The 57,372-nt window shown below is 74.1% G+C and carries 45 protein-coding genes and 1 riboswitch (1 of these 46 only partly in view); of the genes, 11 read left to right on the plus strand and 34 right to left on the minus strand.

Annotated elements, in window-relative coordinates:
* Positions 1-729 precede the first annotated feature (729 nt).
* Together ABT092_RS20145 and ABT092_RS20150 are read left to right on the plus strand one after the other, a co-directional pair.
* Positions 730-1,674 carry a polyphosphate kinase 2 family protein gene (locus ABT092_RS20145; RefSeq protein ID WP_351245684.1) on the plus strand — a complete coding sequence of 315 codons (945 nt, stop codon included), beginning with the start codon at positions 730-732 and terminating at the stop codon, positions 1,672-1,674.
* Positions 1,675-1,678: 4 nt separating this feature from the next.
* Complete coding sequence (locus ABT092_RS20150) at positions 1,679-4,438, plus strand: cation-translocating P-type ATPase (protein ID WP_351245686.1); 2,760 nt, start codon at positions 1,679-1,681, stop codon at positions 4,436-4,438.
* Here ABT092_RS20150 and ABT092_RS20155 read toward each other — a convergent pair.
* The 18 genes from ABT092_RS20155 to ABT092_RS20240 all read right to left on the minus strand — a co-directional run bounded on the left by ABT092_RS20155 (position 4,411) and on the right by ABT092_RS20240 (position 27,530).
* Positions 4,411-5,325, minus strand: a complete 915-nt coding sequence (locus ABT092_RS20155; protein WP_351245688.1) for an NAD-dependent epimerase/dehydratase family protein — start codon at positions 5,323-5,325, stop codon at positions 4,411-4,413. The genes ABT092_RS20150 and ABT092_RS20155 overlap by 28 nt on opposite strands.
* Positions 5,322-6,458: a cytochrome P450 gene (locus ABT092_RS20160; RefSeq protein ID WP_351245690.1), complete on the minus strand. Its 1,137-nt coding sequence runs from the start codon at positions 6,456-6,458 to the stop codon at positions 5,322-5,324. The genes ABT092_RS20155 and ABT092_RS20160 overlap by 4 nt, the downstream gene beginning before the upstream one ends.
* A 56-nt stretch (positions 6,459-6,514) precedes the next feature.
* A complete protein-coding gene (locus tag ABT092_RS20165; protein ID WP_351245692.1) occupies positions 6,515-7,984 on the minus strand; it encodes a class I adenylate-forming enzyme family protein in 1,470 nt (489 codons plus the stop codon).
* Entirely contained in the window at positions 7,984-8,724 is a 741-nt protein-coding gene (locus ABT092_RS20170) for a glycosyltransferase family 2 protein (RefSeq protein WP_351245694.1), read from the minus strand. Before ABT092_RS20170 ends, ABT092_RS20165 begins: the two co-directional genes overlap by 1 nt.
* The gene (locus ABT092_RS20175; protein ID WP_351245696.1) at positions 8,721-9,749 is read right to left on the minus strand and encodes a 3-oxoacyl-ACP synthase III family protein; all 1,029 of its coding nucleotides are present in this window, start codon (positions 9,747-9,749) and stop codon (positions 8,721-8,723) included. Before ABT092_RS20175 ends, ABT092_RS20170 begins: the two co-directional genes overlap by 4 nt.
* A 142-nt stretch (positions 9,750-9,891) precedes the next feature.
* Positions 9,892-11,163: a right-handed parallel beta-helix repeat-containing protein gene (locus tag ABT092_RS20180; protein WP_351245698.1), complete on the minus strand. Its 1,272-nt coding sequence runs from the start codon at positions 11,161-11,163 to the stop codon at positions 9,892-9,894.
* A gap of 338 nt (positions 11,164-11,501) precedes the next feature.
* Positions 11,502-12,899 (minus strand): aldehyde dehydrogenase family protein, encoded by a 1,398-nt coding sequence (locus tag ABT092_RS20185; RefSeq protein ID WP_351245700.1) that lies wholly within the window; start codon positions 12,897-12,899, stop codon positions 11,502-11,504.
* On the minus strand, positions 12,899-13,975 hold the full coding sequence (locus ABT092_RS20190) for an AMP-binding protein (protein ID WP_351245702.1): 1,077 nt from the start codon (positions 13,973-13,975) through the stop codon (positions 12,899-12,901). Before ABT092_RS20190 ends, ABT092_RS20185 begins: the two co-directional genes overlap by 1 nt.
* A 29-nt stretch (positions 13,976-14,004) precedes the next feature.
* Complete coding sequence (locus ABT092_RS20195) at positions 14,005-15,183, minus strand: 3-deoxy-7-phosphoheptulonate synthase (protein WP_351245704.1); 1,179 nt, start codon at positions 15,181-15,183, stop codon at positions 14,005-14,007.
* Between the two features lie 5 nt (positions 15,184-15,188).
* Positions 15,189-15,896 carry a hypothetical protein gene (locus ABT092_RS20200; RefSeq protein ID WP_351245706.1) on the minus strand — a complete coding sequence of 236 codons (708 nt, stop codon included), beginning with the start codon at positions 15,894-15,896 and terminating at the stop codon, positions 15,189-15,191.
* A 111-nt stretch (positions 15,897-16,007) separates the two neighbouring features.
* On the minus strand, positions 16,008-17,375 hold the full coding sequence (locus ABT092_RS20205; protein ID WP_351245708.1) for an LLM class flavin-dependent oxidoreductase: 1,368 nt from the start codon (positions 17,373-17,375) through the stop codon (positions 16,008-16,010).
* Between the two features lie 80 nt (positions 17,376-17,455).
* The gene (locus ABT092_RS20210) at positions 17,456-19,063 is read right to left on the minus strand and encodes an ABC transporter substrate-binding protein (protein WP_351245710.1); all 1,608 of its coding nucleotides are present in this window, start codon (positions 19,061-19,063) and stop codon (positions 17,456-17,458) included.
* Positions 19,060-20,784: a dipeptide ABC transporter ATP-binding protein gene (locus ABT092_RS20215; protein ID WP_351245712.1), complete on the minus strand. Its 1,725-nt coding sequence runs from the start codon at positions 20,782-20,784 to the stop codon at positions 19,060-19,062. The genes ABT092_RS20210 and ABT092_RS20215 overlap by 4 nt, the downstream gene beginning before the upstream one ends.
* Positions 20,781-21,617, minus strand: a complete 837-nt coding sequence (locus tag ABT092_RS20220) for an ABC transporter permease (protein ID WP_351245714.1) — start codon at positions 21,615-21,617, stop codon at positions 20,781-20,783. Before ABT092_RS20220 ends, ABT092_RS20215 begins: the two co-directional genes overlap by 4 nt.
* The gene (locus ABT092_RS20225) at positions 21,614-22,594 is read right to left on the minus strand and encodes an ABC transporter permease (RefSeq protein WP_351245716.1); all 981 of its coding nucleotides are present in this window, start codon (positions 22,592-22,594) and stop codon (positions 21,614-21,616) included. Before ABT092_RS20225 ends, ABT092_RS20220 begins: the two co-directional genes overlap by 4 nt.
* Before the next feature lie 3 nt (positions 22,595-22,597).
* Positions 22,598-23,968 carry an aspartate aminotransferase family protein gene (locus ABT092_RS20230; protein ID WP_351245718.1) on the minus strand — a complete coding sequence of 457 codons (1,371 nt, stop codon included), beginning with the start codon at positions 23,966-23,968 and terminating at the stop codon, positions 22,598-22,600.
* A gap of 68 nt (positions 23,969-24,036) precedes the next feature.
* Complete coding sequence (gene asnB, locus ABT092_RS20235; RefSeq protein ID WP_351245720.1) at positions 24,037-25,893, minus strand: asparagine synthase (glutamine-hydrolyzing); 1,857 nt, start codon at positions 25,891-25,893, stop codon at positions 24,037-24,039.
* 713 nt (positions 25,894-26,606) lie between these two features.
* A complete protein-coding gene (locus ABT092_RS20240; RefSeq protein ID WP_351245722.1) occupies positions 26,607-27,530 on the minus strand; it encodes a LysR family transcriptional regulator in 924 nt (307 codons plus the stop codon).
* A 97-nt stretch (positions 27,531-27,627) separates the two neighbouring features.
* On the opposite strand from ABT092_RS20240, the gene ABT092_RS20245 reads away from it, so the two are divergent.
* A complete protein-coding gene (locus ABT092_RS20245) occupies positions 27,628-28,878 on the plus strand; it encodes an MFS transporter (RefSeq protein ID WP_351245724.1) in 1,251 nt (416 codons plus the stop codon).
* Positions 28,879-28,990: 112 nt separating this feature from the next.
* On the opposite strand, the gene ABT092_RS20250 is transcribed toward ABT092_RS20245, so the two are convergent.
* On the minus strand, positions 28,991-29,596 hold the full coding sequence (locus ABT092_RS20250) for a GNAT family N-acetyltransferase (protein ID WP_351245726.1): 606 nt from the start codon (positions 29,594-29,596) through the stop codon (positions 28,991-28,993).
* Between the two features lie 420 nt (positions 29,597-30,016).
* Here ABT092_RS20250 and ABT092_RS20255 point away from each other — a divergent pair, with 420 nt between their 5' ends.
* Positions 30,017-30,949, plus strand: a complete 933-nt coding sequence (locus tag ABT092_RS20255) for a hypothetical protein (protein ID WP_351245728.1) — start codon at positions 30,017-30,019, stop codon at positions 30,947-30,949.
* Between the two features lie 140 nt (positions 30,950-31,089).
* On the opposite strand, the gene ABT092_RS20260 is transcribed toward ABT092_RS20255, so the two are convergent.
* On the minus strand, positions 31,090-32,109 hold the full coding sequence (locus ABT092_RS20260) for a Gfo/Idh/MocA family protein (protein WP_351245730.1): 1,020 nt from the start codon (positions 32,107-32,109) through the stop codon (positions 31,090-31,092).
* 153 nt (positions 32,110-32,262) lie between these two features.
* Between ABT092_RS20260 and ABT092_RS20265 the strand changes: the two genes are divergently transcribed.
* Positions 32,263-34,167: an ABC transporter ATP-binding protein gene (locus tag ABT092_RS20265; protein ID WP_351245810.1), complete on the plus strand. Its 1,905-nt coding sequence runs from the start codon at positions 32,263-32,265 to the stop codon at positions 34,165-34,167.
* A gap of 49 nt (positions 34,168-34,216) precedes the next feature.
* On the opposite strand, the gene ABT092_RS20270 is transcribed toward ABT092_RS20265, so the two are convergent.
* Complete coding sequence (locus ABT092_RS20270; protein ID WP_351245732.1) at positions 34,217-35,050, minus strand: class I SAM-dependent methyltransferase; 834 nt, start codon at positions 35,048-35,050, stop codon at positions 34,217-34,219.
* The gene (locus ABT092_RS20275; RefSeq protein ID WP_351245734.1) at positions 35,047-36,078 is read right to left on the minus strand and encodes a saccharopine dehydrogenase family protein; all 1,032 of its coding nucleotides are present in this window, start codon (positions 36,076-36,078) and stop codon (positions 35,047-35,049) included. The genes ABT092_RS20270 and ABT092_RS20275 overlap by 4 nt, the downstream gene beginning before the upstream one ends.
* Positions 36,079-36,183: 105 nt before the next feature.
* Here ABT092_RS20275 and ABT092_RS20280 point away from each other — a divergent pair, with 105 nt between their 5' ends.
* The gene (locus ABT092_RS20280) at positions 36,184-36,810 is read left to right on the plus strand and encodes a TetR/AcrR family transcriptional regulator (RefSeq protein ID WP_351245736.1); all 627 of its coding nucleotides are present in this window, start codon (positions 36,184-36,186) and stop codon (positions 36,808-36,810) included.
* A gap of 120 nt (positions 36,811-36,930) precedes the next feature.
* The gene (locus ABT092_RS20285) at positions 36,931-38,136 is read left to right on the plus strand and encodes a S8 family peptidase (protein ID WP_351245738.1); all 1,206 of its coding nucleotides are present in this window, start codon (positions 36,931-36,933) and stop codon (positions 38,134-38,136) included.
* A gap of 84 nt (positions 38,137-38,220) precedes the next feature.
* Here the strand turns inward: ABT092_RS20285 and ABT092_RS20290 are convergent, their stop codons facing one another.
* The 8 genes from ABT092_RS20290 to ABT092_RS20325 all read right to left on the minus strand — a co-directional run bounded on the left by ABT092_RS20290 (position 38,221) and on the right by ABT092_RS20325 (position 47,136).
* A complete protein-coding gene (locus tag ABT092_RS20290; RefSeq protein WP_351245740.1) occupies positions 38,221-39,438 on the minus strand; it encodes a glycosyltransferase in 1,218 nt (405 codons plus the stop codon).
* A gap of 507 nt (positions 39,439-39,945) precedes the next feature.
* Positions 39,946-40,716, minus strand: coding sequence for a thioesterase II family protein (locus ABT092_RS20295; protein WP_351245742.1), 771 nt, complete (start codon positions 40,714-40,716; stop codon positions 39,946-39,948).
* A 301-nt stretch (positions 40,717-41,017) separates the two neighbouring features.
* Positions 41,018-42,016, minus strand: a complete 999-nt coding sequence (locus ABT092_RS20300) for an ABC transporter substrate-binding protein (RefSeq protein ID WP_351245744.1) — start codon at positions 42,014-42,016, stop codon at positions 41,018-41,020.
* Complete coding sequence (locus tag ABT092_RS20305; protein ID WP_351245746.1) at positions 42,013-42,762, minus strand: class I SAM-dependent methyltransferase; 750 nt, start codon at positions 42,760-42,762, stop codon at positions 42,013-42,015. Before ABT092_RS20305 ends, ABT092_RS20300 begins: the two co-directional genes overlap by 4 nt.
* Complete coding sequence (locus ABT092_RS20310; protein ID WP_351245748.1) at positions 42,731-44,002, minus strand: MFS transporter; 1,272 nt, start codon at positions 44,000-44,002, stop codon at positions 42,731-42,733. Before ABT092_RS20310 ends, ABT092_RS20305 begins: the two co-directional genes overlap by 32 nt.
* The gene (locus ABT092_RS20315) at positions 43,995-45,239 is read right to left on the minus strand and encodes an ATP-grasp domain-containing protein (RefSeq protein ID WP_351245750.1); all 1,245 of its coding nucleotides are present in this window, start codon (positions 45,237-45,239) and stop codon (positions 43,995-43,997) included. The genes ABT092_RS20310 and ABT092_RS20315 overlap by 8 nt, the downstream gene beginning before the upstream one ends.
* Positions 45,236-46,258, minus strand: a complete 1,023-nt coding sequence (locus tag ABT092_RS20320) for a cysteine synthase family protein (protein ID WP_351245752.1) — start codon at positions 46,256-46,258, stop codon at positions 45,236-45,238. The genes ABT092_RS20315 and ABT092_RS20320 overlap by 4 nt, the downstream gene beginning before the upstream one ends.
* Complete coding sequence (locus ABT092_RS20325) at positions 46,255-47,136, minus strand: GHMP family kinase ATP-binding protein (RefSeq protein WP_351245754.1); 882 nt, start codon at positions 47,134-47,136, stop codon at positions 46,255-46,257. The genes ABT092_RS20320 and ABT092_RS20325 overlap by 4 nt, the downstream gene beginning before the upstream one ends.
* A gap of 218 nt (positions 47,137-47,354) precedes the next feature.
* Positions 47,355-47,564: riboswitch (cobalamin riboswitch) on the minus strand.
* Positions 47,565-47,935: 371 nt separating this feature from the next.
* Between ABT092_RS20325 and ABT092_RS20330 the strand changes: the two genes are divergently transcribed.
* Entirely contained in the window at positions 47,936-48,562 is a 627-nt protein-coding gene (locus ABT092_RS20330) for a TetR/AcrR family transcriptional regulator (RefSeq protein ID WP_351245756.1), read from the plus strand.
* A gap of 49 nt (positions 48,563-48,611) precedes the next feature.
* Here ABT092_RS20330 and ABT092_RS20335 read toward each other — a convergent pair whose 3' ends face one another.
* Together ABT092_RS20335 and ABT092_RS20340 are read right to left on the minus strand one after the other, a co-directional pair.
* Complete coding sequence (locus ABT092_RS20335; protein WP_351245758.1) at positions 48,612-50,354, minus strand: ABC transporter ATP-binding protein; 1,743 nt, start codon at positions 50,352-50,354, stop codon at positions 48,612-48,614.
* Positions 50,351-52,060, minus strand: coding sequence for an ABC transporter ATP-binding protein (locus ABT092_RS20340; RefSeq protein WP_351245760.1), 1,710 nt, complete (start codon positions 52,058-52,060; stop codon positions 50,351-50,353). Before ABT092_RS20340 ends, ABT092_RS20335 begins: the two co-directional genes overlap by 4 nt.
* A 153-nt stretch (positions 52,061-52,213) precedes the next feature.
* Between ABT092_RS20340 and ABT092_RS20345 the strand changes: the two genes are divergently transcribed.
* Genes ABT092_RS20345 through ABT092_RS20355 form a run of 3 tightly spaced genes read left to right on the plus strand, consistent with a single transcriptional unit; the run spans position 52,214 to position 55,172 of the window.
* Entirely contained in the window at positions 52,214-53,263 is a 1,050-nt protein-coding gene (locus ABT092_RS20345) for an ABC transporter substrate-binding protein (protein WP_351245762.1), read from the plus strand.
* Positions 53,264-53,271: 8 nt separating this feature from the next.
* Positions 53,272-54,375: a FecCD family ABC transporter permease gene (locus tag ABT092_RS20350; RefSeq protein ID WP_351245764.1), complete on the plus strand. Its 1,104-nt coding sequence runs from the start codon at positions 53,272-53,274 to the stop codon at positions 54,373-54,375.
* Complete coding sequence (locus ABT092_RS20355) at positions 54,372-55,172, plus strand: ABC transporter ATP-binding protein (protein ID WP_351245766.1); 801 nt, start codon at positions 54,372-54,374, stop codon at positions 55,170-55,172. Before ABT092_RS20350 ends, ABT092_RS20355 begins: the two co-directional genes overlap by 4 nt.
* A 47-nt stretch (positions 55,173-55,219) precedes the next feature.
* Here the strand turns inward: ABT092_RS20355 and ABT092_RS20360 are convergent, their stop codons facing one another.
* Complete coding sequence (locus ABT092_RS20360) at positions 55,220-56,776, minus strand: hypothetical protein (RefSeq protein WP_351245768.1); 1,557 nt, start codon at positions 56,774-56,776, stop codon at positions 55,220-55,222.
* A protein-coding gene (locus ABT092_RS20365; protein WP_351245770.1) for an ABC transporter ATP-binding protein crosses the window boundary here: on the minus strand, positions 56,773-57,372 show its 3' portion. 33 nt of this gene lie beyond the right edge of the window; 600 of the gene's 633 nt are visible here — the last part of the coding sequence; its start codon lies beyond the right edge, outside the window; its stop codon occupies positions 56,773-56,775. Before ABT092_RS20365 ends, ABT092_RS20360 begins: the two co-directional genes overlap by 4 nt.

Below are 57,372 nucleotides of genomic sequence, written 5' to 3' on the forward strand. Positions count from 1 at the left end.
GGGCCAGCGTCCTGTGGGCTCTCCTGCGCGACAACCGTGTCTTCACCCCCGAGCTGCCGGTCGCGCAAGCGGCTTGACTTCATCATTGAGACTCCTTCGGTTCCGGTCCGTGGTGGGTGATTTCGTGCGTGTCCGTAGCGGATGAATGGGTGGGCGGCGAATTCGGTGAGCGGTGCGTACGCGAATCAGTGGAATGCTCGACCGTGCGGCCGTCGAGGCGCCGGTGGTCGGCGGGAAAAGGGAAGGGCGCGGGCGGGAATTCCCGCCGGAGCGTGCGAACGGGTAGGCCCGACGGGTGGCGGGGAAAGGGTTCGAGTCGCCGTTCTTTCGGCAGGGAAAGGGGTGGCCTCCTGGGTGGTTCCCGGGGTGTGCGCAGGTGAATTCCCCTGGCGTGCATGACGGTGGAGAGTGCCGCGGAAGGGAAAGTACTTGTTTTCAGCGTAAAACGAAAGCCTGCCTGGACAGGGCCCCATCGGCATTGGGTGAAAATTGAATTAATCGCGTCCGGGAGCGCTCGGTGAATTCGTGGGCGGAGATGCGAAAACCGGTCGGATCGCATTCCGGCCCACGACGCGCCCGGGACCGCGACGGGCGCTGCGGGGCCGGCCCCGGGGCGGCCCCCGCAGCCCGCCCGGACGCTCACCCGAACGGCTCGCCGCCGTTGACTGCTCCTCCGCCCGCAAGGATCGTGACCAGTGCCCCCTGCACGGGCGGAAGGGCTGGTCGGCCATGGCGGACAAGCGTGCCGAGCGCATCGCGGAACTCATCGCACCCCTGCGCGTACCACCGGGCACCCGGGTGGACCTGGCCCGGGACTTCGACCCCCGCTACAAGGCGCACCTCAAGAAGCGGCAGGGCAGGGAACTGCTGCGCACCGGGGTGGAGCTCCTCGCCGAGTACCAGGCGCGACTGGCCGCCCAGAACACCTACGGCGTGCTGTTCTGCCTCCAGGCGCTCGACGCCGGTGGCAAGGACGGCACCATCCGGCACGTGATGAGCGGGATGAACCCGCAGGGCGTGCAGGTCAGCAGCTTCAAGGTGCCCTCCGTCGAGGAACTCGACCACGACTACCTGTGGCGGTACACGCACCACCTGCCGGCCCGGGGCGACATCGCGGTGTTCAACCGCTCGCACTACGAGGAGGTGCTGGTCGTCCGGGTGCACCCCGACGTCCTGGACCGCCAACGGCTGCCCCCCGAAACCCGGGGCAAGAAGCTCTGGAAGCGACGCTTCCGACAGATCAACGACTGGGAGCGCTACCTCACCGAGAACGGCATCACGGTGGTGAAACTCTTCCTCAACCTGTCCAAGGACGAGCAGCGCACCCGCTTCCTCCAACGCATCGACCGCCCGGAGAAGAACTGGAAGTTCTCCGCCGCCGACGTCCGCGAACGCCGCTTCTGGGACGACTACCAGCGGGCCTTCTCCCGGATGCTGTCGGAGACCAGCACCCCGTGGGCGCCCTGGTACGTCATCCCGGCCGACCGCAAGTGGTTCGCGCGGATCTGCGCCTCCGCGGTGCTGGTGCACACCCTGAGGGAACTGGACCCCCAGTACCCCACCATCGGCGAGCGCGCCCGCGAGGACCTCCTCACCGCCCGCCGCGAACTGGAGGAACAGACCCCCGAAGGGACCCCGGACGACCCGGCACCGCGTTCCCGGACGGAGGGGTGACCCGATGGCCGTCGATCCCGAACCCGGCCCGGCGCACTGGTACGCACGCACCCCCGAGGACGTCGCCGCCGCCTTCGCGGTCGACCCGGCGAGCGGACTGACCGCGGCGCGGGCGGCCGAACTGCTGGCGGCGAACGGCCCCAACGCCCTGCCCGAGGAGCAACCGCCCCCGGCCTGGCGGCGGTTCCTGGCCCAGTACCGCAGCTACATGCAGATCATCCTGGTGGTGGCCGCCGCCGTGTCCTTCGCGATCGCCCAGTGGAGCACCGCCGTCCTGCTGGTCCTGCTCACCCTGCTCAACGCGGTCGTGGGCCTGCGGCAGGAGGGCAAGGCCGAGAGCGCCATGAACGCCCTCAAGTCGATGATGAAGACGACGGCACGCGTCCGGCGCGAGGGCACCGAGTCGGAGGTCCCGGCCGAACGGCTCGTCGTCGGTGACGTCGTGCTGGTCTCCGCCGGGGACCAGGTGCCGGCGGACGGCCGGATCATCACCGCGAACGCCCTCCAGATCGACGAGTCCGCACTCACCGGCGAGAGCGTGCCGGTCGCCAAGGACTCCGCGCCCCTCCCGGACGGGGCCCCGGGGCCCGGGGAACAGACCAACATGGCGTTCATGAACACCCCGGTCACCCACGGCAGCGGGGTGCTCCTCGTCACCGGCACCGGCACGGACACCGAACTCGGCAGGATCTCCGGGATGCTGTCCTCGACCCGGGTCGAACAGTCCCCCCTCACCCGACAACTCGACAACCTGACCCTGTGGATCGCCGGCGCCGCCGGACTCACCATGGTGGTGATGTTCGCCCTCGGCCGCACCCGCGGCCAGGCGTGGGACACCCTGTTCGTCAGCGCCGTGTCGCTCGCCATCGCCGCCATCCCCGAGGCCCTGCCCACCGTCACCCAGGTGATCCTCTCCGTCGGCAGCCTCAACCTGGCCAAGCACCACGCCATCGTCAAGGAACTGCCGTCCGTGCAGACACTGGGGTTCACCTCGGCGATCAACTCGGACAAGACCGGCACCCTCACCATGAACCAGATGACCGCCGTCGAGGTGATCACCCCCACCGACGGCTACACGGTCTCGGGCACCGGGTACGGGCTCACCGGCGCGGTCCACCACGCCGTGGGCTCCGCCGCGCGCATCGACGAGGCGATCCTGCCCTTCCTGGTCGCCAGCGACGCCCGGCTCGTCGACGGCACCGTGGTCGGCGACCCCACCGAAGGCGCCCTGCTCGTCCTCGGACACAAGGCGGGGCTCGCCGTCGACGCCACCCGGGAACGGTACCCCCGGCTGGCCACCCTGCCGTTCGACCCCGACTACAAGCTGATGGCCACCTTCCACCGCGTCACCGACGACACCGGCCGCACGGTGGTGCGCTGCTTCGTCAAGGGGGCCGCCCCCGCGGTCACCTCCCGGACCGGCACCGTGCTCGTGGACGGACGCACCGCCGCCTGGGACGGCGAGCAGCGCGAGCGGGCGGACCGGGAGATCCGTCGGATGGGCGCCGAGGGCCACCGGGTGATGGCCGCCGCCACCCGGGACCTCGACCCCGCGGACTTCGACCCGGAGGGCGACCTCCTCGCCCAGGTGACCGCACTGACCCTCACCGCCCTGGTCGGCATGGTCGACCCGCCGCGGGCCGAGTCCCGGGCCGCCGTCGCCAGCGCCCAGGACGCCCACATCCGGGTCCGCATGGTGACCGGCGACGACGTCACCACGGGCGCCGCCATCGCCCGCCAACTCGGCATCCCCGGCGAGGCCGTGCTCGGCGCCGACTTCGCCGCCCTCACCGAGGCCGAACAACTCTCCCGGATCGACACCATCGGGGTGGTGGGACGGGTCGCCCCCGAACACAAGGTGCTGCTCGCCGAGACCCTCAAGAAGAAGGGCGAGGTCGTGGCCATGACCGGCGACGGCGTCAACGACGCACCCGCGATCAAGGCCGCGGACATCGGGGTCGCCATGGGCAGCGGCACCGACGTGGCGAAGAACGCCGGCCGCATGATCCTCTCCGACGACAACTTCGCCACCATCGTCTTCGCCGTGGAGGAGGGCCGCAAGCTCTACGACAACCTCACCAAGTACATCCGCTTCGTCCTGCTGCTCCTCGTCGCGTTCGTGCTCACCTTCCTCGGGGCGACCGTCCTCAACATCGCCGCCGGCCAACCCTTCACCCCCGCCCAGGTGCTGTGGATCCACTTCGTCGTCAACGCCCCCTTCGGCTTCGCGCTCGGCTTCGACCGCGAGAGCCCCGGACTGATGCGCCGGCTGCCCCGCCCCCGCGGCGAGTCGGTGCTCACCGGCCGGCTGCTGGTGACCGTCGGCCTCACCGGACTCGCGATCACCGCCCTGCTGCTGGCCCTGATCATCCTGGGTGAACACCGCTTCGACAGCGTGGAGATCGGCAGCTCGATGGCGTTCACGGCCTTCGCCCTCTGCCTGATCGTGGCCGCGTTCGAATGCCGCAGCGAAACGGAGTCGGTGCTGCGCACCACCACCTTCGACAGCAAGCAGATGAACCGGGCGGCCCTGGCCGAGTTGGTCCTCGCCGTGCTGGTCACCCAGGTGGACGGGTTCCGCCGGGTCCTCGGCACCACCCAGCTCGACCTGCGCCAGTTCGGCTGGGCGCTGCTGGCCCCCCTCGCCCTGCTGGTGGTCTGGGAGGCGGGCAAGTTCCTGGCCCGCGGCCGGCACACCGGCGAGGACACCGCCGACGGGCTCCGCCCGTCCTCCGCTCAACCGGCAGCCGCCACCGGACCGTAGAGGTCGGCGAACGTGCGCCGGGCGCACCACCCCTGCCGTTGCGCCCGGGTGACGTCCAGCACCACCGGGCGACCGAGTTGGGCGACGGCGTACCGGGTCAACGGGGGCGTCGACCGCGGGCGCAGCCGGGCCAGCGCCTCGGCGGCCCCCGCCGCCGCCTCCGCCACCGGCAACGGCACGTGGTGGATGCGGGCCCGGACCCCGTGGGCCCGCAGCACCGCGGCGACCACGTCATCGCGCCGGTAGGGCAGGGGATCGGCGATGTTGTAGGGACCCGGCGGCCACTCGGCGGCCAGCAGGCAGGCCCCGGCGAGGTTCTCCACCGCGGTCAGGCTCAGCAGCGCGTCGGGGCCGGGGAGCAGCAGCAGACCGCGCCGGACCCGGGCCAGCAAGCGGGGCACCAGGTGCGGGTCGCCCGCCCCGTACACGGCACGCGGGCGCAGGACCACCGCTCCGGCGGCCAGGGCCAGGGCCTCGCCCGCCGCCTTGGTCCGGCCGTAGGCGTTGAGCTGGTGGCGCACCGGGTGCTCCTCGGCGAGCGGACGCCGGTCGGTCGACGGGGCGTAGACGCTGGCGCTGCTCACCCAGACCACCCTCCGCCCCGCCGCCGCCTCCAGCAGCCGCGCGGTGCCGTCGACGTTCACCGCCCGCATCGTCCGCTCCGCGGCGGACCCCGGCACCGGGTCGCCGACCGCCGCCGCGCAGTGCACCACGACGTCGACGCCGTCCAGGTCGGGGGGTCCGACCGTGGCGTCCCAGGGCACATGACGCCCCACCGGCCCCGGGCGCCGCCCCAGGCACCGCACCTCCAGACCCCGTGCCGCCGCGGCCCGGGCCACCCGGGAGCCGCAGAAGCCGCTGGCACCGGTCACCGCGATCACGGTCATGCCGCCTCCGTCGCGGTCGGTCGGACCCCGGCGCGCACGGTCAGCGTCCGCCAACTCGGCAGCGCGGCCCGCCGGTCCACCCGGGCGGCGACCACCCGGGGCCGGTGTGCGGCCAGCAGCCGCAGCACGTCGTCGAGTTGGGCCCGGGCCAGCCCGGCGCCCGGACAGGCGTGCGGGCCGGCGCCGAACACCAACCGGGACCGGACGGGCGGGGCCGGGTGCAGGGCGTCGGGCGGGTCGCTGTGGGCCCGCGCAGCGTGCCGCGCCACCAGCACCAGCCGGTCACCGGCGCGCAGGGCGTGACCGGCCAGCACCGCGTCCGCGGCGACGGCGCGCGGCAGCAGCGGGGAGGCGGCGGTCACCCGGAGGAGTTCGGTGACCAGAGCGGGGCGCAGCCGGTCGTCGGCGGCCTGCTCCCAGAGCCCGGCGTCCGCACACCAGGCCGCGGCCCGGGGCAGTGCGGCGACCGTGGTGTTGACGGCTGCCACGGCGAGCATCGCCCGCAGTGCGGTGTCCGGTCCGCTCCGGTCCGGATCCAGCAGGCCCTCCAGCCGGGCGGCGGCAGCGGCGGCCCGGCGCCCGGTGTGCGGCAGCCGCGGTCCCGGCAGGTGCTCCCGCACCGCCGCGGCCGCCGCGCGGGCCGCGGCCTCCGCCACGGCCCGGGGGTCGGCCGGACTGTCCAGCAGGGCGCACACGGTGACCCCGGAGAGCAGCCGGGCCAGGTCCACGAGGTCCACGGTCCCGTGGGCCTCCAGCGGGGCCAGCGCCTCGGTGAGCGTCCGCCGCCACACCGGCCGCACCCGTTCCACCCCGGCGGTGCCCAGGAGCGGGGCGACGGCCCTGCGGGCCGCCCGGTGCTCGCCGTCCGTCTGGTCGAACAGCGAGCCCCCGTCGGTGAGCCGTCGGACGGCGCCACCGGTGGTGCCGGGAGCGGTCCGGTCCAGCGGGACGTGCAGGAGCGCCTCCCGGTAGGCGCTCTCGTCCTGCACCAGCACCGAGCGACCGCAGCGCAGGACCGGACGGGTCCGGGTGAGTGCGAGCAGGGCGAACAGCAGGGGGCGGGCGCGGGTGTAGACGCGCCGGTCACGACGGCGGGCGGTGCGGACGGGGGGAGGCGGCGGGAGCGGGGTCACGGGGAGGTCCGTCTCGGGTGTGCGGGCGGGCGGGCGTACGGCACGGGCGCGGCGGTTCACCGGGCGGGCCGTGGCCGGTGGGCGGCGGCGAGTTCGGCGGTGGCCGCCCGGTCGGGCTTGCGGGAGCGGCCGGAGAGCGGGATGTCGCCGAGGAGCACCGCGTCCGGACGGGCGGACCCCATCCGGTCCAGCACCCCGCCGAGCGCGGCGCGCACCGCGGCGGGGCTGGCGCCCCGGGCCGGCTGGACGACGGCCACCAGGCGTTCGTCGCCGTCCGCGGCCGGAACGCCCACCAGCAGGGCGAGTTCGACACCGGGTACGTGCAGGGCGGGTTCGTACAGTCCCGGGTAGATGTTCTCGGCCCGTCGCAGCACCATGTCCTTCAGGCGCCCGGCCAGCACGATGCGGCCCCGGTCGAGTGCGGCACGGTCCCCGGTGGCCACCCGGGGGTCGGGCGCCGCGCCCAGGTAGCGGTGGCGGGCGGCGGGCCCCGACAGCACGAGTTCCCCCTCGGCGGAGACGGTCGCCGAGACGCCCGGCAGCGGATGGCCGACCAGATCGCCGGTGCCCCCGAAGGCCGCTTTGTCGGCCTGTTCGACGGCGGCTGCGGGGAACAGTTCGGTGAGCGCGTACACCCCCCACGCCTCGACGGCTCCGGCCGCGCGGACCCGGGTCAGCAACTCCGCGCTGGCGGGCGCCGATCCGGTCCACACCCGCCCGGTGAAGCGGGCGCCCCGGTCCAGCGCCGCCCGTAGCTGAGGGGGCGTCAGATAGGTGGCCTGCGGTGCGAGCCGGCGCACCTGTCGGGCCAGGGCCCGGGAGGAACGGGCGGGCAGGGCGACCGGGGCGCCCGCGGTCAGCGAGGGCACCAGGACGAAGAGGGTGCCCCCGAGGACGGGCACTCCGGGCGTCGGACGCACCAGGTCGGCCACCGCGGTCATGCCGGCGGCCAACGAAGACCGGGTGTGCACCACGGCCCGGGGTCGGGCGGTGGTGCCGGAGGTGAACACGATGACCGCGTCGCCGTCCCCCTCCTCGCGTCGGGGGAGCGGTGCGTGCCCGGCGGCCAAGGCCGGCGCGCACCCCGGCCACTGGGGGCCGACCGTGGCCACCGTCCCCAGGTCCGCGAGGTCGGGCAGGACGATCCCGGCGCGCTCGGCGAGGGCCCGGCCCCGACCGGCCGCGGCCTGGGCGAGGGCGTCGGCCACCACCAGGTCCGGCCGGGCCAGGGCGAGTCGGGCCCGCAGCACCTCGGGGCCGGCGGCCGGATCGAGGACCGCGACCCGCGCCCCGATCCGGTCGGCGGCGAGCAGCACGGCCAGGGCCCGGGGGCCGGGCCGGACGGCGACGCCGACGGTGCCGCCGCGGTGCACCCCGCGGGCCAGCAGGCCCGCGGCGTACCGGTCGGCGAGGTCGGCCAGGTCACCGCGGGTGGCCCGGGTGCGGACGGCTCCGCCGGGGCCGGTGCCGAGGACGGCGGGCAGATGGGGCGCGGTCCGCAGCGCCCGGTCGAGACGGTCGAGCATCAGCGCGGGTCCTCCCCGTGTCGGCCCGGGCCCCGGTCGAGGTACCAGCGGGCGGTGCCCAGGAGACCGTAGGCGCGCAGCCGGCGGGTGGAGTTCTCCACCACCATGTCCGGGGCCCGCACGACGGCGGTGGTGTGCCGGCGCACCCGGTTCAGGAACAGCCGGTCGGTGGGCGAGGGGCGGCGCGGCATCCCGCCCACCGTCTCGTACAGGGCGGCGGTGACGGCCATGTTGTTGCCCGCGTGCATCCGGTACGGGGTGAGGTAGCCGTGCCGGCGGTGGTGCGCGGGACGGACCCGGCCGAAGAGGGCGGCGGTCGCCACCAGGGCGCGGAAGACGGCCCGGCCGAGGGGGCCGTGTTCGTCGCGCCGGGCTTCGATCCGGCCGCAGACCAGGGCGGCGCCCCGGTCCGCCGCGGCCCGCGCGGCGGCCGTCCAGCCGGGGCGCGGCAGGCAGTCCGCGTCGGTGCGGGCCAGCAGCCGGGCCCCGTGTCCGATGGCGAACCGGAAGCCGGTGTCGACGGCGCACCCCACGCCCTTGTCGGGTTCGTTGAGGACGTGCACGGGGAAGGGCGCCCAGCGGGCGAAGGACCGGGCGATCCCCGCGGTGTCGTCGTCGGAGGCGTTGTCCACCACGACCAGGGTGAAGTCGCGGTCGTGTTGGGCGGCGAGGGCGTCCAGGGTGGCGCCGATCCGCGCGGCCTCGCGGTGGGCGGGCACCACCACCCACAGCGCGCTCACGTCCGCTCCCAGACCGTGGTCGTCATGCTGACGCCGCCGCCGAGCCCCACGAACAGCACCCGGTCACCGGGCGCCAGGTCGTCGTACACCCGGTCCAACTGCACCCCGAGGGTGGCGCTGGCCAGGTTGCCCAGTGCGTCCACGGTGACCACCAGCCGCTCGCGGGGCACTCCGGTCACCGCCACGAAGCGCTCCAGGTAGGGCAGGGTCACCTGGTGGACCAGGACGTGCCGGAAGTCCGTCCAGTCGAGACCGGTCCGGGTGCGCATCCGGTCCAGCACCTCGGTGCCGACCTTCTCGAACACCTCCCGCAGCGCGTTCCCGTCGCCGTGGAAGTAGGTGTGGTCGTCGCCCCGGGGCAGCCGCGAGCCGCCGCCGGGTATGCCGCCGACCCGCCAGTGGGCGGAGTGGGTGACGGTGTCCACGTCGAGGATCCCGCCGTTCGGCACGGCCTCCAGGACGACCGCGGCCCCGGCGTCCCCGAAGGTGTAGCCGGCGAAGGAGGCGCGGAACTGCTCCAGGTCGGCCGGTGCGTGCCGCACCGCCCGGCTCGGGGTCTCCCCGGTCACCACCAGGGCCCTGCGGGCCCGTCCGGCGAGGATCATCGCCCGGGCGGTGTCGATGCCGTTGACGAAGCTGTTGCAGGCGTTGGTCAGGTCGAAGGCGTGGGCGCGGGAGCCGAGTTCGGCTTGGACGATGTGCGCGGTCGCGGGCTCCACCACGTCCCGCGAGGCGGAGGCGAACAGCAACAGGTCGAGGTCGGCCGGGTCGAGTGCGGCCCGGTCGAGGGCCGCCCGGGCGGCCCGCACCGCGAGGGTGGAGGCGTACTCCCCGGGTGAGGCGACCCGGCGGCTCACGATGCCGGTGGTCCGCTCGACGAGCCCCTCGGGCAGCGGCAGCCCGCTGGCCGCCGCCACCTCGCGACCCAATCGCTCGGAGGTCACGATCCGTTCGGGCAGGGCGGCGCCCACGGAGGTGATGCCCACCCGCGGCGCCCCGGCGCGGCTGACGTTCTGACTGGTCATGCCGGGGACGCTACGGAGCGCACGGGCGGGCCGCGTGAGTGCGCGTACTCAGATGGGGCCTGGGCGATTCCCCGGGGAACCCTCGGGGTGTTCCCCGATCCCGTCCTCCCCCGCGTGGCGCGCGAGGGAGGACGGGGGTGGGTCAGGGGGCGCAGACGACCCCGGAGCACTGGGCGGCCTGACCGTTGCCGCTGGCCAGGTTGGCTCCGCCGTCGGTGTTGCCCGGGTCCGCGCTGATCCCCCAACCTCCGTTGCCGCGTGCGGTGTTTCCCTGGACGAGGTGCACGGCCTTGGAGACGGACAGGCCGCCGCCCTTGTTGTCGTTCACGGTGTTGCCGATCAGTCGGTTGCCGGTGGCCGCGGTGGCTTCCCCGACCACGTAGATGCCCCGTGAGCCGCTGCGGTTGACCTGGTTGAGCTCCACCAGGTTGTTGGAGGAGAGTTCCAGGCTGATCCCGTCGCCCTTGGAGTCGTTCGCGGTGTTGGACCTGATGGTGTTGCCGTCGGAACGGCTCAGGTCGATGCCGCCCGGGTTCGCGCTGACGTCGTTGCCGACGACCGTGGTGCCGTGGGCGGACTGGAGGGAGATGCCGCTGTCGCCGCTGTCGCGGAAGGTGTTGGACAGGATGCGGTTCCCGGTGGAGTCGGAGACGATCAACGCGGCGTCCGCGCTCCTGCCGGTCGAGTTGCCCTGGACCAGGTTGTCGTTCGACCCGAGTTGCAGGATGAACGAGCCGTCGCCGCTGCCGCCGACGGTGTTGGTCAGCAGGGTGTTCCCGCTGGAGCCCTCCAGGACCAGACCGGCGTTCCCGCTGTCGGTGATCCGGTTGCCCTCCAGCCGGTTGGCACGGGAGTTCTGCATCAGCAGGCCCCCGCCCTGGTTCCCGGTGAGCGCGTTGTCGGCGATCACGTTGTCGTGCGCCCCGCCGGTGACGAGGACGCCTCGGTGGGACTGCCGATCGATGACGTTGTTCCGTATGCGGCTGTGGGTGGCGCCGTTGACGTCGACGCCGGTGAACTCGTTGCTGCGGAGGGTGAGTTTCTCGACGACGGTTCCCGAGGTGCCCGGGGCCAACTGCACCCCGTGGTCGAACTCCTGCACCTGGGCGGCGGTGACCGCGCTGTTGGTGAGCGTGGTGCGGGCGAATCCGCCGGTGCGGATGCCGACGCCCAGGCCGACCCCGTCGACGGAGTGTCCGTTGAGGTCGATGGTGAGGTCGTTGGCCCCGACGACCAGGCCGTCGCCGGGACAGTTGAGCAGGTCTGCCTGGAGGACGACGCTGGTGGTGAGCGTCTGACCGCAGGTGACGACCGAGGCGTGCGCCGATGGAGGGGTCATCAGCACGGTGAGCAGTGCGGTGGCCCCCACTGCGGCGAACCACCCCGTGGACGGCATCTGGGCATTGCGGAACATGGCGGGACTCCTTCTGCGATCGCGCTGCGGGATCGACCTCGCGGGGCGGCCGGGGCGGGCCCGCGAGGGGCGGCACGAGTCGAACGGCCGGTCTTCCGCACAGATTCGAGGGAGGGAACGAGGATGACAACTAGCTAACAAGGAATGACCAGAGAGGGGCAACAGTTGGCTGATTCGGTCATCCCATGTCTGGGGGTTCCGGACCTTCGGAACATGCGGGCGACCGCACGGAATCCGTCGACATCTCCGACCCGCCGGCGCGGCGGGCCCGGCCCGTCCGCGGCGGTGTCCGGGTCGGGGGCGTCGACCCGCTGCTGCCCCCGACCCGGAGGCGCGGCTCAGGCCCGGACCACGGCCTTGTTCCGCATCAGGAAGTCCCCGAGATAGCCCTCGTGGGGCAGATGGCCGTCGCCGTGCACGGTGGGCACGTCGACGTGGACGTTCCCCACGCCGGGCTCGTGCAACAGGGCGTCGACCCACGCCGGGTCGTCGGTGACCGCGTTGACCACCAGGGACCCCCGCAGGGGACGCACGCCGTCGGCCGGCGTCCAGGGAGCGACCCAGACGCAGGGGAAGGGCAGTTCGGCGGCGAGGAGTCGGTCGCCGGGATCGTCCACGGTGAACACCGCGGGCCCCAGCACCACCCCGCCCTCCGGATGGGGCGTGGCCACGTCCCCCAGCGGGATCACCGGACGGGCCCCGACCCGTGCCAGCCGGTCCATCAGCGCCTCGGCGGCCTCACCGGACACCCGGGGCCCCAGGTGGTCCGCCGTGGTCTGCCGGCCCTCCGCCCGGGCCCGGAGCACCTCGGCGAGGTCCCGGGCGAAGCGCCGGTGGTCCCCCTCCACCAGGATCGCGGTGGTGTTCACGCACGCCGCCCCCGAGAGCGCGGCCACCGAGTCCGCGGCCCGCGCCACGGTCCCAGGGTCGGTGGCCCGCCCCGCGGTGATCAGCGTCTTGGAGCGCCCCGGGCCGGCGACCTTGACGTCCGGGGCGCCCCGGTAGCGGGCCGCCACCTCGTCGCCCCCGTACACCAGGGCGAGGTCCGCCCGGCGCAACAGGGGCGCCACCCCGGCGTGCCCGGTGGGGAGGTACACGGCGGCGTGGTCGGGCGCACCGGCCGCGCGCAGCGCGAGCACGGTGCGGAAGGCGGTGAACGGCTCCCGCCGCGAGGGCCGCACCACCACCCGGTAGCCCAGGGCGAACGCCTGGAGCCAGCCGTTCTGGATCGTGGGCGTGTTGCCCGAGAGCACGGCGGCCAGGGTTTCTCCGCTGCGGGTCCACACCCCGCTGCCGCCGCCCCGCCCGACCTCCCGCCACGAGCGGACCGAGCCGACCGGCCGCGCCCGGTCCGCCCTGCTCGGGGCCTCGGCCAGGGCGAGGGCGACGGCCCGGCCCAACTCCTCGGTGAGCCCGGCGTTGTGTCCGGAGACCCGGGACACGTAGGCGTTGTGCTCGGCGAAGGAGAGCCCGCCCAGCACGTCGTCGAGGAAGCGCTCCGCCGCTTCCGAGAGGAGCGCGGCCCGCTCCGGGGCGGACGGCGGCGCCGCCCCCGCCAGGGCGCGCAGGCTCTGGGCCACCAGCAGGTCGGGGGCGAGGGCCAGGGCGGCGAGGGGACGCCCGTCGACCCCGTGCACGGTCTCCGTGGTCCGGGTGTTCCGGCTGCCCCGGTGGGTCAGCAGGGGCAGGTCGAGGACCGCGGGCCGGGCGGGGGCGGCCGGGGCGGGTGCGCTCATCAGTACACCCCCTGGACGACGGGCTCGCCGTCGAAGGCGGCCAGCGGCTCCGGGGCGCGCAGGGAGTCGCCCACCGAGCCCTCGGGCGCGGGCACCCGGATCGCGGAGTCCCGTTCCAGGTTGTTGGGGATGAAGACCCCGCTGCTGACGTGGGTCATCCGCACCTGCCCCCGTTCGCCGTAGGCCACCGGACGGTGCGACCCGGGGTCGACGACGGCGAACACGACATGGGGGGAGTAGCCGTCGTACACGGTCCGCGCCCCCTGGGTGCCGGGACGCAGCCGGGCGGTGGTCAGCACCATGGTGCTGCCGTAGACGTTCTGGACCACCGTGTCGGGCAGGGCCTCCGTGATCAGGTCGCGGGTGTCCTCGTCGAGATGGGCGCCGGCGAGCGCCAGGTACCGCAGGGACCGCCGCAGCCGGTCGCCGAGGTCCTCGTGCAGCAGGAGCTCGGAGAGGATCGGCGGGGTCGTGGTGAGTGCGGCCACGTGCTGACTGCGGACCACCTCCCCGATCTGGTCGACCAGGTGGGCGAGGTAGGGGGCCGGGTCCCGGCCGGCGGCGATCTGCTTCTTCACCCAGCGCGGGTCCAGGTCGACGGTGTGCAGGACCGAGCCCAGGGCCCTGGCCTGGAGCCGGGTGGTGTGGCCGAAGGCGTGCGGGCCGGAGGGCATCGCCACCAGCCAGGGGGCGCCGACCGGGAAGCCCGCCGCGCGGAGCTCGGCCGTCTTCCACCCGAGCGCGCGCCGCACCCAGCGTTCGGTGTAGACGAGCCGCTTGGGCGACCCGGTGGTGCCTCCCGTCTCGAACACCGAGGGTGCCGGCTCGTGCTCCAGTCCCCGCGGAACGAGGTCCTCGACGGGGCGTTCGCGCAGGTCCGCGGCGATGTCGGGGAATCTGGCGAGGTCGGCGTAGCCGCGGACGTCGTGGACGGGGTCGAAGTCCAGTTCCTTGGCGCGCTCCAGCCACAGTCGTGATCCGGTGTCGGGGGAGAAGTGCCAACGGAGCGCGGCCCGCAGATAGGCGTCGGGGGTGGTGGTGGGGTCGTCTTCGAGGTCGAGGAACGAACGGGTCATGGATCTCCCTTTCCGGGGCTCGCGGAGGGTCACGCCCACCAGTGGCCGAGCACCTGTGCGGTCTGCTCGGGGTTCAGCCGGGGGTCGAGCAGCGACCGGTAGCGGGTCGGGTCGCGGGGTTCACGGCCGCCCTCGGCGCACTCGAACACGTCCTCCGGCGTCGCCTCCAGGTGGAGTCCCGCCGGACGCCCGCCGGCCTCGGCGAGGACCTGCTGGAATCCGGTGAGCTCCGCGACGATGTGTTCGAGGTGACGGGTCTTGAACCCGTGCGCGCCGGTCACCGTGTTGCCGTGCATGGGGTCGCTGATCCAGTGCACGTGCTCGACCCGGCGCCGGACGGCGCGGACGACCGGCCCCAGCCGGTCGATGGCGGTGTGGCCCATGCGGACGATGAACGTGAGCTTCCCGGGCTCGTCGCGGGGGTTGAGCACGGCGGCCAGCTCCGCCGCCTCCTCGGGGGAGGTGTCCGGGCCGACCTTCACGCTCACCGGGTTCGCCAGTGCCGCGGCCAGGGCCACGTGGGCGCCGCCGGGTTGACGGGTCCGGGCGCCGATCCACGGCCAGTGCGTGGTGCCCAGGTGGAGGCCGGCCGCGCCCTGTCGCACGAACCGCAGTTCGTAGTCGAGCAGCAGCATCTCGTGGCTCGTCCACACCGGATCGAGGTACGCGGTGGCCCGGTGGTGGTCCGCGATCGTGGCGTAGGAGGCGAGCGAGGCGCTGTGCGCCTCGGCGATCCGCTCCGGCCGGGGGAGGCGGGCCCGGGGCGTCGCGCCCGGGGCGTTGACGATGGGGCCCCGGTAGCTGGGCAGCCGCACCCCGTCCACGAGTTCGTGGTCCTGCGACCGCGGTTTCGCGTACTGCCCGGCGAGCCGCCCGACGCCCACCACATGGCGTCCGGTGCGGGCCCGCAGATGGGACCGGAAGTGGGTGAGGAAGGCGAGCATGCAGCGGGTGTAGGCGCCCATGTCGGTGTCGATGTCCTCCACGCAGTGGCCGAGTTGGAGGACCAGCCCGCCGCCCGCGTCGAGTCGGGCCAGCTCGGTTCTGAGTTCGGCCACCGACTCCGGGCCCACCAGGTCCTCGGGGGGCAGGGCGCGGAGCACCTCGTCGAGTGCGTCCCGGTCGGGCCACTCCGGTTGCTGGAGGGCGGGCAGCCGGCGGATGCGGTCGACGGGGGCGTGGCGGGCGAGTCCGGTGCGTCCCGGCATGGCGGTCATCCTTCGGAGGTGGGGGAGTGGTGCGGGGCGGGGTGGGCCGGGCCGCGCGAGGCGGTCCACACACAGCCCCGCGTGCCCTGGTCGTCGGTGAGTTCGTGGGCGGCGGACAGGCCCTTGTGGGTGGCCATCCCGGAGGTCGCCGGGACGCAGTACTCGCAGGGGGACCCGAGGGTCAGCGGCACGCCCCGTCGGCGGGCCTGCTCGCGGTACTCCCAGATGGCGCAGCGGCGGATGCGGAGCACCGCGCGGTCGGTGCCGTGCTCCTCCCACTCGGTGTCCGAGCCGTAGAGGTCGGCCTGGGCGTGGAGGCGTTCGAGGGGCACCCGGGCGTCGTGCTTGGGGGCGGGGTCGACGGCCGCGTAGACGGTGCTGTTGGAGCGGGCCCAGCCGGCCAGTTCGCCGAGGCCGAAGTGCGCCACGACGAAACGTTCCATCAGGGCTTGGCCGCGGAAGAACGCGGCCTTCCAGCCCTGTTCCTCCTCGCCCTGGGGCAGCGACTCGAAGATGGCCTGCTTGACGTGCAGCAATTCCTGCATGTGCATGCCCGCCCGGGCCTCGACCACATAGCGGGTCAGCCCCGCCTCGGCTTCGAACAGCCGCCGCTTCCACAGGGCGGAGCGGTGCGCCGCGCCGGTCGGGGGGCCGGGGGGCGTGGCGACGTCCGTCCCCGCGTCGGAGGTCGACGTCGGATGGTGCTCGGTCATTGCGGGACTACCTCTCCTGTCGGTGGGGGCGTGGGCCGAGGGGCCGCCGGTGTCGGCGGCCCCGACGGTCCGCGGGCGGGTCGCCCGGAGCGGACCGGAACCCGGCGCGGGTCAGGAGCCCGCGGCGACCCGGGGGACCGCAGGCCCGGCCGGCCGCGACGCCCCGGGCGGGAAGGACGCGGTGAGCTCCCGCAGCCGGGGGACCAGCCGCTCGCACAGGGCGTCGAAGTCGTTGCCGAGGATGATCTGGAACCCGTCCACGCCCTCCTCCTCGTACCACCGCCGCAACGCGTCGGCGATCTGCTCCGCAGTGCCCACGAACCGCGCGTGCTCGCTCAGCGCGAGCACCTCCGCGGCGAACTCCCCGACCGTCCCGCCGGGAGCGCGGGCCAGGTCCCACAGCGGGAGGTAGCGGGAGCCGTGGGCCGCCAGCACCTGCTCGGGGTCCTCGGGCAGGAGGCCGCCGGGCAGCCGGTCGGCGAGGTCGAGCCCGTCCAGCCGGAGGTCCGGGAACCGGGCGCGCAGTGCGAGCAGCGCGGCCCGCCCCGCCGGCAGGACCTCGCGCTGGGCGCGCCGCAGCCGCTCGGCCTCGGCGGGGGTGTCGACGAGATGGACGTAGCAGCCCGGCAGCAGGGCCACCGCACCGGCGGCGCGGCCCGCCTCCCTGGTCCGGGCGCGCAGCGCGCGGCGCAGCTCCCGGGCCGCGCCCAGGGTCGGCGTCCCCGCGAAGACCCCGTCGGCGGTGCGGGCCGCGAGTCGCAGCCCGGCCAGGGAGGAGGTGGCCTGGAGGACGAAGGGGAAGTCGGCCGAGCGGGGCGCCATGTCGATCGGGCCCGACTGGTCGTAGAACTCGCCGCGGTGGTCCACGTCCAGGATCAGGTCCTCCCGCACGTAGCGGTCGGTCACCCGGTCCGGGACGTTCGCGGCCGGCGGCCAACTCGCCCACAGCCGTTTCGCCACCTCGACGAACTCTTCGGTCTGTGCGTGCCGCCGGTCCCGGGGGACCTCCCGCCGGACCCCGATCGCGGTGCCCGGCCGGAAGGAGGACACCACGTTGATCCGGGCCCGGCCGGCGGAGATCCGGTCGAGGCTGGCCAGGGAGCGGGCGAAGGACGAGGGGTGGGTGTGGAGCGTGGACACGGTCGGCATGACCGCGATCCGCGAGGTGGCGCTGGCGATCAGCGCCGCGGCCTGGAACGGTTCGAAGACCGTCAGCGGCGGCCCGGCCCGCAGCCCGGCGCGGTTCACCCCCGAGAAGTCGGCCTGGAACAGCACGTCGAACCCGGCGGTCTCGGCCCGGCGGGCCGCCCGGACGAAGGTGTCCACCAGGAACGGGGAGTCGGCCTCGGCCCGGGGGTCGCGCCAGTCCCGACTGGACGGCAGGTACTGGGCGTTGAGCAGGAGGAGGGGACCGCCGCCGCGGGTGCCGGCGCCGGGCGGTGCGGGTTCGACGGGGGTCCTGGGGGACGAGGGGGGCATCGTTTCCTCTCACGGGTACGGGTGCGGGTGCGGGGGTGTCGGGGGCGCGGGACGGAGGAGGGCCGTCCCGCACCCCCGGATCAGCGCTTGGTGACGCGGTGGAAGACGGGCTCCCACGCGTTGACGGGGAAGGCGAGGTCCTCGACGCCCTTCCGGGCGAGCAGGACCTGGGCCGAGTCGAAGAGCGGGATGCCGTAGCCCTCCCGGAGGATCGCGGTCACCGCCCGGTCGACGAGGGCGGCCCGCCGGCGCGGGTCGACGGTGGTGGCCTGCTCGGTGAGGGGACGGTCGACGGCGGGTCGGGGCGCCTGGCCGTCCCAGGGCGCGAGCGCGGTGTGGTAGAAGGCGGCGATGCCGTCGGCGTCCCCGCGGCTCGCCCCCTGGTAGACCGCGAGTTGCCACTTCCCGGTCTTGCGCAGGTCGGCCTGCTGGGCCTCGGAGACCCGGTTCAGCGTGATCTCCACCCCGATGTCGGCGAGGGCGTCCTTGACGTACTCCCAGCCCGCCTCGTCGGCGCCGATGTCCGAACTCGCGAACGTCAGCGCCAGACGCAGCCGTTGCCCGTCCTTGACCCGGACGCCGTCGGCCCCCGTCGCCCAGCCCGCACGGTCCAGGATCGTGCGACTGCGCGCCGGGTCGTGCCGCAGCAACGCGCTCCGGTCCCGGTGGGAGGGGTGGCCGCGGGAGACCACGTCGGTGGCGGGCTCGACGCCCTCCCCGTAGAAGGTGTCCACGAACTCGGCCCGGTCGATGCCGTGCTGGAGGGCCCGGCGCACCGCGGGGTCCGCGACCACCGGGTCCGAGGTGTTGGCCACGAAGGTGTTCACCACCCCCCGGTTGGGGGCGAGGACGGTCCGCGTCCCGCCCCGTCCGCGGGCCTGCGCCAGCCCGGTCTCGGTCATGGAGTACGCCAGGTCGTACTCGCCCGCCACCACCCCCGCGGCCCGCAGGCTCTCCTCCGGCACGATCTGCACCGTCACCCGTTCCAGGGCGGACCCCCCGCCCGTCCGGGCGAACGCCGCGGGCGCCCAGGAGTAGCCCTCGCGCCGCTGGTAGCCGACGCGTTCGTCCTGCACCGCCTCGCGCAGCACGAAGGGACCCGAGCCGATGGTGCCCTCGGCGCACCGCTCCTCCGGCGTCCTCGCCAGGCTCTCCGGAGCCACGATGCCGAACTGGCCCTCGCTGTTGGCCTGGAGGAAGCCGGCGTTGGGCGCGGTGAACTCGACCCGCACCCGGCGCCCGTCCAGGGCCCGGGCCCGGTGGTAGCCGCGCAGGTAGGCGCCGGGGGTCGGGGACACGCCCTGCTGCGCCATCCGCCACAGCGTCTCGAAGTTGTCGGCGACGACCTGCGCGGTCAGCTTCTCGCCGTTGCTGAACGTCACCCCCTCACGGAGGGTGAACTCGTAGGCGCGTCCGCCGTCCAGGCTCCTCCAGGACTCGGCCAGGTACGGTGCCAGCCGGCCCGTCGAGGGGTCCTCGCTGAGCAGGGTGTCCAGCACCTGCCTGCCGAAGAGCGCGAACGGATTGGACTGGGCGTAGTCGAAGCAGGTCGGGTACCAGCCGTAGGCGACCCGCAGGTGGCTCGTGTCGGTGTCGGCGGTGGTGCCGGCCGTGCCGGAGCAGCCGGTGAGCAGCAGTGCGGTCGCCGAGGCGGTGGCGAACAGACGCGTCAGGGGCGCGCGGGTCATGGCGAAGGTGTCCTGTCGGCAGGGTGCGGGTGCGGGTTCGTGCGGGGGGCGGGGTCGGAGGGGACGTCCCCCGGGTGAGGCGGACCGGGGCGCGGCAGGACCGGGACGGCCGCCAACAGCTCGCGGGTGAAGGGGTGCTGGGGGCGGTCGAAGACCTCGGCGGCGGGTCCCCGTTCCTCGATCCGGCCGTGCCGCATCACGAGGACCTCGTCCGCCACCGCCCGCACCACCGAGAGGTCGTGCGAGACGAGCAGGTAGGCGATGCCGTGCCGCTGCTGGAGCACGTCGAGGAGTTCCAGCAGGGCGAACTGCACGGCCTGGTCGAGGGCCGAGACCGGTTCGTCGAGCACGACCACGTCCGGTTCCAGGGCGAGTGCCCGGGCGATCGCGGCGCGTTGCAGTTGCCCGCCGGACAGCTCCGGGGGCCGTCGCTCGGCGAAGGCGCCGGGCAGCCCCACCTGTTCGAGGAGCTCCCGGGCCCGTCCGGCGCGCCACCGGGCGTCCCCGAGCCGGTGCGCCTCCAGCGGTTCGGCCACCGCCCGGCCGAGCGTCAGCAGCGGGTCCAGACTGCGCGCCGGGTTCTGGTACACGAGTTGCACCCGCCGGGCGAACGGCTCGTGCCTGCGGCGGGTGGGAAACAGCTCCTCGCCGTCCAGGAGCACCGCACCGGCGTCCGCGCGCTCCTGTCCGGTCAGCAGCCGCAGCAGCGTCGACTTCCCCGCCCCGGACTCGCCGACCACCGCGACCGTCTGTCCGCGCTGCACGGTCAGGCTCACGTCCCGCACCGCCTCGATCGGCGCGCCTGCGCGCCCCGCGCGGAAGGACTTGACCAACCCCCGTGCCTCCAGCACCACCCGGGCCGGCGCCTCGGGCCGGAACACCGGCCGGGCCGGGAGGGCGTCCGGCCGCGCCCCCAGCAGTTGACGGGTGTACGGGTGCTCCGGTGCGTCCAGGACGCGCGCGGTGGGGCCGGACTCCACGACCCGCCCGGCCCGCATCACCAGCAGGTGCTCCGCGCGCCCGGCCGCCACGGCGATGTCGTGGGTGACCATCAGGACCGCCAGCCCGTGCCGGGCCCGCACCCCGTCGATCAGGTCCAGCACCCTGCGCTGGACCGTGGCGTCCAGTTGGGAGGTCGGCTCGTCGGCCAGCAGCAGCCGCGGCGTGCCGACGAGCGCCAGGGCGATCAGGACGCGCTGCCGTTGGCCCCCGGACAGTTCGTGGGGGTACTGGCGCAGTCGCAGCAGGGGCCGGTCCACGCCGACGGCGTCGAGGGCGGCGGCCGTCAGGGCACGGCTCTCCTCGCGGTCGGTCACGGCCAGGAAGTGCCGGTGCAGTTCGGCGAACTGGGCGCCGATGCGCATCAGCGGGTCCAGTGCGTCCCCCGGGTCCTGCGGGACCAGGCCCACCGACCGGCCGCGCAGCGCCCGGACGTCGGGCACGACCCGCAGCACGCCGTGCCCGTCGCGGAACTCCAGTCGCCGCAGACCGACCCGGGCGGTGCGCGGGACCAGCCCCAACAGGGCCTTCAAGGTGGTCGACTTGCCCGAACCGGACTCGCCCACGACGGCGACCGTGCTGCCGGAGGCCACCGTGAGGGAGAGGTCGTCGACGGCGACGACCGGATCCCGGCCGGGGCCGCCCGGGTAGTGCACCCGCAGTCCCTCCAGACGCAGCAGCACGTTGTGATGGTGGTTCACCAGGGGGTCGGTGGCCGTCATCGTGCCCCCGCCTTCGACGCGCCGAGCACGCGTCCCACCCGGTGCAGCGCCAGGACCACGAGGGCGAGCACCGCGCCGGGCAGGGCGGTGAGCCACCACGCGGTGGCGAAGTGGTCCCGCCCGCCCGCGATGAGGTTGCCCCACTCGGGGGCGGGCGGTTGGGTGCCGTAGCCCAGGAAGCTCAGGGCCGACACGGACAGCACGATCGACGCCAGTTCCAGCGCGGCGAGCGCGGTGACCGGGCCGCGTGCGTGGGGCAGTACGTGCCGCACCAGCACCCGGGGCCGGGAGAGGCCGAAGCCGTTCGCCGCCTCCACGAAGGTCTGCCCGCTCACCCTCAGCACCTCGGCGCGGGTCACCCGGGCGAGCGCGGGGACCGAGGCGATCCCGACGGCGAGGGCGAGCTGGACCGGCCCGGTGCCCAGCCCGGAGACGACCAGCAGGGAGACCAGCAACGACGGCAACGCCAAGAGCACGTCCACGGCGGCCATCAGCGCCCGGTCCAGCGGTCCGCCGAAGTAGCCGGCCACCAGGCCGACGAGGACGCTCAGGGAGAAGGCGAACGCCAGCGCCAGCAGTGCCACGCCGAGGCTGGCCTGGGTGCCGAGGACCACCCGGCTGAACAGGTCGCGGCCCAGTTCGTCGGTGCCGAAGGGGTGGGCGGTCGACGGCGGTCGCAGCCGTGCGGACACCTCCTGGGCGTACGGGTCCCGGGGCGCCACGACCCGGGGCAGCAGGGCCGCCGCGGCGGCGAGGCCGAGCACCGCGAGGGCGACCCGGGGCGTGCCGGCCCGGGTGCGGTGCCGGGCGGCGGAGGGGAGGACGAGGGTCATGCGGTTGCTCCACTGTCCTGTCTGCGGGTCCTCGGGTCGAGGACCGGGTACAGGAGGTCGACGGTGAGGTTGACGACGGCGAACACGAGGGCGGCGGCCAGGGCGATGGCCAGCACCACGGGGGCGTCCTGGGCCTCCACGGACGAGGCGAGGAGACGGCCGAGGCCCGCTCGGGCGAACACCGTCTCGGTGACCACCGTGCCGACCAGCACCCCGCCCACGGTGAGCCCGGCGAGCGTCACGAAGGGCAGCAGCGCGTTGCGGACCACGTGGCGGAGGTAGACCCGCCACCAGGGCAGCCCGCGGGCCCGCAGCAGGGCCACGAAGGGCGCGTCCTGCACGTCGTCCAGGGAACGGACCAGGACCGCGGCCAGGGAGGCCGACACGGGCAGCGCCAGCGTGAGGGCCGGCAGCACCAGCGCCGTCGGGCCGCTGCCGCCGGTGGAGGGCAGCCAGCCGAGGGCGAACGAGAACACCTGCACCAGCAGCAGACCGAGCCAGAACGCGGGGACCGAGGCGATCAGCGGGGGGAGGTTCACCAGGGCCCGGTGCAGGGCCCCGTCCCGTCGCCAGGAGGTGAGCAGCGCCAGGGCCAGGGAGAACGGCACCGCGACGGCGAGCCCCGCCCCGGCCAGGGCGACCGTGTTCGGCGCCACCGAGGCCAGTACCTCCGGCACGGGCCGGCCCGACTGGAACGAGGTTCCCAGGTCCCCCCGGAGGAGGTGGCCGAGCGATTCGACGTAGCGGACCGGGAGGGGGCGGTCGAGCCCGTGTGCGGCGCGCAGCGCCTCGACCTGTTCCGGGGTGCCGCCGCCGGCACCGGCGGACCGCCGTTCGAGCATCAGGGCCACCGGATCGCTCGGCAGCGCGTAGAGCAGGAGGAACGCCAGTGCGTGGACGGAGAGCAGCACGACCAGGAAGGCGCCGCAGCGCCGCGCGAGGTACCGGGCGAGGGCCGGGCGAGGGAACCGGGCCATGGCTCAGAGCCTCTGCGAGGCTTCGGTGAGGGCGGCGCGGACGATCTCCTCGATGAGGTCGAACTCGGCCCGGCCCACGGTGGTGGGCGGGGCCAGCAGGATCGCGGGGTCGCCCCGTTCGTCGAGCCGCGCGTGCAGTCCGCCGGCGCGCAGCGCGGGACCCAGCAGCTCGTCGATCAACCGGCGTCGTTCCACGGCCGGGAACGGCTCCCGGGTGTGCCGGTCCTTGACGAGGACGATGCCCCAGAAGTAGCCGGCGCCGCGCACGTCCCCCACGATCGGCAGGTCGCGCAGCCGGTCCAGGGTGGTGCGGAACAGGTCCTCGTTGGCGCGGACGTTCTCGTTGAGCTTCTCGCGTTCGAAGACGGCGATGTTGGCCAGTCCCACGGCGGCGGCGACCGGGTGCCCGCCGAAGGTGAGTCCGTGGGCGAAGGTGTTCTCCTTCTTGGTGAACGGGGCGAAGAGGCGGTCGCTCACGATCGTGGCCCCGGCCGGTACGTAGCCGGAGGTGATGCCCTTGGCGCCGGTGATGATGTCGGGCACCACCCCGTAGCGGTTGACCGCGAAGAAGTCCCCGATGCGGCCGAAGGCCGTGATCACCTCGTCGGCCACCAGGACCACGCCGTACCGGTCGGCGATCTCCCGGACCCGCTCCAGGTACCCCGGGGGCGGCGGGATCGCAGCCCCCGAGTTCTGCACCGGTTCCAGGAAGATCGCGGCGACGGTCTCCGGGCCTTCGAACTCGATGGCCTCGGCGATCCGGTCGGCCGCCCACCGTCCGAACGCCTCCGCGTCGTCCCGCAGGTGCTCCGGGGCGCGGTACAGGTCGGTGGTCGGCACCTTGTGGCCGCTCGGCACCAGGGGTTCGAACGGGGCCCGCAGCCCCGGCAGGGCGGTGATGGACAGGGCGCCGTGGGTGGTTCCGTGGTAGGCGATGGTGCGGCTGATCACCTTGTGGCGGCCGGGTTGGCCGATGGCCTTGTAGTACTGCTTCACCAACTTCCAGGCCGTCTCGACGCTCTCGCTGCCGCTGTTGGTGAGGAAGACCCGGTTCAGGTCGCCCGGTGCCCGCTCGGCGAGGGCCTCGGCGAGTTCGGCGGCGCGCGGGTGCACGGCGTTCCAGACCGGGAAGTAGTCGAGCTCCCGGATCTGGCGTGCGGCGGCCTCCGCCAACTCGGGTCTGCCGTGCCCGGCGTTGACGGCGAACAGGCCGGACAGCCCGTCGAGGTAGCGGCGCCCCCGGTCGTCCCAGAGGTGGGCGCCTTCGGCCCGGGTGATGACGGGCACCTCCTCGCCGGCGGTCAGCCCGGCGTGGTTGGTGAAGTGCAGCCAGAGGTGGTCGCGGGTCTTCTGCTGGACGTCTGACGAGGACACGTCGGTACTCCTGGTGGTTGTGCCGCGCGGGCGGAGCGGGGGCGTACGGGGAAGGGGCTGCGGATGGGTCAGAGCGCGAGCTTGGGGGCGTACTGGCGCAGCCAGGAGGCGAAGTTCAGGACCACCTCGCCCTCGAAGTTGCTGACGAGCCCGTGCGACCGGGCCGCCCCGGTGACGCTGCCGGGCGCCAGCACGTGCGGGGCGAACACGTCCCCCAGCCCGTCCGGCGGGTCCGCGAGGACCTCGGCGAGTTGCTCCTCCAGCCGTCGCGAGTAGTCCGGGTCCGGGGTGGTGGGGTACGGCGACTTCCGGCGCTCCCGCACGTCCTCGGGCAACAGTTCGCCCACCGCGTCCCGCAGGACGCCCTTCTCCCGGCCGCCCGCGTTGTGGACGTCGCGGCCCAGGCGCACCACGAGTTCGACGATCCGGTGGTCGCAGAAGGGGACCCGCACCTCCAGTCCGCTGGCCATGCTCAGCCGGTCGTTGCGGTCCAGCAGCATCGGCAGGAAGTAGGTGATGCCGAGGTGGAGGATCTCCCGGTGCCGTCGCTCCCGCGGGCTCAGCGCGGGATCGAGGTCCAGCCCGCCGAGGGCCGTGGCGTACTCGTCGCGCAGGTACTCCTCCACCCGGAGCGCCCGCAGCAGTTGGGGGTCGACGGCGCCGAGGACCCGCTGGTGGAGGTAGCCGTGGGCCGGGCTGTCGGCGATCCAGGGGAAGGTGTCCGCCTCCACCGCGCGCGGTTCGTGGAACCACAGGTAGCCGCCGAGGATCTCGTCGGCTACCTCGCCGGACAGCGCGACGGTGGCGTGGCGCCGCACCTCCCGGCAGAGCAGCAGCAGGCTGGTGTCCAGGTCGCCGAAGCCGTTGGGGAGGTCCCGGGCGCGCACCGTGGCGTCGCGGACCTCGCCGCCGGCCAACAGGGCGCTGTCCAGGACGACGTTGGAGTGCCGGGCACCGATGTGCCGCGCCGCCTCCCGTGCGTAGTGGCGGTCCAGGGCCGAGCGGGAGTCGGCCGAAGCGGCCGCGTCGGTGAAGTCCACGGAGAACGAGCGCACCCCGCCGCCACCGGGCAGCCGGCCAGCGATCGCGGTGACCGCCGAGGAGTCGAGCCCGCCGGAGAGGAAGGTGCACAGGGGGACGTCCGCGACGGTCTGCCGGGCGACGGTGTCGTGGAGCAGCGCCCGCAACTCCTCGACGGCACCGGCGTGGTCGTCCTCGACCGGCCCGTTGAGGAACTCCCGGACGTCCCAGTACCGGGTGGTGCGCACCCCGCGCCGGGAGAACTCCAGCACCTGGCCCGGAAGCACCTCGGAGATCCCCCGGTAGGGGTTGGCGCCCGGGAACTTCAGGAGGGGGAGCACCAGTTGGCGCAGGCCGTCCTCGTCGACGACGGTGTGCACGTCCGGATGGGCGAGGACGGACTTGGCCTCGGAACCGAAGACCAGGCGGTCGCCCTCGTGGTGGTAGTGGAGCGGTTTCACCCCGAGGTGGTCGCGGACCAGCCAGAGGGTCTCGGCGCGCTCGTCCCAGAGGGCGAAGGCGAAGATGCCGTTGAACCGTTCGACGGCGCCGGCGCCCCACGCGACCCAGGCGGCGAGGACGACCTCGGTGTCGCTGGACGTGCGGAACCGGTGTCCCCGGGACGCGAGTTCGGCCCGCAGCTCCCGATGGTTGTACAACTCGCCGTTGTAGGAGAGGACGTACGAGGCGGCGGTGCTCGATCCGGCGGGGAAGAGCATGGGTTGCTCCCCGTTCTCGATGTCGATCACCGAGAGCCTGGTGTGCGCGATCGCCGCGCAACGGGAGGTCCACACCCCGGACCCGTCCGGCCCGCGGTGCCTCTGCTCGTCGTTCATCCTCGTCGCGACGGCCCGGGCGTCCGGGCCGAGTCCGGACAAGTCGACCCATCCGGATATACCGCACATGGAGGGGGTCCTCTCGTTTCGTCATGGCCGTGGGGAGCGGCCGGCAGCCGCCGGCACATCGGTTCGCCGCACCGACGGACGACGCCGTGGGCGTGGCCGGTCGTCGGTGCGGGATGGTGGGGAGGGCGCCGTCCCGGCGGTCGTGGGGCGACCGCGGACGTGCCGGTTCGGGGAAGGGCGGAGCGCGCCGTCACGGCGTCACTGATCGCCGAACGGGGCGTGGCGGGCAGGGGCGTGGTGGGTGCGGTGCGGGGTGTCGTCCGTCATGCCCCGGGGCACGCGCACCCGGTGGGGTGGGTGGTGGCGTTCGACGGCGCGTCAGCGCCGGAGCCCGGGCGGGCGGACGACGGGGGCGGGGCGACGGGCCGTGGGAAGGATCAGGCCAGACAACAGGCACCCGGGACCGTACGGGGACACCTGCCGGGCGGCGTGTCAACAACGTAGGTCGGAGTGCTCATGCCGTGAGCATCGCAGCGCCCGACTGAGCGGCACAAGGACTTCCCCAGGCCGTCCCAACATCCGAGACGTGCCCTGTCAGCCCCCTCGCGCGCGGGCGGTAGGGACGCGGGCGCGGGCCGCTCCGAGCGGCGGAGAATCGTTCATCTGGGCGCAACACGAAGGAGACCGGGGGCCCCGTCCACACGGTCGCGGTGGCCGTCGCACCCGGGTCGGAACGCCGGACGGGCCGCCCGTGCACGACGGGCGGCCCGGGCTCAGGCGGTGACCCGCTCCCCGCGGGTGGTCCGGGCGAACTCCTCCGCCAGGAGGCCGGCCAGGGTGGTGAGTTGCCAGGACTCGCGGTCCCTGCGCCAGACCAGCCCCAGCTGCGACGGCTCGTCGAGCCCCTCGACGCCCAGGTAGCGCACGTCACTGCGGGCGGCGCGCTCGGTCAACGGGCGGCAGACCAACATCCCGTGGTCGCCGGCGGCGACGAGCGCCAACCCCTCCTGGACGGTGGAGATCCCGGTGGTGGAACGGATCGGCACGCCGCCCGGAGTGGTGGGCGGCACCCGTGCCGCCTTCCAGTAGTCCGGTGCGTCCCCCACCGGATGGAGGACGTCCACGGTGGCCAACTCCTCGACGTGCACCCGCTCGGCCCCGGCCAGCGGATGCCAGGAGGCCACGGCCAACAGCCGGTCCTGCGGCGGGAACCGGAAGCCGACGGCGAGCGCCGGCTCCTCCACCGGGAGCTCCACCACCACGGCGTCCGCCTTCCCCTCCAGCACGGCGGTGAAGGGCGAGCCGAGCGGGATCTCGCTCAGCACCAGTGCCACCTCGTGGTGCACGCGCAGCCGGCGGAACGCCTCGGTCACCTCCTCGTAGACGCTGCCGTGGAAGCCGATCCGCAGCTGGCTCAACGTGCCGCTGCGCGCCCGCTCGCGCGCCCGGACCACCACCGTGGACAGCGCCTCGAACGCGGGACGCACGTCCTGCACGAACTGGGCGCCGAACCGACTGAGCGCCACCCGCCGGCTGGTGCGGTCGACCAGCCGGACCCCGACCCGCCGCTCCAGACCGGCGACCAGCTGGCTCACCCTGCTCTGCGAGCACCCCAGCCGCTCGGCCGTCCGACCGAAGTGCAACTCCTCGGCCAGCACCAGCAGGCACTCGATCTCCTGGACGTGGACCTGGTTCATGGCGTCCCCCTCGACGTCCTCATGGATTACCCATACTGATCGAACCTTGAGGAGATCGTCGTTGTTCCGGTTCCGGCGCGGTGTTTGGCTGGTCGGCATGGTCTCTCACGCGCCGGTGCAGCACACCGGGTCCGATACGGAACGCACCTCGCCCTGGCAGTGGGTGTCCGTCCTGGTGCTCTCCTTGAGCACGTTCGTGGTCGTGACCTCGGAGATGCTGCCCGTCGGGGTGCTCACCCCGATGGCCGACGGCTTGCGGATCGCCCCCGGCTCCGCCGGGTTCAGCCTGACCATCACCGGTCTCGTCACCGCCGTCACCGCTCCCGCGGTCCCCCGACTGCTGGGAGCGCACGACCGGCGCCTGGTGCTCGTCGTGGCCATGGTGGTGCTGGCCGCGGGCAACGCCCTCACCGCGGTCTCCCAGGGCTTCGGGCTGCTCGTGGTCTCCCGGATCGTCCTGGGCATCGGCATGGGGGCCGTGTGGGGGCTGGCCGCCGCCGTCGCCACCCGGTTGGTGGCCCCCCGCAACACGGCCCTCGCGGTCTCCGCCACCGTCAGCGGGGTGGCTGCGGCCTCCGTGGCCGGTGTGCCCCTCGGCACCCTGATCAGCAACGGCTTCGGCTGGCGCGCCGCGTTCGCCGCGCTCGCCGCGGGCTCGGTGCTGCTGGCCGCCGGACTGCTCCTGACGCTGCCCCGACTGCCGCGCCCCGAGGACCCGCAGGGCGCGGACGCCGCCGTCGGCCACGAGGGGCTGCTGCGCAGCCGGCCGGTGGTCTCCGGGCTGGTCCTCGTCCTCCTCCTCGTCACCGCCCACTTCGCGGCCTACACCTACGTACGGCCCGTGCTGGAGGAGCGGACCGCACTGGCGCCGGGATCCATCGCCCTGGTCCTGTTGGTCTACGGCCTGTTCGGGCTGATCGGGAACTTCGTCGCCGGTTCCCTGGCCGCCCGGCGCGCCCGCGGCACGGTCCTCGGCCTGACGGGCGGCATCGCCCTGTCGATCGGCCTGCTCGCCCTGGTCAGCACCACCGCGCTGCTGACCGGAGTCAGCGTCGCGCTGTGGGGGCTGACCTACGGCGGTCTGTCGGTGGCCGGTCAGATCTGGATGACCCAGGCGGCGCCGCACCGCGTCGAGCACGTGACCGGCGTCTACGTGGGCGTCTTCACCGCGGCCATCGCCCTGGGCGCCTTCCTCGGCGGCACCGTGGTGGAGGGCGCCGGCATCACCACGCTGCTGTGGAGCGCGGCGGTACTGGCCGCGCTGGCCCTGGCCGTCGGGTTCGCCGGGAAGCCGGGCGGAGCCCCCGCGAGGGTGCCCGCCACCGGAACGGGCGCCCTGCCCGGGTGAGCCGGGCCCGCGCGCTGCCGCGCCCGGGCCGTCACGACGATCGGCGCTCCGGGGCGCGGGCGTCCGCAGGGGAGGGGCGCCGGTGCACCGGCGCCCCTCCCCGCGCGGTCGTTCAGTTGGCCAGGGCCCGCCCGCCGGGGCTCCGGGTGAACTCCTCGCGCGTGCAGACGCACAGGTAGGCGTCCTTCTCCGGCTTCGCTATCCGCTCGACGATCGTGAAGCCGGCGTGGGCGAAGACCTCGTGCGCCGCGGTGTTGCGCACATCGGGCTCCATCACCACCCGGCGGGTCGCCGGGTCCGCGAAGAGGGTGTGCACGGCGCTGGTGATCGCGGCCCGGGTGAAGCCGTGCACGGGGGTGGTGGTCGGCGCGACGAGGAAGTGCAGACCCACGTCCCCCGGCTCCGGCGGATAGAGCCCCACCAGGGCCACGTGACGGGGGTCGTAGCGCTCGATCAGATAGGCGGGGACGCCGTCGACCAGGCCGATCAGGGCGTCGTGGTGCTCGTCGACGGCGATCGCCGCGTACTTCTCCTCGATGTCCTGGAGCGAGTCGTCCTGCATCATCCAGTACGCCGACTTGGGATGGGTGACCCACCGGTGGATGAGCGCGGAGTCCGTGGCCGGATCGACGTGGCGGACGGTGAAGTCGGCCGGGTCGGCCGTCCGGGTCGGGGTGCGGTCGGTGTCCGCGGTGTCGTCGAGGTCGCGCGTGCGCATGGGAACCCTTCTCTCGGATGCACGGCCCCGACCGGGTAAGGGCGGTACGGTGCCGTGCGGGCGGGTCGGCGGAGGGCGCCGGTGAACACGAGGGCGGGGAGGGGTGGTTGGGCTCCGATCGGCGGTGCTCCACAGCCGACTCCGGGTCGGTGCACGGCTGGCGATCGGGAACTCCTCGTGGCCGTCGTGGGATGGGGCGCTCTAGATCGTCCCCGGAAGGAGCGACTTAGGCAAGCCTTGCCTTGGGGGGTGTTCGTGCGTGTCCGTCCGAGGGCCCGGAGGGACGGGCTCCCGCTGCGACGTCGTCCCGTCCCGACGCCGGGCGGTCGGGTCCGTCCGGGGTGACATCGCGGGGCCGGTCGGAGCAGCGTCCGGGGGCGCGGTCCGGGTCCGGGTGCGGGACGGTCCTACGGTGCGCCGGTGAACAAACCGCGCGTGACCCGTAGCCTCGCCGCCGCCGTGCTCGGCGGACTCGCCCTCGTCACCCCCGCCCTCGCCGCGCCCGCCCAGGAGGAGTGGGTGCGGACGGGGGAGGGGATCACCGCCGGGATCAGCGGCATCGCCGTGGTGGCCCGGGGCCCCGCCGGCGTCGACACCGTGGTGGTGCACGACAACAAGCGGCCGGGGGAGCCGCGGATCTCCCGGATCGGGCTGGTGCCCGGGTCGGCGCCGGCCGTCCGGGTCCTTCGCTGGCGGGGCGGCGACCGGGCCCCGGTGGACCTGGAGTCGTTGAGCCCCGTTCCCGGGGCCCCGGGGGAACTCGTCGCCCTGGAGAGTTCCGGGCACGGCTTCCACCTGCGGTTGACCGGGGACACGGCACAGGTGCTCAGGGAGTTCGCGGTTCCCGGAGCGGACGCGGTCGACCCGGCGGGCCACCGCGACAACTACGAGGCGTTCTTCCTCGCCGGAACCCCGGGCCGGCTCACCGCGGTGTGGGCCCACCGGGGCCAGGACGCGGACCCGGCCGTCCTGCACGCCGCCGCTCTCGACTGGACGGCCCTCGCCTTCGGCGCGCGCGACTCGGCCCCGGTGCGGGTGCCGTACCCGGCGGCCGGCGTGCGGCACGTCAGCGATCTGACGGTGTCGCCCACGGGCCGGGTGACGGTCACCTCTGCCTCCGACGCCGGGGACGACGGACCCTTCGACTCCGCGGTGTACGACGTCGGCCGGGTGGAGTCCGACCTCTTCGGCCGCCCCCGACCGGTGCTGCGGGACGCCCCGTTGCGGATCGCGGTCTTCCCCGGCCACAAGATCGAGGCCCTGGCCTGCGGCCCCGCCGCCCGGGGCGTGCTCGGGACGGACGACGAGAACGCCGGCGGCCGTCTGCGCGCCGCCACGGTCTGCCCGCTCTGAACCGACCGGGCCGCGCCCCCGCGGTGCGGCCCGGGACGTCCACCACCTCCCGGACGAAGCGCCGCCCGGCCTCCGGAACTCCGGACGGCTCCACCGGCCGGAACCCGGGACCCGCGGCCCGCCGCCCCGCCCCACCGGGGTCAGCCCGTCGGACGGACCCCGCCGCCCCGCGCCACCGGGTGCCCGTCGACCAGGTCCACGCTCTCGCCCGTGCGGGACGACAGCACGGCCGCGGCGGCGATCCGCACCGCCGCCACTCCGTCCCCGGGGCTCACCCGCGGCGGCGGTCCGCCCGCGAGGGCGGTGGTGAAGTCCCGTAGCTGGGCGAGGTACGGGCCGTCCGCGGGGCCCGGCGCCGGTTGGCCGCCGGCCGCGGAGTCGTGCTCCCGCACCCCGCCCGGGCCGGTGACCCGGAACGTCGTGCGGAACGGCAGGTCGCCCCGCCCCCAGGTGCCGTACACCCGGCTGACCGCGCCCGACGCGTGCGTGAGCACCGCCGCGCCCTGCACCAGCGGGGTGCCCCCGGCGCCGGGCGGCCGGCTGCGCACCCCCGCCCGGACCCGGACCACCTCGCCGGCTACCCACCGGGCGCAGTCCATGTCGTGGATCATGAAGTCCATCAGCACGCCGCCGGAGGACGCCGGATCGGCGAACCACGAAGCCCGCCCCGGGTGGGCGCCGCTGCGCGTGAACCGCAGCGCGGACGGGGGACCGAGCTCGCCGCGGGCCACGGCCCCGGCGAGCGCCGCGTACGCCGGGAAGTACCGCACCACGTGCGCCGGGAACAGCAACACCCCGGCCTCCTCGGCGGCGCGGGCGATCTCGGCGGCGTCCGCGCCCGTCAACGCGAGCGGCTTCTCGCACACCACCGACCGGCCGGCCCGGATCGCGGCCAGCGCGAGGGGACGGTGCTCGGGCGTCGGGGTGCAGACGTCGATCACGGTGCTGCGGTGCAGCAGGTCGTCCAGGTCCCGGGCCACCGTGACGCCTTCGGCGCGGTAGCGGTCCGCCAGCACGGCCGCCCCGTCCCGCGCCGACAGCACGGTGACCCGCGCACCCAGTGCCAGCCAAGCCGGCAGGTGCGTCCGGGCCATGGCCCCCGCACCGATCACCCCCACCACGAGTCCGGGGCCCGCCGTTGCCGTCCGTGCGCGCGTCACCCGCATGCCCCTCCCGCTCGTCCCCCGGACCGGGGGTGATCAGGACTCTGGCACACCGGCCGCCCGGGGGGAACCTCTCCTACCGGGCCGTCCCGGACACCGTGCGCACTTGACCTCAAGATTGATTGAGGTCCTACCGTCCCAGGCATGTCGATGGAGATCACCGCCTGGACCCAGCTCAACGGACTCGTCCACGCCCAGCAGGCCCGCCCCTTCACCCGGGCCACCCTGCGCCGCATCGGAGAGTTCGCCCGCCCCCACCGCACGCCCATCATCCGCTTCCTGATCCTCAGCGCCCTCACCTCGCTCCTCGCCGTCGTCACCCCGCTGCTCGCCGGCCGGATCGTCGACGCCCTCGTCAGCGGCGGCCCACCGGGCACGGTGGTGCGCATCGCCCTGCTGATCGCGGTGATCGCCGTCGCCGAGGCCGGACTCGGCCTGCTGGAGCGCCGGTTGTCCGCGGCGCTCGGCGAGGACCTGATCCTGGACCTGCGGCGCGCGGTCTTCGACCACGTGCAGCGGATGCCCGTCGCCTTCTTCACCCGCACCCGCACCGGCGCCCTCGTCAGCCGGCTCAACAACGACGTCATCGGCGCCCAACGCGCCTTCAGCAGCACCCTGTCCGGGGTGGTCGGACACGTGGTCACCCTGCTGCTCACCCTGGTGGTGATGCTCGCCCTCTCCTGGGAGATCACCCTGCTCGCCCTCGTGCTGCTCCCCGTGTTCGTGGTGCCCGCCCGACGGATGGGGACCCGGATGGCCTCCCTCCAACGGGAGGCCACCCAACTCAACGCCGCCATGGGCACCCGGATGACCGAACGGTTCTCCGCCCCCGGCGCCACCCTCGTCAAGCTCTTCGGGCGGCCCGGCGAGGAGTCGGCCGAGTTCGCCGCGCGGGCCGCCCGGGTCCGTGACATCGGGGTGCGCACCGCCATGGCCCAGTACACCTTCATGACCGCGCTGACCCTGGTCTCCGCGCTCGCCCTCGCCCTGGTGTACGGCCTGGGCGGCTGGTTCGCCCTGCACGGTGCGCTGGAGCCCGGGGCGGTGGTCGCGCTGGCCCTGCTGCTCACCCGGCTGTACGCCCCGCTCACCGCCCTCGCCGGGGCCCGGGTCGAGGTGATGAGCGCCCTGGTCAGCTTCGAGCGGGTCTTCGAAGTGCTCGACCTCAAGCCGCTGATCGAGGAGCGGCCCGACGCCCGGCAGGTCCCCGAGGGCCCGGTGGCGGTCGAGTTCAGCGACGTCCGCTTCGGCTACCCCGCGGCCGACCGGGTGTCCCTCGCCTCGCTGGAGGAGGTCGCCACCCTGGACACCCGGGAGGGCGGAGAGGTGCTGAAGGGCCTGACCTTCCGCGCCGAACCGGGGGAGACCGTCGCCCTCGTCGGGTCCTCCGGCGCCGGCAAGTCGACGATCGCGGCGCTGCTGCCCCGGCTGTACGACACCGACGCCGGAACGGTGCGCGTCGGCGGCGTCGACGTGCGGGACCTGTCCGCCGACTCGCTGCGCGCCACGGTCGGGATGGTCACCCAGGACGGGCACCTCTTCCACGAGTCGGTCCGCGCCAACCTGACGCTCGCCCGGCCCGACGCCACCGAGGACGACCTGCGGGACGCCCTGCGCCGCTCCCGCCTCGACGGCCTGGTGCGCTCGCTGCCGGACGGCCTCGACACCGTGGTCGGCGAACGCGGCTACCGGCTGTCGGGCGGCGAGCGCCAGCGGATGACCATCGCCCGACTGCTGCTCGCCCGGCAGCGCGTGGTGATCCTGGACGAGGCCACCGCCCACCTCGACAACACCTCCGAGGCCGCCGTGCAGCAGGCGTTGGCGGAGGCGCTCGCCGACCGGACCGCCGTGGTCATCGCGCACCGGCTGTCGACCGTGCGGTCCGCGGACCAGATCCTGGTGGTGGAGGACGGCCGGATCGTCGAACGCGGCACCCACGAGACCCTGTTGGCCGCCGACGGGCGCTACGCCGAACTGCACCGCACCCAGTTCGCGACCGATGCCCGGGCCGCCGATCCGGTGCCGGCCGCCGTCCGGGCCCCGGAACGGACCTGAACCGCCCTCCGTCCGTGCGGACCCCGGGTCCGCACGGACGTCAGGCCGCTCACTCCCCGGACCCGGCCCCCTGTACCGGGCCCAGGGCGAGCAGATAGGGGACGTCCATCAGCAGACGCCCGTCCTCGGCACGGTTGTGCGCGGCGAAGAGCGCGGCCAGCGCCTCCTGCGCGGCGCCCCAACGGCCCGCCGCCTCCAACGCCGAGCGGTGGCCGCGCAGCGGCCCGGGCTTCTCGGCGAAGGCCCGCACCGCGTGGTCGACGGACGGGTAGCCGACGCGGACCTCCCGCACCGGGGTCTCCAGGGCCACCGGAAGCGGGGCGAACCAGCGGCGGACCCGCTCCCCGTCCCCCCACCGGGTGGGCGCGTCCACCGCGGGCGGCGGTTCGGGCAACGCGGCGGTGACGGTCGGGGCGATCCGGCCGAACACCCCCTCGGGCGTCCACGCGGCGAGCGCCAGCCAGCCGCCGGGACGGCACACCCGGACGAGTTCCGCCGCGGCGCGCCGCGGGTGCGGGGCGAACATCACCCCGAAGGTGGACACCACCACGTCGAAGGAGCCGTCCGGGAACGGCAGTTCCCCGGCCTCCCCCTCGACGAAGCGGGTCCGTCCGCCGAGGCCGGCCGCCGCGGCGCGCGCCGCGGCCACGGCCAGCAGATCGGCCGCCGGATCGAGCCCCACGGCCCGGGCGCCGGCCCGCGCGGCGGCGAGGGCCGCGGGCCCGGTGCCGGTCCCCACGTCCAGCACCGTCGGGGCCGTCGCCGGCCGCGTCGACGCGGCCCGGGCCAGTACCCGGGCCACCACGTCGTCCGCCGCGTGCGCCCAGGCGTCGCCCGCCGCCGCGTAGCCGTCCGGCCCCGCCCCCGACCACGAGCCGCTCATCGGGACGCCCCGTCCACCAGTCGGTGCAGCGTCAGCCCGGCGGAAGCCAACCGGTCCGGCAGATCGGACAGTTCGGCGATCTCGTCGAGGTGGACGACCCCGAGCGGCCAAGGGGCGTGGAGCAGGTGGCGGGCGGTGTGGGCGGCGACCAGGGCGGTGAACCGGCTCTGCCGGTGGCCCCGGACGGCGTAGCCGACGCGTCGCCCGCCGCGGTGCGCGTCGACCCGTACCGCGAAGGCGTCCCCGCCCGGGTGCACCCGGCCGAACAGCGAGGTCAGCAGCCGGCCGGGGCCGGGCCGGGCCGCGAGCCGCAGCAGCCCCGTCGCGCGGGCCCCGAACAACAGCGCCGTCAGCAGCCGGGAGTCGAGGCACAACCGGGTGGTCACCCGGGGCACGCCCAGGGTGCGGGCCGAGGCGTGCTGGTCGGAGAACGGGAAGGGGTGGGCGGTGCGCCGTCCGAAGCCGGGCAGCGAGGTGCGCAGCCGGCGCCCGGCGGTCGGCGCGGCCAGGTGCGCCACGGTCCACCGCACCGCGTCGGCGCCGTGCCGTTCGCCCGAGCCGAGCAGCACCGTCACGTCGATCCGCTCGGCGCCGCCGACCTCCTCGTGGGCGCGGCGGGCGAGCAGGTTGGTCAGCCCCGGGGCCACCCCCACGCTGAGCACGGCCGCCGCCCGGGTGTGCACCGCCGTCTCCCGGAGCCCCTCGACGGCGGCGAGCAGGTCGGCGTCGGCCCCGACGTCGACCAGGTGGATGCCGCGCTCCAGGCAGATCCGGGCCACCGAGGCGTCCGGGGGTTCCACGCACAGCACCACCACCGCCACGTCGCCGAGGTGGTCGAGCACCCGCTCGAAGCCCCTCGGGTCGGTCACGTCCACCTGCACCCCGCCGTGGCGCCGGGCCCGCTCGGCGCTGCGTCCGCCGGGCACCACGCGCCCGGGGAACCACCGTTCCAGCGTCGCCGTCACCTCCTCGCCCACCGCACCGTAGCCGCCGGGCACGAGGATGCGCCCGGCGACTCCAGAATTCACTGTAGTCATACTCCAGTGAACCACACTGTAGTGTCACTACAGCAAAATGGGTGCGCGACTCCGTCCCGCGGGGAGGCCGGCCCGTCCGTCGTCGAAGGAGCCGCCGTGGCCGCCCCCGTCACCCGCGCCGAGAAGACCCGGCGCACCCGGCGCCGCATGCTGGACGCCGCCGCCGGGCTGTTCGTCGAACGAGGCTGGAGCGGAGCCACCGTCGAGGACATCGCCCGCCGCGCCGAGGTCGGCGTGCAGACCGTGTACTTCACGTTCGGCAACAAGCGCGCCCTGCTGAAGGAGGTGCTGGACACCGCCATCGCCGGGGACACCGACCCCGCGGCCACGCTGGACCGCCCCTGGGCCCGTGCGGTCCTCGCCGCCCCCGACCCCGCGGAACAGTTGACCCTCCAGGCCGCCGGCGCCCGCCGGGTGCTGGAGAGGGCCGCGCCCGTCCTGGAGGTGGTCCGTGCGGCCGCCGCCTCCGAACCCGAACTCGCCGAGCTGTGGCGCACCAGCATGGAACAGCGCCACACCGTCCAACTCGCCTTCGCCCGGGCCCTGGTGGACAAGACCGACGGTGGGCTGCGCGACGGGCACGACGCCACCTCCGCCGCCGACCTCGCCTTCACCGTCCTCGGCCCCGAAACCCACGGCCTGCTGGTGACCGTCCGCGGCTGGACCCCGGACCGCTGGGAGCGCTGGGCCGCCGACGCGCTGGTGCGCCAACTGCTGCCCTGACGGCCGGGCACCCCGGCGGCGCCCCGCCCCTGCTCCGTCTCCCCGCTTCCGGTCACTCGATATGACGATCGGACCGCCGGGGTGCTGGATTCGCGGAGGTGGATTTGTTAGGTCCCTGCCATGCCCAAGCACACCCGACCGCTCGTCCTCGCGGCCCTGGTCACCGCACTCACCTCACTGGCGGTCCCCGCCCTCGCGGCCCCCGCCCCGCCCCCCGGGCCCCCGGCCGGTGCCGGACCCTCGTCCGCCGGAACCCGCGCCGAGCCCGCCCCCCTGCACCGCGCCACCGTGCCCGTCCCGGGGCAGTACATCGTCACGGTCAAGAAGGACACGACCCCGGACGCCGTGCTCAAGAAGGCGGCACCCACGGCGAGGCGGCTCTTCACCTACACCGCGGCCCTGCACGGCTTCGCCGCCAAGCTCACCCCCGCCCAACTGACGGCGGTGCGCGCCCTGCCGGGGGTGGAGTCCGTCGAGGAGGACGGCACCGCCGAGGCCACCGCCCCGGCCGCCAGCTGGGGACTGGACCGCATCGACCAGCCCTACCTGCCGCTCGACCAACAGTTCACCGTGCACGGCACCGGCGCCGGGGTGACGGCCTACATCGTCGACTCCGGCATCGACTACCGGCACGCCGACTTCGGCGGCCGGGCCGCCCCCGGGTTCGACGCGATCGGCGACGGCAGGGGCGGCGCCGACTGCAACGGACACGGCACCCACGTCGCGGGCACCGTCGGCGGTGCGACCTACGGGGTGGCCCGCCAGAGCTCCCTGGTCAGCGTGCGGGTCCTGGACTGCGCCGCCCGCGGCGCCTGGTCGGGCATCATCGCCGGCTTCGACTGGGTCGCCCGCAACGCCCGCCAACCCGCGGTCCTCAACGGCTCCCTGGGCGGCGAACGCAGCGAAGCGGTCAACCGGGCGGTCGACAACGTCGCCGCCCGCGGGGTGCTCCCGGTGATCGCCGCCGGCAACGACGCCAAGGACGCCTGCGACGTCTCCCCGGCCAGCGCCGCCTGGGCGCTCACCGTCGGCGCCACCGACCACCGGGACCGGGAGACCGACTTCAGCAACTTCGGCCCCTGCCTGACCCTCTACGCCCCCGGCAAGGACGTCGTCTCGGCCCGGGCGGGCGGCGGCAGCCTCGCCCTGGACGGAACCTCGATGGCCAGCCCGCACGTCACGGGCGTCGCCGCGCTCTACAAGGCGGTGCACCCCTCGGCCACCGCCGAAGAGGTCGGCACCTGGATCGTCGGCCAGGCGACCCGGGACGCCCTGACCGTCAGCAAGTCGTCCCCCAACCGGATGCTGTACACCGGCGGTCTGTGACCCCCGCCGCCCCCGTGGGGCCGTACCGGACCGCGGGGCGTGGGCCGTGCCCTCGCCGGCACGGCCCACTGCGGCGGGGCCGCTTCAACCCACGAGTTCCACCAGGTCGGCGACGGCGTGCTCGATGTCCGGGAGGGCCAGCATCGCCAGGTGCGCCCGGCGCACCCCGGCGGCGATCGTGCGGTCGGCCAGGACCGCACGACAGGTGTCGGCGATGCCCTGGGGGGTGGCGTCGGCGACGTGGCGGCCCAAGCCCAACTCCTCCACCCGCTGGGCGTTCGGATGCTGGTCGCCGAACTGCGGGAGCACGGCCATGGGCGTGCCGGTGCGCATCGACTCCCGCACGCTGTTGAACCCCCCGTGGGTGAGGAAGAGGTCGACGGTCTCCAGCAGCAGCGGCTGCGGGAGGCGCTCGGTCACCCGGACGTGCGAGGGCAGGTCCGCCACGTCCACCGTCAACCCCATGGACGTCACCAGCACGGTGCACTCCTCCAGCAGGGCCGCGGCCCGGAGGATCGTCCGCAGGCTCTCCTCCGGGTGGGGCATCGGCAGGGGCATCGCGCCGCTGTCCGTCTCCAGGCCCCACTGGAGCATCAGCGGTGCCGCGGTGCCGATCGAGGCGAACACCAGCGGCCGGTCGGTGGGGAGTTCCGCCACCCAGTCGGGCAGCGCCAGCGCCCGGTCCACGGCCAGCGCCTGCCGATAGGTCCGGGCGCCGGGCAGGAACTGGGCGAAGGAGTAGGCCTCGGGCACGCAGTCGATCCGTCCGAACGGGACGATCGACAGCGGGTCCTCCCGGACCGGCAACCCCTGCTCGGTGCGGGAGGCGTTCAGCCCGGGCAGGAGGTCCGCCGGGTCGAGGGAGTTGCTCGCCCCGGAGGGCGTGGGCAACTGGGGGATGCCGCGGGCCTCCCCGATCAGCACGCTGCCCAGGTCCATCCCGTCGCGCAGGATCAGGTCGGGGGCGAAGTCCTCGACGACCGGCAGCAGCACCTGTTGCAGATCGAGCGCCATCGACCGGGACAGGCCCGAGACCATCAACTGCTTCAACTGCTGGGCGCGTTGTTCCTCGTCGAGGTCCTCCCGCGCGGCGAGGGCCTGGAGCCGGGGCACCTCGCGGTGCCCGGGCATGACGTCCGGCAGGAGGGCGGCCACCCGGACGTCCTCCCGGGCGAACACCGAAGCGATGATCGGCGTCGTGACCACCTGCACCGTGTGTCCGCCTGCGGCGAGGGCCCGTACCAGCGGAAGCTGGGCGCGACCGTGGGACGGACTGCCGAGGGTGGTGACCAGTACGCGCACGAAGAGGGCCTTTCTCCTGGGGTGTTGTCGGATCCCGCCCTCCCGGTCGGGCGGCGCGCGGGTCTAACGCGTGCGCCGCGACGAGGGGGAGGGGAGCGGGGCGACGGGCGCCCGGTGCGTCCGCCGGGCGGTGGCCGGCGAGCCTGCGTCGGCGGCCCCGCCGGTTCCCCGGGCGGTGTGGTCCACCTGCCGCCGTGACCACCACCGGCACCGACCGTAGGAGCGGGCCCCGCGCGGGTCAACGTCGAGAGCGGCCCGCTGGCCACTTCTGATCATGACCCGTCCGCGGGGTCGAGCGTCCGGGAAACACGTCCAGGCCACCTCGGAGAGCGCACCTTCGCGGTCCGCACTCCGACCGCCCGCCGGGCCGGCCCGAGGATCACCTGCCGTCCACCTCGGCGCAAAGAAGACCCTCCGCGTGCGCCGGCCCTCCGCGGAGCGCCGTGCGGCCGGATGCGGCGCGGCGGGGACGCTGACGTTCCTCGGACACGGCAGCGCCCCCTGGGGCTACCGGGTGGCGCGCCCCTGGGCGGCCGCAGTCAAGGCGGCGGCCAACTCGGCGTTCACCTCGGCCTGTTGCGTGGTCAGGTAGAAGTGCCCGCCGGGAAACGTGCGGATGCGGAACTCCGCGGTGGAGTGCTCGCGCCACCGATCGGCCTCCGCCACGGTGGTCTTCGGGTCGTCCTCTCCCACCAGCACCGTGATCGGACAGTCGACTCCGCGGTGCGGCGCGGCCCGGTAGGTTTCGATGACCCGGTAGTCGCCGCGCACCGCGGGCAGGGCCATGCGCAGGATCTCCTCGTCGTCCAGGACGTCCGCCTGCGTGCCGTTGAGCCGCCGCATCTCGTCGAGCAGACTCCGGTCGTCGCCGAGGTGCGTCCGTTCGTCGCGGAAGGTGACGGGTGCCCGTCGGCCGGAGGCGACGATCGCCCGGGGCGCGGCCCGTGTGCCGGCGAGCGCGAGGGCCGTCTCGAACGCGAGTACCGCACCCATGCTGTGCCCGAAGTGGACGGTCGGCAGGGGCTCTTCGCCTTCCAGGACCGGGGCGATGCGATCGACGTACTCCGAGACGCTGCGCACCAGCGGTTCGTGTCTGCGGTCCTGGCGGCCCGGGTACTGGAGGATCACGACGTCGGCGGAGGCGTGGGCGGTGGCGACGGGATGGTAGAAGCTCGCGGAGCCGCCTGCGTGCGGGAAGCAGACGAGCCGGACACGGGCGTGGGGTCGGGGTCGGAAGCGGCGCAGCCAACGCTCCCTCTCGGTACCGGGCAGGTGCACGGGGTCTCCTCGGGACGGTCATCGGTGACGGGTGGGGTCCACTTCTCACCGCAGGGATCATCCCCGGCGTCGGGGGCTCCTCATGCGGACTTCCGGCGAGGAACGGGGGAGCTCCCGCTCTCGTTGACGCTGCGGGACTCCCGGCCCTGCGCGCCCGAACGGGTCGAACCCGGCGACGGCGCGCCCGGAGGCGGCGTGGGCCCCCTCCCCGCCTCCCGACCGGGGCGATGGCGCCCGCCGTGCCGCCCCGTGACGTTGCCGGGAGGCACGGCGGCGCTCGGCCACCGGTCGGAGCCGGCGCTCAGCGGAAGCGTTCGGGGTGCAGGCCCCGCGCGAGTTCCGCCACCGCGTGCGGCGGCCGGACCCCGACCAGCGTGGCGGCCAGCGGAAGCGTCACGAACCGCTCCTCGCGGACCGCGGGCACCTCGGCGAGCGCCGGATGGGAACGCAGGAACTCCTTCTTCCGCTCCAGGCCGCCCCCACCCTCGTAGTCGTGGATCACGATGGCTTCGGGGCGACGCTCGGCGACCTGCTCCCAGGAGACGTCGCCGAAGACCTCGTCCAGGTCGGCGAAGACGTTGCGTCCCCCTGCCAGGGCGATGACATCGGTCGCCAGGCTCCTGCCGCCCGCCGTGTACGCCGTCTTCTGCCCGCTGTCGTACACCAGCACCGGCACCGCCCGGGCGCCCCGCACGGCCCGGTGGGCGTCCTCGACCCGTCGCCGCAGTTCCGCGACCAGCCGGTCGGCCCGCTCCCGCACGCCGAACACGCTGCCGACGGCACGGATCTCCGCATAGGCGTCGGACATCGACGTCCGGCCCCGCCCGCAGTACTCGAGGTTCAACCGGGTGTCGATGCCCGCCTCGGCGAACGCCTCGCGGGAGCGGCCCTCCTGTGCGGCGAACGCGCTGTCGAATCCGCCGTACACGAAGTCCGGTTCGGCGGCGAGCACCGTTTCGAACGAGGGCTCCCGTTCCGACAGGACCGGCAGTCCGCGGAACTCCCGCGCGTGCCCGGGCAGCGGAGCCGAATCGGGGAAGGCGGTCCCCACCAGCCGGTCCCCGAGCCCGAGCGCCAGCATCACCTCGGTGGGGTGCTGGTGGATGGTGACGACCCGCTCGGGCGGCCGCTCGTAGGTGGTGCGCACCCCGCAGTTGTCCAGGGTGACCGGGAAGCCGGGTGCGGACGGGGCGTCCCGGCCGCCGCGCCGCTCCGGGGCCCCGGTACCGCAGCCGGCGAGCAGGGCCGAGGCCAGGACCAGGGCGGACGTCCGACGGAACCGGACGGAAGCGGCGGTCACCGCGGGCGCACGGCCCGCAGGACCAACCGCTCCGCGTTCTCGTCGTAGGGGCGGGCGTCGAACCCGCCGAAGACCTCGATCCCCTCGAACCCGGCCTCCGCCACCATCGCGCGCAGCTCCACGGCGCTGTAGACGAACCACACCAGGGCCGCCCGGGTCACCCGCTCCCCGCGCACCAGCACCCAGTCGCTGCGCAGCCGGGCCCAGTCGTCCAGCACCGTGTCAGTCTGGACCATGAGGTCCTCGCCCTGTCGGACGACCTTGGGCGGGGTGACCCTGCGCGCCAGGAGCTCCTTGCCCGCGAGGTCGAGGAGGAGCGTCCCGCCGGGCGTCAGGGAGGCGTGCATGGTGCGCAGCACCCGGGCGTTGTCCTCGGGGTCCTCGAAGTACCCGAAGGACGTGAACAGGTTGAGGACCACGTCGAACTCGCCGGGGGCGGAGTACTCCAGCACGTCGGACCGGACGTACCGCGCGGCCACCCCCTCCCCGGCCGACCGCTCCCGGGCCCGCTCCAGCAGGGCGGGGCTGCGGTCCACCCCGGTGACCTGGTGCCCGCGGCGGGCCAACGGCACCGTGAAGACCCCCGGTCCGCAGCACAGGTCGAGCACCCGCGACCGCTCGGGGAGGTCGAGCAGGGGGGAGGAGCTCAGCAACTCCTCGCCCTGGGCGAACCGCTGCCGGGAGAACAGGAAGTCGTAGAACTCGATCCAGAAGTCATCGTCCTGGAATCCGCCCGTGTTCGCCATGGGGTTGGGGTGTCCCTTCGGGGTCGTCGTGGTGGGGGTGGTGCCGTGCGCGTCGGGTGCGCCGGAACAGCGGAACGAGCAGCAGCGGAGGGAGCAGCAGGCACTGTGCGGCGGCGGCCAGCCAGAACCAGCCCGTGCCACCGGTCCGGTCGGTGAGGTCGTAGAGCACGCCGCCGATCAGTGCGCTGACCCCGGCGCCGACCCCGGCCGCCAACCGCTGCTGGCCGAAGACGACCGCATCGGAGCGCGGGCTGCGGCGCAGCGCCTCCAGGTCGTTCTTGAGGAACAGCACGATGTCGCCGAGGGTGATCAACACCCCGCCCGCCACCAGCGCCGGGCGGGTGCCGATCGCCAACACCGCGAGCCCCGCGGCCAGTCCCGCGAAGCCCGTGCCCAAGGCCCACGGGTAGGACATCCGCGCGATCGCCCCGGAGGCCACCGGCTGGACGACGATCACCAGCAGGAAGCAGACCAGGAGCACCAGGCTGTAGAAGGTGCTCGACGCGCGCTCCACCGCATAGACGGCCAGGTAGTGCTGGAAGTGGAAGTACAGGTAGAACGCCAGGGCGTTGGCCGCGAACGGGAGGACCGCCACCCCGGTCAGCAGCCGGGCGTCCGGGTCCGGCGTCCGCGGCGCCTCCTCCCCGGCCGCGGGCAGCCGCACGTGCCCGGCGGCGACCACGAGGAAGAGCACCGTGGAGGCCAGGAACACCGGCCCCGGCGAGGACAGCACGAACGGGCCCGCGATCAACGGCCCGAGGGCCATGCCCGCGTTGAGGGCGGCGTTCCCGGCGGACAGGAAGGCGGGTCTGCGCTCCTCGTCCACCCCGTGAACCAGGTAGCCCTTGTTGGCCGGGAGGTAGAGCGCGGCCCCGGCACAGGTGAGGACCAGCGCGCCGACCGCGAGCGGTGGCCAGCGCAGCGCCAGGAGCAGACCGAGGAAGCCCGCCGTGCGGATCGCCAGCGCCCAGAGCATGGTGCGCCGCAGCCCGATCCGCTCGGTGAGCGCCCCGCCGAGCACCCCGCCGGAGAACTGCACCAGCGAGGCGACGGCGAGGACCACGCCCACCGTCCCGAGGCCCATCCCGAGCCGTTCGTGCAGGAACACCGACATGAACGGCAGCACCATGAAGCTGCCGAGCGGGATCAGGAACGAACTGAGCAGCAGGAACCGCAAGGGCCCGGTCAGGGTCGCCAGGGCGGCGCGCAGGGGTACCCGTCCGGTGGGCGGGTCAGCCACCGGCGCCTCGTGGGGTCCCGGGGAACGGCCGGGTCAGGACCCGGACCGTGTTGGCCGCCGCCACCGCGCGGTGGGTGGCCAGTTCCGCCGTCTCGGCCTCGGCGTAGACGATGCCCGCGTAGCCGCGGCTGTCGTCGAGGTGCTCGATCGGGTCGCCCGCCCGTTTGATCGGGTACCAGACGGGTGCACCGGGCAGGTCGGCCAACCGCTCCAAGCCGGCGACGCCCTCGAACACGCCGGGCCGTTGCGGATAGCCGAGGACGAAGGCGACGGCCGGTCCGCCCGGCGGCATGGTGTCCATGAGCCGGGGCCTGCGTCCGAGGGCGGCCTCCACCATCGCCTCGTAGACGTTGACGCCCAGCGCCCGGCACAGCCCCTCCCCGACCAGGGCGCCGCCGATCCGGGGATTGATCTCCACCACCTCGGGCCCGTCGGCGGTCAGCACGAACTCGACGTGCGCGAACCGGTCGGTGTACCCGACGGCCGCCAACACCCGGTCCAACCAGCGTTCCAGCTCCGCCCGCTGCCGTTCGGGGAAGGCGACGGGGAACGCGGTGATCTCCTCGCGGAAGAGCGGTTCCGGGGACATCAGCCTGCTGGACACCCCGAGCAGCCGGGTGCGGCCCGCCCAGGTCAGCGTCTCGGCGCTGTACACCGGGCCGGGGAAGAAGGGCTCCGCGAACAGGCGGCCCATCAACTCGCGCTGCCCCGCCTCGGCCAACGCCGCGTCCAGTTCGGCCTCGTCGCGCACCAACCAGACGTTGCGGCTCCCGGTGCCCGCGGTGTCCTTGAGGATCGCGGGCAGACCGGTGTCCGCGAGGACCCCCTTGCGCAACTGGGCCGGGTCGGCGCCCTCGGTGGCGTCCCCCCGGGTGAGGCCCGCCCCGTGGAGCAGCGAACGGACCCGCGCCTTGTCCCGGGTCAGCCGCAGCACCTGCGGATCCAGCCCGGGCAGGCCGAAGGCGGCCGTCAGTTCGGCGCTCACCGGCATCCAGGTGTCGGTGGAGCCGATCAGCCCGTGCAGTTCGGGCGTGCGCGCGAGTTCCGCGGTGACCGCGGCGACGTCGAAGGTGTCGATCTCCACGACGTCCAGCGCGCCGGGCGGCAGGCGCTCCAGTTCGTACCCGTAGTAGGCGGGGTCACGGGTCAGCAGCACCAGCCGCTCGTCGAGCGCGTCCGCGGCGCGGACCAGGTGGCCCAGTCCGAAGGTGAGGGATTCCAGGCAGACGACCGTCACGCGGTGTCCTCCTTCCGTTCGTCCGGGTCGGGCGTGCGGTCCCACGCCATCGTCGACCAGGGCATGGACATCTGTTGCGGAGAGTCCACCTCGACCGGCGCGAGCCCGGCCGGGTCGAGGGCCTCGGCGTGTCGGGCGTGGACCCGGCTGACGTACCGGTGCCCGGTGTCGGCGCCGACCACCAGGTGGACCCGGTCGGGATGGCGGCGGGCCTCGTGGGTGGCGGTGAGGTAGGCCGCGCCGGTGGACAGCCCGGCGAACACCGCGTGTTCGCGCAGGAGGGCGACCGTGCCGGCCATGGCGTGGGTGAAGTCCATCCAGTGGACGGCGTCGTAGAGGTGGTGGCGAACGTTGTCGAAGGGGATGGAGGAACCGATCCCGGCGATGATGGCCTCGGGGTCGTGGTGGTCCTGACTGCCGAAGGTGACGCTGCCGAAGGGCTGGACGCCCACGAGCCGCACGGACGGGTCGCGCTGCCGCAGCCGCTCCACCAGCCCGCCGGTGGACGCCCCGGAACCCACCCCGCCGACGACGGTCAGTGCCGCCTCGGGCAGCGCTTTGACCAGCTGGTCGGCAACCTCCTGGTAGCCCAGGTAGTGGATGTCGTCGTGGTACTGGCGCATCCAGTGGACGTCCGGTCGTTCGGCGAGGATCTCCCGCACCCGGCGGACCCGTAACTCCTGGTCCAGCTTGAGGCTCGTCGAGGGGGCGACCTGTTCGACGCTCGCCCCGAGGACCTCCAGTTGGGCCCGGGTGGTCTCGTCGACGGTGGTGGAGGCCACGATGTGGCAGCGCAGGCCGTGGCGGTGGCAGGCGAGGGCGAGTGCGTAGGCGTAGATGCCGCTGGAACTGTCGATCAGGGTCTGCCCGGGCCGTACGGCGCCCCGGTCGAGCAGGTGCCGTACGGCGGCCAGCGCCGAGTAGACCTTCATCGACTCGAAGCGGATCAGGACCGTGTCCGGGGACAGCCGGACGAGGTCGGGGGTCTTGAGGGCGTCCGCGATATGGGGGTGGATCACCCGTATCCTCCTTGGGCGAAGGCGCATTGGTGGCCGTGCGAGTGGAAGAAGGCGGAGAGTTCGTCCCGGGCCGAGAAGCCGATCGGGCGGGTGAACAGGAATCCGACCAGGGACCCGGTGTGGGCGACGAAGACTCCGTCGGCCCCGAACTCCTCGCGGTGGGCCAGGGCGGCTTCGAAGGTCCGTTTCGGTAGGACCTCCTGGGAGAGCACGGCGCTGGTGGTCGCGGCGCGGGCCACGGCCGCCGGGTCGCCGGCGGCGAATCCCTTGAGCAGGTCGGTCAGGCAGCGCTCGTACTCCCGTGCCCGCCGCCGGTACTGGTCCAACAGCGCAGGGGTGACGGCCGCGGTGTCCACCCCGCCGGGCTCCACCGCGTAGGCGGTGTGGAAGCCGATGTCGGTGCCGAGTTGTCGGACCACCCGGTGCCGGGCGCTGAGGTACAGCGCGAACTCGTCGAGGAAGACGCTGTCGGCCCGCTCGATCCGGGACAGCACCCGGGTGACGAGGGCGGGGTCGTAGGGCAGGGAGAAGATCCGGAACAGACAGCGCAGGGTGGCGACGACGTCCGCCGTGGAACTCGCCATGCCGACGCCCACGGGCAGTTCGGAGTGCGTGGTCCAGCGACCCGGCGGCAGGGTCAGGCCGTGGTGGTCGAGGAAGAGGTCGACGGCGGCCGTCGCCTTGGCGCCCAGCGGAGACGGCCCCGGGGGCGTGCGCCCCGGGGAGAAGTACACCCAGGAGTGGCGGCCCACCGGGAACGAGACGAGGGCGATGTCCGGCTGGGCGGCCGGACGCAAGGGGCCCTGGTACAACTCGCCGAGTGTGCCGTGGCAGACGCCCGCGAAGGTCCGGGCGGCCCGCTCGTCGCCGGAGGGCATCAGCGGTGTGCCTCCCGGGGCCGGGCCGTCCGGACGGCGTCCCGGGCGGACGGATCGCTCTGACCACTCGTCACGGACCGTTCCTCCTTGGTCATGCAGGGGCCATCGGGTCGTACGGTCGTGCGGACGGGGGTGGGGGAGGGCGCGTGCCGTCGATGAGCGACGGACGCCCGCACCGCGGGCCCAGTCCCCGGAGCCGCCGTGAACAGCGCGCACCGTTCCGCACGCGCGCAGCGGCAGGTCTTCGGACTCGTGGGCACGAGCCCGGGGGCTCACCTACCGGCCGTCGCTTCCCGGCGCTGGTGGCGCCAGTGCCGATGACGGCCTTCGTTCCCACTCACCGCTGCGGGACAGTCCCGGACTCGCACCGGGTTCCCTCTTGCGACGTGACGCCTGAGGCGGCACGAACCGACTGCGGTGGCAGCGTAGGACGCGCACTCCGAACGACGACAGGGGGCGGTGGTGCGGGTTGGCCTGTTGTGATCGTCGAGGAGGGGTTTCGAACGCCGCGCGTCCGCAGGCAGGCCCCCGTGGGCGATCTTCGAACGGGCCCCTCACTGCCGGCGGCGAAGGAAGTTGTCGTGAAACGTTCCCCCGCCACCCACCTGCCGCCGATGCCAAGGGGAAGGCGGGACGGTCCCGGCGCGCGGCGCGCGGAGAACGGCCGTGACGTTCGTGAATGAACCTCAGTCGACGGGGCCTGCGCCCGTGCTGACGTGCGCGCCGGCCCCGTCGACCGGCCGTCTGCCGGGCCCCTCGGGGGCGGCACCACCGCCCCCGGACGCGTAGACTTCCTGGAATGAGTCAGCGCCGATCAGCACCGGGCCGCCCGCGTACCAAACCCGCTGAGGAGCGGCGTGCCGACCTCCTCGACGCCGCCGAGCGGGTCTTCGCCGAACGCGGCATCGACGCCGCGCGGATCGACGAGATCACGGACCGCGCGGGCGTCGCGATCGGCACCTTCTACCTGCACTTCGGCTCGAAGCGCGATCTCATGCTCGCCCTCCAGGCCCGCTTCATCGACCGGCTGGTCGAGCGGCAGGACGCCGTGGTGCGGCAGCTGCCCGCCGACGACTGGGTCGGACGCGTGGACGCCTGGCTCAGCGACGCGGTCCACGCCTATCTGGAGCACGCCGAACTGCACGACGTGCTCTACGGCCACACCCCCATCAACGCCAAGGCGACGGTCCAGGCCAGCCCCGAGAACGCGCACGTCGAAGCCTTCCGGCGGCTCATCACCGAGCGCCCGGACCCGCCCGCGGACGCCCCGGACCCCGCCATGGCCGCGATCCTGATCTACGGCGCCTGGTACGGGGCCACCCACGCACTGCTGCACCACGAGGCCGAGGAGATCGACCGGCTCGCCGCAGAACTCATCGCCGCCATCACCGACCTCACCCATCGCTACCTGCGCATCGAACCCTGACGGGGCGGGCTGCCGGCGGCCCGTGTGACGACCCCCGGCAGCGCTCGGATCAGACCGCGTTGGCGATGCGCCAGTGCCGTGCCCGCTCGTACTGCTGGCTGAGGCGCGCGAACGCCCCGCCGGTACGGAGCAGCTCTTCGGGCGTGCCGGTCTCGGTGACCCGGCCCTCGTCGAGCGAGACCACGTGATCGGCCGCCGCCAGCGTGGCGGGGCGGTGCGCGATCACGATCACCGTGCGACCCGGGTCGTTGCCCAGGTTCGCGATGGCCTGCGTGATCGCCGCCTCGTTCTCCGGGTCGAGCGCCGAGCTGGCCTCGTCGACCAGCACGATCCGCGCCCGCTTGAGCATGGCCCGGGCGATCGCGACACGCTGGCGCTCGCCCCCCGACAGCTGCGCCCCGCCCTCGCCCACCCGGGTGTTCCAGCCGTCGGGCAGCCGGTCGATCACCTCGTCGAGCCGTGCCGCGGTGGCCGCCTGCCGGAGCTCGTCCCAGGTCGCTTCGGGGTGTGCCAGGCGCAGGTTGTCCTCGATGGTGTCGTCGAACAGGTAGACGTCCTGGAAGACGATCGCGATCTCGTCCAGCAGGGTGCTCGGATCGAGTGCGCGCACGTCCACGCCGCCGACGCGCACCTGCCCCTCCTGGACGTCGAAGAAGCGGGCGATGAGCCGGGTGACCGTCGTCTTCCCGGAACCGGACGGCCCCACCAGCGCGGTGGTGGTGCCCGCCGCGCAGCGCAGGGAGACGTCCCGCAACGCGGGGGCGTCACCGCCCGGGTAGGTGAAGTCGACGTGCGAGAACTCGATGTCGGCCTGCTCGATGGTCCGCACCGGCTCGGCCGGCACCGGAAGGGCGGGCGCGGCCAGCAGGTCCTCGATGCGCGCGATCTGGTTCCGCATCGCCCGCAGCGCCCCGATGAGGTCGATGAGGTTGCCGAGCGGCTCCAGGAAGCGGGCGGAGAGCACCAGCAGCGCGATCGCCTCGGCGACCCCGATGCGCTCGCCGAGCATCAGCCCGGCGGCCAGCGCGAGCACCGCGACGAAGCCGCCCATGATCACGGCGGTGTAGACGAAGAACGGGCGGCGCGCACGACGCATGCCGTCCCGGTAGGTCTCGCGGTGGTCCTCCAGGGCGGCACGCATGCGGGGCGTGCCGTCGGCGTGGCCGGCCGCCCGCAGCACCGGCTGGGCCTGGCCCAGCTCGATCGCCCGGCTGGCGACCCCGGTTGCCGCCTGCTCCAACTCGATCTCGGTGATCTCGGCGATCCGGGCGGCGCGCTGGAGCGCCCACCAGGCGACGAGCGCGATCAGGCACAGCAGCAGGGCCATCCGCCAGTCGACGAAGAAGGTGATGGTCACGATCGTGGCGGGCAGCAGGGTGGAGGTGATCGCCGGTCCCGCGACGGTCACGGCCAGGTGCGCGGCGTTGCCCACGTCCGCGGTCACCCCGCGGGCGAGTCGCGCCTTGTGCTCGGCGGTGAACCAGCCCAGCGTCAAGGTGCTCACATGACGCATCAACCGCCGCCGCAGTTGCGCCGCGAGGACCCCCGACGCCTTGAAGCCCACCGGGGTGGCGACGATGCTCAGCACGGCGTACGCGAGCGCGCAGACGCCGCCCAGCACCAACCACGGGGTGGCCGCCCCCAGATCGGGGTCGGGGCGCACCACGGCGTCCAGGATCGGCACGAGCAGGCCGAGCATCAGACCCTGTAGTACCGCCTGTGCCGCGGTCAGCAGCCACAACCGGGCCAGCACCTGTGGCTGCGGCCACAGCCGGTACAACCGACGGATCATGCGAGCACTCCTTCTTGTGCCGCCCACATGCGGGCGTACAGCCCGTCGCGGGCGAGTAGTTCGGCGTGCCGGCCCTGCTCGACCAGTCGTCCGCCGTCGAGGACGAGGATCTGGTCGGCGCCGGCGATGGTGTGCAGCCGGTGGGCGATCACGATCACCGTCTTGCCGACCGCCAGGGTGGCCAACGCCTCCTGGACCGCCGATTCGCTGTCGGCGTCCAGGGCGGCCGTCGCCTCGTCCAGGACCACGATCGGCGCTCCGGACAGGATGGCCCGGGCGATCGTCAGCCGCTGGCGCTCCCCACCGGACAGACCGCCGCCGCCCGCGTCCAACGGGGTGTCGTACCCCTGGGGCAGCCGCTCGATCACCTCGTGGACGTGCGCGGCCTCCGCCGCCCGCCGCACCTCCTCGTCGCCGGCGTCCGGTCGGCCGATGCGGATGTTCTCCGCCACGCTGTCGCGCAACAGCGCCACGTCCTGGAACACCAGCGACATCGACGCCAGCAACTCCGCGGACGGAACGGACCGCACGTCGACGCCGCCGATCCGGACGGCTCCGTCCGACACGTCGTAGAAGCGGGGCAGCAGGCTCGTGAGCGTCGTCTTCCCGGCGCCGGACGGCCCCACCAGGGCGGTCACCTGACCGGGCGGGCAGACGGCGGTGACGTCCTCGATCGCGTTCTTCGTGCCGTCGTAGGAGAACGTGACCCGGTCGAACTCCACGCCGTGCCCCTGCGGCCGCTGCGGGCGCTCGGGCTCGGGCAGCGAGGAACGGGACAGGAGCTCCTCGATGTTGGCGGCACCCATCCTGCCCTTGCGCACCCCTTGGGCGGCGCTCACGGCCGGCAGGATCGAGTTGGGCAGTCCGATCGCGACGACGAGGAAGGCCACGAGGTCGGCGACCCCGAGCGACCCCCGGTCGACGAGCACCAGCCCGGCGGCCGTCACCGCGGTGAGGACGGCCATCTCCGAGCCGAACAGCCGGCAGGCCGCGGAGCTGTAGCGCACCTCGGCGACCCAGGCCCCGAACGCCTTGGTGTGCTCGTCCACGGCGTCGTCGAAGCGCCGCATCACGCGCCCGCCGGTGCCGAAGGTCTTGACGACCTGGATGCCGTCGGCGTACTCGACGCTGGCGGCGCTGATCCGTGCGTCGGCGGCGATCAGTCGGTTCATGTGGGTCGTCATGGACCGCATCGAGATGCGGTAGAAGAGCCCCATGAGGCCCAGGACGCCCAACACGACCAGGGCCATGGTGACGTCCACGGAGAGCAGGTAGCCGGTGGCGAACACCATCACCGTGACGGCTCCGGTCAGTTGGCCCAGGGCGTGCGCGATGACCTCGTGCATCTCCTCCAGGTCACCGGTCATCGCCCGCTTGACCTTGCCCGAGCCCGAGGCCCGGAACCAGCCCAGCGGCAGGGTGCCCAGGTGGCGCACGATCCGCACCCGCACGTCGTGCAGGATCTTCGCGTCCGCGTAGTGGCCCACCCGGGCGGACTGCACGAAGAGGACCAGCCACACGCTCGCTCCCGCCGCACCGATGGCGACCCAGGTCCAGATGGCCGTCCGTGAGCCCCCGGGGTCGTCGAGCATCAGGCGGGCGATCTCGGCGACGGCGATGTAGGGAACGATGCCCGCCGCCGCGCTCAGGGCGGACAGGACCGCACAGACGACGAGGTGGGTGCGGATGGGGGCGAAGAGGCGCATGAGTGCGCCCGGACCTGCCAATCCTGGTGTCTGCGACGACGATGTTGATGGTTTCATTAGGGTAACCTAACATGGCGACTGAGGCTCATTCAATAATGTGCACATCACCCTCAGTGGCTTGTTCGTGCCATTCCGTGAAGGGAAAACCGCTTCATGCTCCAGCCGCACTTCCACCGCACGTCCCGCAGCCGTGCACCGCACTTCGCTCCTCTACGGTTCCGGGCCGTCGCACTCGGCGCCCTCCTCGCGCTCACGGCCGTCGGATGCGGAGGCAGCGACGACACGGGGGGCGGGAAGGGCGAACCAAGCCGGATCGCCTTCGAGTCCTGCGGGGAGAGACTCGAACTCGACCGCGCCCCGCAGCGCGTGGCCATCACCACCGACGCCATCGCCGACACCTTGTTCGACCTCGGGGTCGGCAAGCGGATCGTCGCCAAGACGCGCGGCGAGTCCGCTCCCGCACCGGAGTTGAGGGACCGACTCGCCGACCTGCCCAGCCTCGGGGCCCGCAACCCGAGCACCGAGGCCATGATGGCGGCCAAGCTCGACCTCCTGATCACCGACCAGGTCGAGAAGGTCTCCGGCAAGCAGGGCAGCCCCACCGTCGCGGAGTTGAAGCGACTGGGCATCGCCACCTACGTGGTGGGCGGCGGTTGCGCCAAGGACCTCGCCGCGGACGCCAGCGGGCTGGAGGCGCTCGACGGCGACCTGCGGCAGCTCGGCCGGATCTTCGACGTGGAGGACCGGGCGAAGAAGGTGGCCGACCAGAAGCGCGAGGAACTCGACGACGTGCGACGGCGCGTGGCCGAGCAGCCCAAGCGCGGCGTCGCGAAGATATCCAGGGTCGCCGGCCAGCTCTACGTCACCTCCGGCGGGCTCTCCAACGACGTCATCGAACGGGCCGGCGGGAAGAACCTCTTCGCCGAACTGCCGGGGCAGTTCGCCCCGATCAGCGCGGAACAGATCGTCGCGCGCAACCCCCACGCCCTCATCATCGACGACTTCGCAGCCTCGAAGGCCGGCCACCGGGAGTCGATCGAGTTCCTGGAGAAGACCTTCCCCACCGTCGACGCCGTGAAGGAGGGACGCGTCCTCGTGTTGGACGCGGCCAAGTCGGGGGCGCGCGGCAGCACCCGGCCGGTGGAGGGCGTCACGGAGACCGCGCGCTTCCTGCACCCGAGCGTCTTCCGCGCCGCCCGGTGAGGACCCCCATGTCCAAGCAACCCTCCGCGGCGACGGTCACCGATGACGGTGCCCGCCCCGGCGGCGGTTCCGACAAGGGCCTGCGCCGTGCGGGCTGGCGCGCCTCCCCGGGCGTCCTCGTCCCGGTGCTGCTCGTGCTGCTCCTCGTCACGGTCTGCGCGGCCGTGGCGGTCGGGTCGGTCGGCGTGCCCTTCAGGACCGTCGTCATGGTCATCGGCGAACGTCTCCTGGGCATCGAATCCACGGCCAGCGCCATGGACGAACAGATCGTGTGGAACCTCAGGCTCCCGCGCGTCCTGCTGGCGGCCGTCGTCGGCGCCGGCCTGGCAGCCGTCGGCGTCACGCTCCAGGCGACCGTGCGCAACCCGCTCGCCGACCCCTACGTGCTCGGAGTCTCCGCCGGCGCGGGCCTGTTGGCCTCCGTGACGATCGCGTTCGGCTCGTTCGCCGTCGCCGGACTCTCGACCTCGGCCGCCGCCTTCGTCGGCGCGCTCCTGGCCACCACCGTGGTCCTCGCCCTGTCCCGTCGCGCCGGTCGGGTCGTCCCGAACCGTCTGGTGCTCGCCGGGGTGACGCTCTCCTACCTGTTCAGCGGCGCCACCAGCTTCGTCATCTTCCGCAGCGGGAACGCGGACGCGGCGCACTCGGTGCTGTTCTGGCTGCTGGGCTCGCTCTCCGAGTCCTCCTGGTCGAACCTGCTGCTGCCCGCGGTGGCCGTGCTCGCCGCCGGCCTGTACCTGACGGTGCAGACCCGTTCCCTCAACGCACTGGCCGCGGGGGACGACGCGGCGCTCTCGCTCGGCGTCGCCGTGCACCGCACCCGCATCCAACTCCTGGTCGTGGCCTCGCTCCTGACCGGGGTGCTCGTCGCGGTGTCCGGTGGCATCGGATTCGTCGGCCTCATCGTTCCGCACCTGGTGCGCCTCGTGATCGGCCCCGACCACCGGCGGCTGCTCCCGATCGCCATGCTCGTCGGTGCGATCTACCTCGTCGCCGTCGACGTGCTGTGCCGGGTCGTCGTCCGTCCCGAGGAACTCCCCATCGGCATCGTCACCGCACTACTCGGCGCACCGGTCTTCCTGTGGCTGCTGCGACGCTCGGAGGCTTCATGAGACTCTCGTTGCACGACGTGAGCGTGCGACTGGGCCCCGTCCCGATCGTCGCCGACTGCGACCTCACGGTGGACGACGGCGAGCGCGTCGGCCTCGTGGGCCCCAACGGCAGCGGCAAGACCTCACTGCTGCGGACCATCTACCGGGCGATCGATCCCTTCGCCGGCAGCATCGCACTGGCCGGCGACGACGTGCGGACGCTCAGCCAGCGGGAGATCGCGCGCCGCGCCGCCCTCGTCGCCCAGGACAACAACCCCGACTTCGACTTCACCGTCGAGGAGGTGGTGGCCATGGGGCGCGGACCCTGGCTCCGCGCCTTCGAGGCGACGTCCGGCCGCGACGGCGACACGATCGGACGTGCGCTCGAACGCGTCCGGCTGACGGACTACCGCACCCGGCGGCTGTCGACCCTGTCCGGCGGGGAACGGCAGCGGGTCCTGGTGGCCCGGGCGCTCGCCCAGGAGAGCCCGCTGCTCCTGCTCGACGAGCCGACCAACCACCTCGATGTGCACGCCGGCCTGGAACTGCTCGAACTCGTCCGCGATCTGGGGCGCGCCACGCTGTGCGTCCTGCACGACCTGAACCTCGCGGCCACCTACTGCGACCGGCTGTACGTCCTGCACCGCGGGCGGATCGTCGCGGGCGGTCCACCGGCGGAGGTGCTGAGTCCCGAGCTCGTCCGCACGGTCTTCGGCGTCACCTGCACCCACCTCACCCATCCGACCACGGGCGGCCTGCTCCTCGCGTTCTCGCCCCGGCACGTCGCCCCGGTCTCCGCGCTCGGTCGCGGGAGGTAGCCGCCGGAAGGCGGGTGGGCCCCTCCCGTGGGGAGCTCACCCGCCCGCTACGCCCGGCGGGCCCGCCCCCCGAGCCGCGGCAGCGGTCTGCGGCGGACCCACCCCGTGCGGCGCAGCCCCGCCCGGACGCAGCAGACCGCCACGGCCGCGCCCAGTGCCGTCGCGCCCGGTGCGGAGGGGACGAGGTCCAGCAGGGCGATGCCGAGCACCACGGCGACCACGCCGTCGAACTGCCACCGCAGGACGCGCAGCCCGGAGAGGTCACCGAGCGGGGTGAGGACCGGGAGCAGCAGTTCGAGGGGGAGGTCCCCCTTCATCTCCCGGAGGAATCGGGCGCCGAGGGCCACCACGGCCGATCCCGCGACGAGCAGGGCCGTGTCGGCCGGGCCGGTGGCGAGGGCGGTGGGCGGGACCAGGAGCGCGAGCGCCGCACCCGGGCAGGCGCCGACCAGTACCGCGACGACGGGCCAGGCCAGGGCGCGGGCGGGCGCCGTGCCCCAGCGGTCGCCGAACAGCGGGGCCAGCGTCAACTCCTCGCGCAGGTCGCGCCAGGTCTCGCCCACCCACCCGGACCCCAGGTAGAGGCAGATCGCACCGGCCGTCCACAGGGCGAAGGTCCGCCCGCTCTCCGGCCCGGCCGCGCCCAGGGCGGTGCCGGCGCCGCCGGCTGGCAGGAACACGGCCGCCGCCAGGGCACGACCGGGTGTGCGCAGGGCGCGCACCGCACCCCGGGCGAGGTGCCCGCGCAGCCGTCCGTCGGCCCGGACCAGGACGGCGGTGCGGGCGTGCGGCTTGGGACGGTACAGGTCGAGCGCGTGGTGGAGGGTGCCCGTCCAGGCGTAGGCCCGGGCCTGGGAGGCGCGCGTCGACGCGCGGGCGAGCCGTGTGAGGTCCAGGGCGGCCAGTGAGCGGAAGGCCACCCGCCCGAGGGCGGCGGCGGCGACCGTCAGTGCGCCGGCGAGGAGCCACGGGGCGCCCGTACCGCCCGGCCCGGTCCGGCCCGCCACCGTCACGGCCACGCCCACGACGCCCGCGGCGGCGACCAGCGCGAGGTGGTCGAACGCGCCGCGGACCTGGCCCCACAGCCAGGCCGCCGCGGTGAGGGCCCCCAGGCCCGCGGCGAGCGCGAGACCCGGCAGCGCGGTGTCGAGGCGGTCGAACAGGTCCGTGGTGAGGTAGCCGGCGGTAGCCGTCGCGAGCAGCACGGTGGTGCCCGCGTACGCCAGCCGGCGCCGGGCGATCGCACCGAGGTAGTGCGTCGGGGGGATGTCCGTGGTGGTGAACACGTGCAGCAGGAAGGGGCGCATCACCAGCGGCCCCCAGAGCCGGCCGAGCAGCGGGGCGCCCGCGCAGGCCGCGACCGCGAGCGCCGAGACCGCGGCCACCGTCCGGTCGGCGGCGGCGAGGGGGACGAGCGTCGGGGCGGTGCTCGCGGCATGGACGACCGGCACCCCGTAGAAGAGGCCGAACAGCACGAGGAGGTAGGCGGTGTACGCACGGCCCCGCACCGTGGTGCGCCCGGCGCGGCGGGCGTGGTGGTGCCACACGGACCGCACCCGGACGTCGGGAGCGGCATCGGGCGCGGTGCGGGCGGGCGCGCTCACCCCAACTCCACCCGCCCGTGGCAGGCGTCGACCAACGCGGGGTCGTGGGTGGCGATGAGGAAGGCTGTGCCCCGGGCGGCCCGTTCGGCGACCAGGTCGACCACCAGGCCCACCCGCTGTCCGTCGAGGTGCCGCTCCGGTTCGTCCAGCAGGACGACCTCGGCCGGACGCACCCAGGTCAGCGCCAAGGTGAAGAGGTGGAACTGTCCGGACGAGACCTGGTGGGGGAAGCGCTCGCCCAGGCGGGACAGCCCCATCCGCTCGATGACCTCGTCGGCGCGTGCGGTGGTCTCCGGTGCGTTGCCGTACCAGGAGGCGGCGACCAGGACGACCTGCTCACGCAGTGTCATGTCGCGGGCCACGGGGATGGGTTCGACCAGCGAGGCGACGAGCTTGCGGTGCGCGGTGCTGGCCGTGGTGGCGGGTTCGCCCCGCAGGGTGCAGCAACCGGCCGTGAGGATCGCGCTGTTCAGGAAGGCCCGCAGCAGGGTGGTCTTCCCCGAGCCGTTGCCGCCGGTGACGCACCAGGACTCGCCGGGCGCCACCGCGAAGGTGGTGGGCGCGAGCAGCGTCGTCCCGTCGCGCACCACCGAGGC

It is taken from the genome of Streptomyces sp. NPDC002490 (genome assembly GCF_040296045.1).
Classification (GTDB): domain Bacteria; phylum Actinomycetota; class Actinomycetes; order Streptomycetales; family Streptomycetaceae; genus Streptomyces.

Excerpts from the sequence above, each read along its gene's own strand:
- ABT092_RS20145 (WP_351245684.1), top strand. The coding sequence starts at position 730 with ATGGCGGACAAGCGTGCCGAGCGCATCGCGGAACTCATCGCACCCCTG.
- ABT092_RS20150 (WP_351245686.1), top strand. The coding sequence starts at position 1,679 with ATGGCCGTCGATCCCGAACCCGGCCCGGCGCACTGGTACGCACGCACC.
- ABT092_RS20155 (WP_351245688.1), bottom strand. The coding sequence starts at position 5,325 with ATGACCGTGATCGCGGTGACCGGTGCCAGCGGCTTCTGCGGCTCCCGG.
- ABT092_RS20165 (WP_351245692.1), bottom strand. The coding sequence starts at position 7,984 with ATGCTCGACCGTCTCGACCGGGCGCTGCGGACCGCGCCCCATCTGCCC.
- ABT092_RS20175 (WP_351245696.1), bottom strand. The coding sequence starts at position 9,749 with ATGACCAGTCAGAACGTCAGCCGCGCCGGGGCGCCGCGGGTGGGCATC.
- ABT092_RS20180 (WP_351245698.1), bottom strand. The coding sequence starts at position 11,163 with ATGTTCCGCAATGCCCAGATGCCGTCCACGGGGTGGTTCGCCGCAGTG.
- ABT092_RS20185 (WP_351245700.1), bottom strand. The coding sequence starts at position 12,899 with ATGAGCGCACCCGCCCCGGCCGCCCCCGCCCGGCCCGCGGTCCTCGAC.
- ABT092_RS20190 (WP_351245702.1), bottom strand. The coding sequence starts at position 13,975 with ATGACCCGTTCGTTCCTCGACCTCGAAGACGACCCCACCACCACCCCC.
- ABT092_RS20195 (WP_351245704.1), bottom strand. The coding sequence starts at position 15,183 with ATGCCGGGACGCACCGGACTCGCCCGCCACGCCCCCGTCGACCGCATC.
- ABT092_RS20200 (WP_351245706.1), bottom strand. The coding sequence starts at position 15,896 with ATGACCGAGCACCATCCGACGTCGACCTCCGACGCGGGGACGGACGTC.
- ABT092_RS20205 (WP_351245708.1), bottom strand. The coding sequence starts at position 17,375 with ATGCCCCCCTCGTCCCCCAGGACCCCCGTCGAACCCGCACCGCCCGGC.
- ABT092_RS20210 (WP_351245710.1), bottom strand. The coding sequence starts at position 19,063 with ATGACCCGCGCGCCCCTGACGCGTCTGTTCGCCACCGCCTCGGCGACC.
- ABT092_RS20215 (WP_351245712.1), bottom strand. The coding sequence starts at position 20,784 with ATGACGGCCACCGACCCCCTGGTGAACCACCATCACAACGTGCTGCTG.
- ABT092_RS20220 (WP_351245714.1), bottom strand. The coding sequence starts at position 21,617 with ATGACCCTCGTCCTCCCCTCCGCCGCCCGGCACCGCACCCGGGCCGGC.
- ABT092_RS20225 (WP_351245716.1), bottom strand. The coding sequence starts at position 22,594 with ATGGCCCGGTTCCCTCGCCCGGCCCTCGCCCGGTACCTCGCGCGGCGC.
- asnB (WP_351245720.1), bottom strand. The coding sequence starts at position 25,893 with ATGTGCGGTATATCCGGATGGGTCGACTTGTCCGGACTCGGCCCGGAC.
- ABT092_RS20240 (WP_351245722.1), bottom strand. The coding sequence starts at position 27,530 with ATGAACCAGGTCCACGTCCAGGAGATCGAGTGCCTGCTGGTGCTGGCC.
- ABT092_RS20245 (WP_351245724.1), top strand. The coding sequence starts at position 27,628 with ATGGTCTCTCACGCGCCGGTGCAGCACACCGGGTCCGATACGGAACGC.
- ABT092_RS20250 (WP_351245726.1), bottom strand. The coding sequence starts at position 29,596 with ATGCGCACGCGCGACCTCGACGACACCGCGGACACCGACCGCACCCCG.
- ABT092_RS20265 (WP_351245810.1), top strand. The coding sequence starts at position 32,263 with ATGGAGATCACCGCCTGGACCCAGCTCAACGGACTCGTCCACGCCCAG.
- ABT092_RS20270 (WP_351245732.1), bottom strand. The coding sequence starts at position 35,050 with ATGAGCGGCTCGTGGTCGGGGGCGGGGCCGGACGGCTACGCGGCGGCG.
- ABT092_RS20285 (WP_351245738.1), top strand. The coding sequence starts at position 36,931 with ATGCCCAAGCACACCCGACCGCTCGTCCTCGCGGCCCTGGTCACCGCA.
- ABT092_RS20305 (WP_351245746.1), bottom strand. The coding sequence starts at position 42,762 with ATGGCGAACACGGGCGGATTCCAGGACGATGACTTCTGGATCGAGTTC.
- ABT092_RS20325 (WP_351245754.1), bottom strand. The coding sequence starts at position 47,136 with ATGCCCTCCGGCGACGAGCGGGCCGCCCGGACCTTCGCGGGCGTCTGC.
- ABT092_RS20330 (WP_351245756.1), top strand. The coding sequence starts at position 47,936 with ATGAGTCAGCGCCGATCAGCACCGGGCCGCCCGCGTACCAAACCCGCT.
- ABT092_RS20335 (WP_351245758.1), bottom strand. The coding sequence starts at position 50,354 with ATGATCCGTCGGTTGTACCGGCTGTGGCCGCAGCCACAGGTGCTGGCC.
- ABT092_RS20340 (WP_351245760.1), bottom strand. The coding sequence starts at position 52,060 with ATGCGCCTCTTCGCCCCCATCCGCACCCACCTCGTCGTCTGTGCGGTC.
- ABT092_RS20345 (WP_351245762.1), top strand. The coding sequence starts at position 52,214 with ATGCTCCAGCCGCACTTCCACCGCACGTCCCGCAGCCGTGCACCGCAC.
- ABT092_RS20350 (WP_351245764.1), top strand. The coding sequence starts at position 53,272 with ATGTCCAAGCAACCCTCCGCGGCGACGGTCACCGATGACGGTGCCCGC.
- ABT092_RS20355 (WP_351245766.1), top strand. The coding sequence starts at position 54,372 with ATGAGACTCTCGTTGCACGACGTGAGCGTGCGACTGGGCCCCGTCCCG.